The organism is uncultured Flavobacterium sp. (genome assembly GCF_963922255.1).
Taxonomy (GTDB): domain Bacteria; phylum Bacteroidota; class Bacteroidia; order Flavobacteriales; family Flavobacteriaceae; genus Flavobacterium.
Genome location: NZ_CAWUIC010000018.1, coordinates 1 through 50,783 on the forward strand (window position 1 = coordinate 1; position 50,783 = coordinate 50,783).

A 50,783-nucleotide genomic window follows, 5' to 3' on the forward strand; every position below is an offset into this window, starting at 1 on the left:
TCCTGTTCGGAAAATTAGTTATTTATTTAATAATGCAAACTAAAGGCAAAACGTTGTGCATAATTATAACCCGTCCTGAATAAATGTTTGATGAAATTTTTAAAAATACTGGAAATACAAAATCATTCTCAAAAGGAGCTATTCTTCAAAGTGCTGGTCAAAAATTGGCTAAGGCGTTTTATGTAAAAAAAGGCCTTTTAAAAAGCTATATTATTGATGAAAAAGGAAAAGAACACATTTTTATGTTCGCATCTGAAGGCTGGATTGCTTCAGATATAGAATCTCAAGCCTTTAACAATGAAACAGTACTTTTCATAGAAGCCATTGAAAATTCAGAAATCGTAATTATAGAGGTAAGTGATTTTTCGCAATCAGAAAAAAACATGAATGAGTTTAATTCAATTTTAGAAGCATTAACAAAAAGAATAGGTGTTATGCAAAGACGTATTTTATCGTTAATGAGTGCGTCAGCTAGAGAGCGCTATGAATACTTTCTGCAAACATATCCAGAACTACCCAATCGAATACCTCAAAAAATGATTGCATCCTATCTTGGAATTACGCCCGAAGCCTTGAGTACTATAAGAAACAAGATTACCAAAAAGGATTAAGCACTTCACTTTTATTTATTAATATAGATTAAGGTCTAAAACTATTTAATTAACAACCTTTGCACGGAGCATTTTAATTAGCTAGACATTAATAATTACCACTATGTTATTTCATAAAGAAAAAGTACAGTTTTCTAATACAGCCAAATTACCAACTAAATATGGGGTGTTTAACATTGTTTCATTTAAAAGTGAACAAGATTCCAAAGAACATTTAATCGTCTCTATGGGCGATTTGAGGTCAAAGGATGATGTTTTGATACGCGTGCACTCAGAATGTTTAACTGGTGATGTTTTTACCTCACTAAAATGCGATTGTGGCGAACAACTTGAAGCCAGTTTAAAGTTGATATCAGAAAAAAAAGAAGGAGCCGTTATCTACTTGAAACAAGAAGGACGCGGAATTGGTCTTTTTAATAAGGTAAATGCTTACGCTTTGCAAGACGAAGGGCAAGACACCATAGCCGCCAATCATTCATTGGGTTTTGACACCGATTTAAGAACGTTTGATATCGTTGCCAATGTGATTGATTTTCTGGGTGTTGCATCTATAAAACTATTAACAAATAATCCAGAGAAAATAAATACCATTTCTAAATCTACAGGCATTTCAACAAGTGTGCAGCCGCTTAGAACCGAACCCAACAAGTATAATCTTGACTATTTAACGATTAAAAAACAACAGCTTAAGCACGCACTTTAATTTCTTAATCTACATTAATGCATAACTAGGTTGCATGGATGAAATTTGCACTATTAATTTAAAAACATAAAAAATGACTACAATAGCAAATTCTAAAACCCCAAAAGTATTAAACGTATTACTTTGGATAGCACAAGGCCTTATTGCACTAACCCTAATTTGGGCAGCATACGCAAAATTGTTTCAACCTATTGAAGAAACTGCAAAAATGCTACCATGGGCATTGGATAATCCTGGGCTACTTACATTTACAGGAATCATAGATTTACTTGGTGGTATAGGGATCATTTTACCAGCAGCTTTTAAAATACAGCCCAAACTATCTGTTTTTGCTGCTTACGGAACCATTGCTCTTATGATAGCTGCAAGTATATTTCATATTTCAAGAGGAGAAGCATCACTTATCGGAATGAACATTTTCTTCTTTATACTTGCTGCTTTTGTGGTTTGGGGTAGAACTAAAAAAGTACCTTTTTTAGTAAAATAGTTTTTTTAAACTACCTCATTTCTGAAAATATAAATCAATTTAAAAATACTGATTTCAACTAAATTTTATAATCATGTCAGAAAAAGCAATAAAAAAAATAGCAATATTAGGAGCTAGCGGATTAGTAGCTCGAGAAACAATAAAAGCGTTTGGTAATGCAGGATTTCAACTCAAACTTTTTTCTCGAAACATTGATGCTAAAAAGTTTACCAACCATGAAATTGTACAAGGAGATGTCTTTAAAGATTCCGACTTGGAACTAGCTATTAAAGATTGTGATGCCATACATATCACCTTAGGACAATTAGACGAGTTCGGTGCTGTACAAAGAATTATAAAAGTCGCTAAGAAAAACAACATAAAACTCATTAGTTATGTAAGTGGTGCCACAGTATGTAAAGAAAATACTGCTATGCCCTTCATAAAAGCTAAATATGAATCTGAACAACTTCTTAAATCAAGCGGAATTCCGTATATGATTTTTAGACCTACGTGGTTTATGGAATCATTGGCATTAATGATACAAGATGGGAAAGCCAATGTAATAGGTAAACAACCACTAAAAATCAGGTTCATTGCATCCGAAGATTTTGGTAAACGTATAGTCAATGCCTATCAAAACACAGAAAACTTCAATCAAGAATTCACTACCTATGGTCCAGAAGGATTGACCATAAAAGAAGCTTTAGAACAATATATAAAAGTAAAGCATCCAAACATTTCAAAAGTTAACAATGCACCATTTTGGATACTTAAATTAATGGCTTCTATAACAGGCAATAAAAAACTCAAGGAAATTATTCCTGTGTTTGAGTATTTCGAGAAAACAAAAGAAGCAGGAAATCCTGATAGTTCAGACCGCCTACTTGGAAAATCAACCACCACTTTACAAGAATGGCTATCTAAATAGTTTAGTGTACAAATGTAAAAATCATGAATAGAATAGAATTTCTCAAATTACTAGGATTACTCCCATTAACTGGTTTAGGTATGAAAATAAATGATTTAACTAAATTATCGGATGAGCTACCAAAAACAGAAAAAATGCCTGTGCTTTTTTTAGGCCACGGTAGCCCAATGAATGCGATTGAAGAAAATGAATTTGTTAGAGGTTTTAGAGATATTGCCAAAACAATACCAACTCCTAATGCTATACTCTGTGTGTCTGCCCACTGGCTTACAAATGGCACTAAAGTGACAGCTATGGAAATGCCAAAAACAATTCACGACTTTGGTGGTTTTCCACAAGCCTTATTTGACGTTCAATATCCAGCGAAGGGAATTCCGTCACTCGCTCAAGAAACCAAAACACTTTTATCGCCCGCCTTGGTAGAGTTAGATGAAAAATGGGGTTTAGACCATGGTGCTTGGAGTGTAATAAAACACCTTTATCCAGAAGCTAATATACCCGTAATTCAATTGAGTATTGATTACAACAAATCTCCTCAACAACATTATGAATTAGCACAACAATTACGAAGCCTTCGAAATAAAGGAATTTTAATAATAGGCAGTGGTAATATTATTCACAATTTAGGCATGATTGATTTTGCCAACGCACATAAAGACGATTATGGCTATGACTGGGCAGTTGAAGCAAGATCAACTATCAACAACTATCTACTCCAAGGCAATTACCAACCACTCATAGATTACCACAAGCAATCAAAAGCTTTTCAATTGGCAATTCCTACACCGGATCATTATTTGCCATTAATCTACAGTCTTGGGCTTCAAGAAAAAGGAGAGTCTATAAACCTTTTTAATGACAAACTTTTAGCTGGAAGTTTAAGTATGACAAGTTTAAAAATTTCGTGAAAGATGATACATAATAGTTAACTTTAAAACAATTTCCTCTGGAGAGTAGTTTATAAAAAGGCAACAGCTAACAATGGTAACCGTTGTACAATTCCTAACTTATTAATAAAAATTAAAAATCATTTTTTTTTGACCACTTTAAATGCAATTTTAAAGTGGTTTATTTTTAACACACACCCAAAATTCTAAAATTTGAAGTGCTTATAATTGAGTTTTTCTAGCGATAAACATCATTTTTCTAAATTGTTTTTTTTTGTTTTGAAAGCCAGTAAATCAGCACTTTAAACCCTTTTTTCCGTTACTAATTTGTTCTGTTCATTAAAAATAATAAGTGTCAATTTTGATATATTAATTCTGACTTTTTCTGTTGTTTTTTTATATACTTAACGATTCAATTAATTTGATTCATCTTAAACTTTGGAGGAAAATGCACTTATTTAATATGGTTTATCAATCCAAGATGATTATATTAAAAATATACCAAAACAAGATGAATTAATGGTTGTTAACAACCGTATTTATATTTCTTTAGTTCTGATTAGCGTCTGAATAACATCAAAGTAAATTTCTTTTCCTTTATAAAACTCTCTTGGTCCATTAATAAATTTATCACATATTCCTAATAAAGATTGTTGACTAATTTTTGGTATTTCAAAGTAATTGTAAATTATATTATTTTCTTCAGGAACATAAATGACTTTAAAGGCTGAATTATAATTTAAACCATTTACCCTTTATATTATTACTTTTATTAAATCTATATATCTTTTTTTTTTTATCTGTTTCAGAATTATCTAAATAAAATAAATCCTATGCCTCTTTATTATTAGCCTCTCAACTAACCGTTTTTTTTAAGTATTTTTTGACATTCCACTTTTAATTTTTCATATTCTTCTTTATAATTCAAAAATCATTATTAGGAAAACCTTATACAATTATCAAACGTCTGAAAAAGAAATAATTTTAACGTTCCTTTGAGAACACCTTTTCCGGATCAAGTAAACGTATAAATTTAAAATATTCGTTAAAACACTTTATTATTACTAACTGATTGTTTAGTTTTGTTTTTTTATGTAATAAAAATGCCTAGATCAAAAAATTATAACGAGGAAGAAGTAATAGAAAAAGCTATGTATTTATTTTGGCGAAATGGTTATGAAACTACGTCAATGCATATGCTTGAAAAAGAAATGGGAATTAATAAATTTTCCATTTACTCTAGCTTTGGCAGTAAAAACGGGGTGTTTCTTGAGAGTTTAAAATGCTATAAGCAAAAGCTAAATAGTCTCTTAAATACTTTGAAATGTTCTGAAAAAGGTATGTTAGGTATTAAAGAATATTTCTATGACTTTATTGATTTTACAAAAGAAACAGAATTTGGAAAAGGTTGTTTGGTAACAAATACTGTAAATGAAATTGGAGCAGGAGCAGACCAACAAATCAAAGATGCTCTAATGCAGTTTACACAAGATGTAAAGCAAGTATTCAGAGAAACTTTAAGTAAAGACAATTCTATTGATTTCGAAAACATTGAAAAACTAACGGATTTTTTAATAATATCGATGTTTGGATTATCTTCAGCTACCCGAATTTTTACTCAAAAACAGCTAATTAATTACATTGAAAATATTTTTTTAAACAAGTAACATTTTTTTAACTCATAACTAACCATTTGTTTAGTTATAAAATACAAATCACTATTAAAATTTAAATTATGACAACTTTAAAAGTTCACAACATCGAAACTGCCCCAGAAGAGAGTAAAGGTTTATTAGAACAATCTCTAAAACAAAATGGCATGATACCGGGTTTACATGGAGTATTAGCAGGATCACCAAATATTTTAGAAGCTTATCAAAATTTACATAGACTGTTTTTAGCTTCATCTTTTGACAAGGATGAAAAGACTGTTGTTTGGCAAACTATTAATGTGGAACATGAATGTCATTATTGTGTACCTGCTCATACCGCTATTGCAAATATGATGAAAGTTGATGCATCATTGAGCGAAGCATTGAGAAACGGTACACAAATGCCAACAGAAAAATTGCAAGTTTTACACGATTTTACTTTAAAGATTGTTCGCAATCGTGGGCAAGTTACAGCGGATGATTTGAATACTTTTTATGAGGCTGGTTATGGAGAAAGACAAGTTTTGGAAATCATTTTAGGATTATCTCAAAAAATAATTAGTAATTATACTAATCATATTGCTAATACACCCGTAGACGCACCTTTTCAAAAATTTGCTTGGAAAAAAGAAACAATATAAATTAAATATTTGGATGTTTAGACCAAATGGTTTGCATCTTCTTATCAAGTAAGAAATTATCATCTAAAAAATTGTCGTGTAGAAGAGTATTATATCGATAATAAATTACTTAAAATTATAATACAAATGCAAAATAATAGAAGAAGTTTTATAAAAAACCTTGGAGTATTAGGAACTACATCAATGATGGCTCCTTCCATTGTGATAGGACAAACAAACACAAATACTATGAAAACAATTAAAAAAGAAAGACCAAAAGTTTTGTTTTTTGATGTTAATGAAACCTTATTGGATTTAACACAAATGAAACAACAGGTCGGTAAAGCTTTGAATGGCAGGGAGGATTTACTTTCTCTATGGTTTACAACAATGCTACAATACTCATTAGTCACTACTGCTAGTGGTCAATATGAACATTTTGGAAATATCGGTGCAGCTAGCCTACAAATGGTTGCCGCAAATAATGATATTACAATTACAGAACAAAAATCACGTGAAATAATTATTAACGCTCTTCGAGGTTTACCTGCTCATCCGGAAGTAAAAGAGGCTTTAGGTCAACTTAAGGAAAACGGATATAAACTAGTCTCTTTTACAAATTCATCTAATGAGGGTGTTAAAAAACAATTTGAAAGTGCTGGATTAACGGAGTTTTTTGATGAGCGATTAAGTGTAGAAGAGGTTGGAAAATTCAAACCATTTAGGGAAACTTATGAATGGGGAGCTAGAAAAATGGGAATTAAACCTAATGAAGCCATGCTAATTGCAGCACATGGCTGGGATGTAGCAGGTGCCTTATGGGCAGGTTGGAGAGCCGCATTTATCAGTCGACCAGGTCAACAAATTTTTCCATTAGCACCAACAACGGAAATTATTGAATCTGATTTAAAAAAAATAGCAGATCTCTTAATTAAATTGTAAGGAATAGCTATAAACGCGTAGAGTTTATGCATAAATGGATGTTTTAATAAATAATATAAAGAAAAACAAGACCATTATGAAGTTGAAAAATTCATGAATTATAAAATCTTTGTGATTTTGTAATAACTCTGTTGGTAAATTTAAAATTTTAATTTACATTTGTTTGTCATTATTTTGATGATTAAGTTATTTAAACACAACCTTACACTAAAATAAACCTTTTATTATGAAGCATATTTCAATATTTTTAACCCTAATTTGTTTAACCATTGGACAATTTTCATTTGCATGTGATTGTAATAGTCAAGATGAATTTAAGACTGTAGCTCCTACAACAGAATTTGTTGCCTTGGTTAAAGTGAATAAATATTTGACATATAAAAATATTTATGGGGAACAAATTCCAATTTCTATGGAAGTTGAAGTGGTTGAAATATATAAAGGAGAAGAAAAAAGAAGAAAAATTACCGTTTGGGGTGGAGATGTAAACATTTGTAGACCATTTTTAACTAAATTTAAAGAAGGACAACATTTTGTGATTGCTTTTAGTAAGGTTAATACAAACTCTCAAGAACCAACACATAAAGGAGAAAAAAGTTCAGATTATATTATTGAAAAATGTGGAGAGAGATGGTTGTCTGTTGATGATTCAAAAAAAACAGCAACTAATTGGATAACAGAAGACACTGTTACTTATGATTTGAAAGAGTTAAAAGCATTTTTTAGAAAAGAATAATTTTTTATTTAGTTTATAAATAGAACAATCTTAAAAGAGGTATTTTACCAATTTTAAGATTGTTTTTTTTTTGGCCCATTTAGAGTAAAATAATTTTATTAGTGTATAAAATCTTGATAAAAAGTCTCTATAAAAAATTATACTTATTATCTAACTTTAAAGTAGATTTCAAAAAAATGTTTTTATATTTGTTTAAATGGTTTAGTCATTTATATTTTTTAACTTACTATTTACATCAATTTACTATGGTTCTATGATTTAATGTCATTTTAAATAAAATTTATTATTTACTTCATATAAATAACTTAATGGAAAGCAAAACTAAAATACCTTATTTCCTTAAAGGTGGTAGTGAAATGGGAAATCTCATTAGAGCAAAAGATTGGAGTAAAACTCCCATAGGTGATCCACTTAATTGGCCACAAAGTTTACAAACTATGGTTTCGGTTATGCTTGAAAATCCATTTGGAATGTATATTGCTTGGGGAAAAGAATATACTCAAATATATAATGATGGATATCGTCCGATACTTGGCACAACCAAACATCCTGATGCATTAGGTAGTAGTACTAAACAAACATTTTCAGAAATTTGGGATATTATAGGATCTATGTTTGATGATGTCATGCGGGGAAAATCAGTAAGCTTTTCAGATTTCATGCTCCCATTAGATCGGAATGGTTATGTAGAAAATTGTTGTTTTGATTTTGCTTATAGTCCTATTAGGTTAGAAAATGGTGAAGTTGGAGGTGTTTTGGTAACCGTTACCGAAACTACCCATAAGAAAAAAGTTGATGAAGCAATATTAGATAGTAAGAATCAATTAGAGTTTGCTATTGAAGCAACACAATTAGGAACCTTTGACTATAACCCAATTACAAATACATTTACTGCAAACAATAGGGTAAAAGAATGGTTTGGTTTATCCAATGTAGATGAAATTAATCTGACAGATGCAATGAAAGCTATTGCAGCAGCAGATAGAGAAAGAGTTATAAATGCATTAATGTCTGTTTTACATTCTAATTCAGGTGAAATACTTGATTTAGAATACAGTATTATAAATCCAAATACGAACAAACAAATTACAGTGCATGCTAAAGGTAAAGTGTGGTTTAATGATGAACATATAGCTTATCGTTTAAACGGAACATTAGAAGATGTAACCGAAAAGGTAGTTGCTAGAGAAAAAATTAAGGAAAACGAACAAAACCTTCGATTAATGATTCTTCAAGCACCTATGGCTATTGCAATATTACGTGGTCATGATTATAAAGTAGAAATAGCTAATAAATTTGCTTTGGAACTTTGGGGAAGAACAGAAGAGCAAGTAATAGAATTACCGCTTTTTGAAGCAATGCCTGAGCTTTCGACTCAAGGAATAAAAGTTTTTTTGGATGATGTAGTAAAGACAAGAAATCGATTTGCTACACAAGAAATGCCGGTTCAAATAAAAAGAAACAACGTTTTAGAAACAGTATATATTAATTTTTCTTTTGATGCGCTTTACGATTTTGAAGGAAATGTTAATGGCATTATGGCTATTGGTTTTGATGTAACGGCTCAAGTTGCTGCAAGAATAAAAGTAGAGGAAAGTGAACAAAGCATTCGTGCATTAGTAGAAAGTGCTCCTTTCCCGATTGGTGTTTATGTCGGTAAAGAATTACGAATTGCTTTGGCTAACCAATCCATAATGGATGCTTGGGGAAAAGGAAATGATGTTGTTGGAAAATTATATACAGAAATACTGCCCGAACTCGAAAATCAACAAATATTTGAACAGCTTCAAGGAGTTCTTAGTTCAGGTATTGCCTTTCATGCTAAAAATCAACGTGTAGATCTTCTTATTGATAACCAATTAAGAGCTTATTATTTTAACTATAGTTTTACACCTTTATTTGATTCAACAGGAAATGTATATGCTGTAATGAACACGGCAGCTGAAGTAACAGAACTTCATGAAGCTAAACAGAAAGTAGAAGAAAGTGAAAAACGCTTTAGAGATTCTGTCGCACAAGCACCTCTTGGCATTGCTATTTTTAGAGGCAAAGACTTTATTACAGAAATGGCTAATAAAAATTATTTATTATTAGTTGATCGTAAGGAAGAAGAATTTATTGGCAAACCACTATTTGATGCTTTACCAGAAGTTAAAGACTTAGTAGAACCTTTGTTTCATGAAGTTATTCGTTCAGGAGAACCTTTTTATTCTCCAGAATTACCTGCTACTTTAAATCGTTATGGCAAGATGGAGCAAGCGTACTTTAACTTAGTATATCATCCTCTGAAAGAAGATAATGGTGAAATCTCAGGTATTATGGTTGTGGCAACTGAAGTTACCAATACTGTTAATGCTAAGCATTTATTAGAGGAAAGCGAAACCCATTTTAGAACAATGGTTATGCAGTCACCTATACCTATGACTATACTTAGAGGTAGTAATTACATCATTGAATCGGCCAACAAAGTAATGTATGAAAATATATGGCGAAAAAAAGAAAGTGATATTCTAGGAAGATCGATAATTGATGTTTTTCCTGAATTAAAGGAACAAAAATATCCTGAATTGTTACACAAAGTTTATTCCACAGGAATTTGTCATACTGAAAAAGAATCTGAAGCCTTTGTAATGGGTGATGATGGAATGAAAAAGTTTTATTTAGATTTTGAATATAAAGCACTCTACGGCCCTGATGAAAAGGTTTCTGGGATTATGATTACGGTTAATGATGTGACGGATAGAGTAGAAGCCAGATTGAGAATTGAACAAAATGAAGAACGATTAAATGTCGTTATTGATGCCAGTGAATTGGGTGTTTGGGAACTTAATGTAAAAACAAAAGAAACTATAAGTTCGAAGCGTTGTCAGGAGATTTTTGGTGTTTTTGAAGAGGAATATGTTCCACATACAGAATTATTGAGACATATTCATCCAGATGATGTTGAACCAAGAGAAAAGTCATACGAACTTGCTTATCAAACAGGAATTCTGCATTATGAAATAAGGATAAACTGGGAAGATGGTAGTACACATTGGATTGAAACAAAAGGAAAAGTTTTTTATGATACAGAAAATAAACCAGATAGAATATTAGGAACAAAACGTGATATAACGCAAGAAAAACAATTTCAACAGCAACTACTTGAACGTGAAGAAAAATTCCGTTTATTAGCCGATTCGATGCCACAACATGTTTGGACGGCTGATCCTGAAGGTAATTTAAATTATTTTAACCAATCTATAATCGACTTTTCAGGAATGAGTTTAGAAGAAATAGAAAAAAAAGGATGGTTGGATATAGTGCATCCAGATGATAGACCTTTAAACATTCATGAATGGACAACTTCAATTCAAACCGGTAAGGATTTCTTATTAGAACACCGATTTCGTAAATACAATGGTGAATATAGATGGCAACTAAGTAGAGCTATTCCGCAAAGAGATAAAGATGGTAAAATTACTATGTGGGTTGGAACCAGTACAGATATTCAAGACCAAAAAATGTTTGCTTATGAGCTCGAAAAACAAGTTACTGAAAGAACAAAAGAACTACATCAAAAAAACACAGATCTTGAAAAAATGAATAAAGAATTGCAGTCTTTTGCCTATATTTCTAGTCATGATTTACAAGAACCCTTGCGTAAAATTCAAACGTTTGCATCGCTATTAAATGAAAAGGAACATAAAAATCTGTCTGATTCAGGAAAAGATAAGTTTCATCGTATGCAAAAAGCAGCGAATAGAATGCAAACCCTTATTCAAGATTTATTAGCTTATTCAAGAACAAATACACAAGAGCGTATCTTTGAAAGAACTAACTTAAAAAACATTATTGACGAAGTTAAAGAAGATTTAAGTGAAGAAATATCCAAAAAGAAAGGAACTATTGAAATAGGACAAATGTGTGATGTAAAAGTGATTCCTTTTCAGTTTAGACAATTGCTTTTTAACCTTGTAAGTAATGCGTTGAAATTTGCTAAAGACAATCATCCTCCAATTATAAGAATTGATGGTGAAATTGGTTTAGGATCAAAATTCAAAAATAAAAAATTGGTAAAAGACGCTACTTATTGTCACATACAATTTACAGACAACGGAATTGGTTTTGAACAAGAATACAGTGAAAAGATATTTGTAGTGTTCCAACGTTTGCACGGAAAAGAAGAATATAATGGAACCGGAATTGGTCTTGCTATCGTTAAAAAAATTATTGAAAACCATAAAGGTGTCATTGTTGCAAAAGGAGAGCTAAACAAAGGAGCTACTTTTGACATTTATATTCCCTCTTAACTAATAAAATATGCAATATAAACCACAAAATTACAATTCGCTTTCACCCTATTTAATTGTAGATGATGCTGATAAGTTAGTTAAACAACTACTTTTAATTTTTGAAGCCAAACAATTGAGGAGATATGATCATGAAAATGGAAGAATTGCTCATGTTGAATTGCAATTAGATGACAGTGTATTGATGATTAGTAACAGTACAGCAAACTATCCAGCTCACACTACTATGCTACATTTTTATGTTCCAGATGTTTTTAAAACCTTTGACTTGGCTATCAAAAATGGCTGTGAGCTCATAGAAAAACCTATAAATAAAGGAGATGACCCAGATACTAGAGGTTCATTTTATGATTTAGCAGGTAATTATTGGTCGATTAGCACACAACAATTTTAAGATCTTATCTTAGTATTTTCATTGTAATACAAAAATAAATGACAAATGTAAAATCATTTTCTGTTGCTGATATTGCTATTAATAGATACGAGATTCATTCCGGAAAACCCACAATTGTTTTTTTACACGATTCTTTAGGTTGCATCGAATTGTGGAGAGATTTTCCAGAAAGAGTAGGAGCTTTGACCCAATGCAATGTACTTGTCTATGACCGACAAGGCTATGGAAAATCCTGTGGTTTCTCGTATGAAAAAAGAGAAAACAACTATTTAGAATTGGAAGCCGATATTTTAATTGATTTATTAAACTTTTGGAATATTGAGCAACCTATACTTTTTGGGCATAGTGATGGTGGTTCGATTGCGTTGTTAGCTGCTGCCAAATATCCCGAAAAAATACAAGCCATCATCACAGAAGGTGCTCATGTTTTTGTAGAAAATATTACGATAAATGGTATTAAACAAGCGATTACACTTTATGATACAGCTGATTTAAAAACCAAATTGGAAAAGTACCATGGAAACAATACAGAAGCTATGTTTTGGGCTTGGGCAAACACTTGGACCACTGAAGAATTTCGTACTTGGAATATAGAACACTTTTTGCCCGCTATCCAATGTGCGACTTTGATAATCCAAGGAGAACAAGATGAATACGGTACTTTAAAACAAGTGGAAAGTATAATTGAGCAGGTGAGTGGTACTACTGAAAAATTAATTATTCCTAAAATTGGACATACACCTCATAAAGAAAATCCTGAAGTTGTTTTGGAAAAAGTAAAACTGTTTATTCAAAAAGTCCAGAAAGTTTAAAAGAGTTGATATATCTAGAATTGGTAGTTTTTCTGTCTCCAATTTAATTTTAATTCGGTTTGATTTTGGTTTAACTTTTTATAAACATACGTTAAAATACTATTAATCTTTCACAATTAAATTGTGTACAATTTAATTAGTCTTTACATTTGCATTGTCAAACTTAGAATATGAAAGATCCATTACATTTAAGCGAACAAGTTTGTTTTCCTGTTTATGCTTTTGCTAAGGAAATCATTAATCAATATAGACCTTTTTTGGACGAATTGGACTTGACCTATCCACAATATTTAGTGTTATTGGTTTTGTGGGAACAGCAAGAGCAAACGGTTAACGAGTTAGGTGATAAATTAAAATTGGATAGTGGAACTTTGACTCCTTTATTAAAAAGAATGGAACTTAAAGATTTTGTAGCTAGAAATAGGAGCACAGTGGACGAACGAATTGTGCTGATAACCTTAACTGAAAAAGGTAAGTTGTTAAAAGATAAAGCGGCTTGTATTCCAACAAAATTGATGCAAGCGATGGATGTTTCTGTAGAAGATTTGATAGTTTTAAAAAACATTATTAGTAAAATTTCAAAAAAATAAAGATGAAAACATTGTATTCAACAAAAGCTACTGCAACTGGTGGTAGAAACGGACAAGTAAAAAGTGAAAACGGAATTCTAGATTTAGAAGTTAGAATGCCAAAAGGATTGGGTGGAGCAAATGATGATTATGCAAATCCAGAAATGTTATTCGCAGCTGGTTATTCCGCTTGTTTTGATAGTGCCTTAAACTTAGTTATAAAAAAAGAAGGTATTGCTACTGGAACAACTACAGTTACTGTTAATGTTAGCATCGGTTCGAATGATGCTGGAGGTTTTGGTTTAGCAGCTGAATTGCATGCCAATATTCCAGGGGTAACTTTAGAAGTAGCACAAGGTTTGATAGAAAAAGCACACCAAGTTTGTCCTTATTCAAATGCTACGAGAGGAAATATGCCAGTAAAATTGACAGTTTCTAACGATTAATTAAATAGTATTCAAATAATATATAAATAAAAATGGGTTTAATAGAAGATTTAAATTGGAGACATGCTGTAAAAGCCTATGATTCTTCAAAAAAAGTTAGCAAAGAAGATATTGATAAAATTGTAGAAGCTGCACGATTAGCACCTAGCTCATCTGGACTACAACCTTTTAAAGTGGTAGTAGTTGAAAATCAAGAATTAAAAGAAAAGTTAGTAAAAGGAGCTCTGAATCCAGAATGTATGCGCGATTGTTCACATGTGATTATTTTTGCAGGTTGGGATCGTTACACTGCGGCACGAATTGACAAAGTATATAATCATACTACCGATGAACGAGGTTTAGAAAGAGGTCGTTTTGATAGTTATACTGATAAATTAAAAGAGATTTATGTAGCACAAACTGCTGAAGAAAATTTCGCACATATTGCGAGACAAACCTATATATCTTTAGGTTTAGCATTAGCACAAGCAGCAGAATTAAAAGTAGATAGTACTCCGGTAGAAGGATTTGATAATACTCATATCGACGAAGTATTGGAATTAAATAAATTGGGTTTAAAAAGCGTTTCGTTAATGTATGTAGGTTATGCTGATACACCAAACGATTGGATTGCACCCATGAAGAAAGTGCGAACTCCTAAAGAAGAATTTGTACTTGAATTCAAATAAGAAATAAAACACAACATGTTGGTTAGTATAGAGTTGTGTTTTATTGACAAATCCTGAATCTTAACAAAGTTTAGATTCAGGATTTTTATTTTTTATTAGTGTGTTTTTTCATATCATCTAATCCCCATTGGTCTAAACTTCTTAGAATAGGTTCTAGTGATTTTCCTCTTTCACTTAATGTATATTCTACTTTAGGAGGTACCACAGGAAATATTTTACGGTCTACCAAATTATCTTTTTCTAATTCTCTTATTGTTTGTGTGAACATTTTGTTAGATATTCCGGCAACACTCTTTTGCAATTCCCCCGAACGCAAAGGACCTTCAAGCAGATGAAATAATAAAAGAGGTTTCCATTTATTTCCTATTAAAAGCATGGTGTGATTTAATGGACAATCTATATTTTTTAGCATTATTTTTTATGTTTAAACATTTGTAAATGAACAAATAACCCCTTTAGGTAACTATAGTACTTTATAGTAAGTTATTGTCATAGTGGCAAATATAGTTTAATTTTGCATTATTAAATAAAAAAAAAGAAATTATGAAAGATCAATATCCAAAATCGTTTTCTCATATTGGAATAACCGTTCCCAATATTAATGATGCTGTAAAATTTTATTCTGAAGTTATGGGTTGGTATGTTATTATGGAACCTTCCACTGTTAAAAAAGAAGCCGAAACTGCCATAGGTCAAATGTGTAAAGATGTTTTTGGAGATGATTGGGAATCTTTTGAAATTGCCCATCTATCTACATCAGATGGAATAGGAATAGAGTTGTTTTCTTTTCCTCATGGTGTAAAAGAAGCTCCTGCTTTTAATCCATTTAATACTGGTCTATTTCATTTTTGTATTCAAGATCCTAACATAGAGACTTTAGTTGCAAAAATTGTTGCTCATGGAGGAAAACAACGTATGCCTATTCGTTCTTATTATCCTAATGATAAGCCATATCAAATGTGTTATGTAGAAGATCCTTTCGGAATTGTTTTTGAAGTTTACACGCACAGTTATGAACTCACGTATTCTTCGGGTGCTTATGCTAAATAAATTATTTCATATTTTACAAGACTATTTATACCAAATACATTGTTTGTTTCAATAAGCAAAGTTTTTGGTTTGTTAACTGTTTTTATATGCAATAGACTCATTTTTTTTATTTTTTTCCAAAAAAAATATAATGTAATCATTAATAATTTATACACAAGATATTTGATTTATTTAATTATATAACATCTTTAAAATTAAATATCTTATCTCAATTTACGTTAAACTTACTTCGATTAAAATAGCTTTAATGTTAGCTAGCTTACATTTATTTTAGAGTTTATCAGGTATTTTTGAAAGAAAAAAAATGCTATGATTAAGAAATTTTTAGGAATATTGGTAATTGCTTTTTTATTTTCTTGCGAAAAAGAAGGTATCTATACATCTGATGTAGCTCAAAAACAATTGAATACTGTAAATCCAAACGAACAAATTACGACATTAAAAAGCGGTGTTTTTAGTCCAACTTCAGGAATTACTGTAATGGGTGAAGCCGAAATTAATCAACAAGGGAATTTACGTTTTGTATCGTTAGAAAATTTTTCTATTTCAGAAGGTCCTGATTTAAAAGTGTATCTATCTACAAGTGATGCTCCTACAACATTTGTAAACTTAGGTAATTTGTCAACTAGTCAAAACTACGTTATTCCACATGAAGTTGATTTGCAAGTATATAATTATGTGTTAATTCATTGCCAACAATACAATCATTTGTTTGCCATTGCTTCTTTAAATTAATGATTTATGAAAAAGATATTATTTGTAATTTTAGTTTTAGGAAGTTTTGCAATGCAAGCACAAGGTTGTAGTGATGCGGGATTTTGTTCTGTAGGCAATTCATTTACTGACGAATTGAGTACTGCTAAAAATCAACTTGACTTTGGGGGTATAATAGGAGGAGGAGCTGCTGATATTTTATATATATCACCATACATTACTTACACAAGAAATTTTTCATCATCCTTTTCTATGAGTGCCAAAGTTACTTATTCACAAGCTGATGGTGATTTTGGTACAAGAGGTCAGTTTGGAGATGCTTTTTTGACAGGAAATTATAAGTTTAAAGAACAGAATAGTAAAACTTGGAGTACAATATTGGGATTTAAATTTCCGTTTACAACTTCTAATGCTAAGATAAATGACATTTCCTTGCCTTTAGATTATCAAGCTAGTTTAGGAACTTTTGATTTGATTGCTGGTTTAGGCTTGAAGTACAAAAAGTGGTTTTTTAATACAGCTATTCAAATTCCGGTTTTTAACAACAATAAGAACTCTTATTTTGATGAATATTCGGCTTCCAACGATTTTACTTCCACCAATTTATTTGAAAGAAAACCTGATGTATTATTTAGAACGACTTATACAATCAATACCAATAAAAAGTTCACTTTTAAGCCCAACCTACTTTTCATTTATCACTTAGGTGAAGATAGTTACGAGAATATTTTTGGAAATAGAACCACAATTGAAAACTCAGATGGTTTAACACTTAATGGAAATTTGATTACTGGTTATGCCATTTCACAAAACAAAAGTATTGAGTTAACCTTAGCAACACCATTTGCAGTAAGAGAAAAGCGACCAGATGGATTAACACGTTCGTTTACAGCAGGATTGATATATAAGTATGCTTTTTAATTTTATTCATACAATCGCAATCGATTCTTTAGGTAATTTATTTCGTTAAGCAATTGATTTTCTTTTTCTTGTAAACTTAAAATAATATCAATACCTTCTTTGTTGATGTTTAATTCATTGTGTAGACGTATAATTTTTTCAAGGGTTGCCAATTGATTTCTGTCCAAATACATTTGTTCTTCTTGCACAATAATTTCGACCAAACCATAAGCTTCTAAATCTTGAATAAAATTGGTTTCTATTTGATATTCTTGACAAAATACGTCTACTATAATTAATTCTTTCGTTTCCATATTGTTTTATTTTTGGGCTACTTTAGCTAATTCATTAAACAGTTCGGTTTCTTTTTCAGAAAGATTTTTAGGAATAACAACGTTGTAAGTAACGTATAAATCTCCAAATTGTCCTTCTTTTTTATACACTGGGAAACCTTTTCCTTTCAAACGAACTTTTGTACCGTTTTGCGTTCCTGCAGCCACTTTTAGTTTTAATTTAGTTGCTTTAAAATCACTAATAGTAACATCACCACCTAAGACAGCAGTGTATAAATCTAAATCGTGTGTAATGTACAAATCATTACCAACACGTTTGAAAGCAGTAGTATTTACAATTGAAAAAGTAATATATAAATCACCATTAGGACCATTATTGGTTCCTGGTCCACCATAACCGTTAATTTTAATGGTTTGTTGGTCTTCAATCCCTGCAGGAATAGTAATTCGAATGCTTTTTCCGTTTACAGAAAATTCCTTTTTATGGGTTGTGTAAGCTTCTCTAATATCCAATTGGAGTTGGGCTTGAATATCTTGTCCGCGATATCTAGGCTGACTCCGTCTGCCACCAGTTCCTTGATTACCAAACATAGAAGAAAAGAAATCTGAGAAATCTTCTCCTTCAAAACTACCACCAGCATAAGATTGTTGTTGGCTGCCATTTGCGTATTGTCGTTGTTGCTGTTGTTGTTTGTATTTTTCGTATTCTTCTCCTTTTTCCCAATCTTTACCATACTTATCGTATTTCTTTCTCTTTTCGGGATTACTCAAAACTTCATTTGCCTCATTGAGTTGTTGAAATTTGGCATGAGCTTCTTTATCATTTGGATTAATGTCTGGATGGAGTTTTCGAGCTAGTTTTCGATAGGCTTTTTTAATTTCATCACTAGTTGCATTTTTTGTAATGCCTAAGACTTTGTAATAATCAATAAATTCCATAAAATTTGTAAATTAAACAGTTTTAAATCGCTTAAAGTGTTTGGTTAAATTTACGAAATTCTATGGAATTTAGGCCTTAAATGCTTGTTAATAATTATAGTATGTTCTTAACCACATAATACACAACTATAAAAAGGATAACTGTTCCAAAGCAACCCAATTTGGCTTTTTTGGCAGTAAATAAGGCAGCGAAGAATGCGATTAGGTTTTTCATAGGTTTAAATTATAAGATTTAAATAATTCATTAAAAGAATCAGACCAATTGCCCCAATTCCAATCTTTTTCATTGTGTTTTAGAATTTCTAAAACAATTTTGATATCCTTTTCATTTTGAAAAGAAAAAATAGTTTTACTTAAATGAAAATAGTTAAATGCTGTATTTTTATTTTTTAGTCTTTCTAATATAACTTCACTAGTATCAATAAATTTTTCCTTTTCTGCTATTTCTAAGAAAGCTTGCATACTGAAAGAATCCATTAATTTAATTCTATTGATACAAATATTTTCTAATTTTGAATAGTTATTGTCTTTAATTATAGATAAAATTAACGGGTAAATTTCAAATAATTCATTTGCATTATAATCTTCATAATAAACATAAATAGGATCTTTAGAAAGTAATTTTTCTGAAAATATATTTGATGCTTCAATTGGGTTATTTTCAATTAGTTTCTTAGCAATTTTGGTATTTATATATCCTTTTCTCTGAAAAATTTCTTTGTACAAATCTAAATAGAGTGAAGAATAGTATTTTGAAGTGGATTTAAACACCTTATTTATAATACTGTCATTTTCTTTATAATTGATTATTTCATATAATAAATTCTTTGACTTTTCATTTTGAAAGCTGGCAATTGCTTTAAAATAATTTTCAGATTTTTCAACATTTTTATAAGAAAGTAAAAAATCCCAAAATGATTCATCATTAAAGACAGCAATAGCCTCAAAAGCTTTTTCTCTTAATTGTATGAACTTTGGAATGTCTTTTTTGTTTTTGTAGGCTGCTAATGCTAATATAGCAACATCATTTTGGTCATTGAAAGCTAATTTTCTGATTTTACTGTAGTTTGAAACATCTGCATTATTATTGTACAAAGCATAACCCAAAAGCGAATAGTTATTTTTGTTTGAAATGATTATGTGATTAAAATCTTTTGTTTTTGAATTATAATAATTTAAATCTTCTTTGTCTAGCTTATTATAATAATGTTGATTAGAAACTCTATCATATAATAAATAAGCAAAAGATTCTTGAGAAACAATACAACCTTCTTTTATATAAATTTTATGTTCATCATTTAATGCTTTTTTAAGTAGTTGGTTTAAATTTTTATATTTCAATTCAACTAAAGCAATTAATGCTAATGCTTTAATCTGATTATTTTTTGATTTTGATAATTGAATTAATTCTTTTGTGGTTGCTTTTTCTTTTAGTTCATTGAATTTCGAAACATTATTAAACTCAAAATCTGTTTCAAAATATTCCATTTCAGAATTCACAAGTTGACTTACGATTGAATCTATTTCACTTCTTATTTTTTGAGAATAAGTAATTGAATTTATTAAAAATATGAAATAAAATATTTTTCTCATTTGAAATACTTTACATTGATTACAAATGCGATAATTAATAAAGGAACACAGAACACAAAATACAAACCAAAAAATTGTAACAGAGAAACACCTAATATTACAAAAAAGATAAAGAATATTTTATGCTGATGCTTTTTCATTATTAATACTTCCCATTTAACAATTCTCCACCAATAGCAGATTTTGCTTCAATTCCGATTTTTTTCATCATTTCATAAGTCGTACAAACTGCTGCTGAAGTCACAGGAATTCCACATTCCGCTTGAATTAAATCAATGGCTTCCAAAGAAGGCATTTGCACACAAGCAGAAGCTACTAAAACATCAACATCAGTCAAGTCTAATTGTTTGTAGATTTCCAATAAATTCATTGGATTTTGAGCCGCAACTTCCAAATTATCTGGAATTTCCAAAGCAATGCTTTGTTTTACTTTAATACCTTGATTTTCAATGTAATCTACAACCATATCCGTTAAAGGTCTCATGTAAGGTGTAATTATCGAAATTTGTTTCGCACCTAAAACTTTTAAACCGTTAATCAAAGCTCCCGCTGATGTTACAATAGGAGTAGGGAAATCATTTGCTATGGTTTCTTGATGTAAATTCACTTCTGAAACACAATGATAACCTCTTCCCATACTCATAATAGCAACCAAACAAGCATAACCCATAACGTCAACATGAGCATCTGATAATTCTTGTGTACATTTTAAACTCATAGCATCCATTGCTTCCAATTCTTCTTTCGTTACTTTTTTCATTCGCATTCTACTGCTATGAAAGGTAAAGCGTTCTGGAAGTATAGTTTCTCTCGAACGGAAGATTGCTGGTATTTCGGTTTCCATCGTTACGTTTGAGGATGGAACTATTTGGCCTATTCTGTATTTTTTCATTTTGATTTATTTTAACGCAAAGACGCTAAGTATTTCGCAAAGTTCGCAAAGATTTTATCTGAAAACTAAAAACTGAGCACTGAACACTATTTTATATTTCCTTAACTGTATTTTCTATTGAACCAATTCCTTCCACAGTGCATTTCACTACATCACCATCTTTTAACCATTCTTGTGGATTTCTTCCTGCTCCAACTCCTGCTGGTGTTCCTGTTGCTATGATGTCTCCAGCTTCTAAGGTGAAAACTGTACTTAAATCTTCAATCAAATCATTGATGTTGAAGAGCATGAATTTAGTGTTTGAATTTTGTTTTTCAACGCCATTTACAGTCAATGACAAATTCAAATTGTGTGGGTTTTCTATTTCGTCTTTGGTTACTAAAATGGGTCCCATTGGTGCAAATGTATCTTGCCCTTTAGAAACAATCCATTGTCCGGAACGACGACAATCTCTTGCTGAAATATCGTTGATTACTGTATAACCAAATACATAATCCATTGCTTCAGATTTAGAAACGTATTTTCCTTTTTTTGAGATGATTACGGCCAATTCTACTTCCCAGTCTAATTGATTAGTTAGTTTTCTATTTAATAAAATATTTGTATTGGTTGCTGTAACTGTTGTTGGAGGTTTTGAGAAGATAACAGGTTGTTGTGGCAACTCATTAGAAGTGTCTAATGTACGAGCACTTTCAGCGACGTGTTCTGTATAATTTAAACCAATTCCGATTACATTTTTTCTAGGTTTTGGAATAGGTGCAAGGAACGTAACCTCGTCCATTTTATACGATATTTCTTCAAAGTCAACTTCGCGAGTATCTTCAATTAAATTGTTGATTTCTTCAATGATTTCATAACCTAAATCAATTAAATCCAACATATCATCTGGTAATGGGAAGTTGCAAATGTTTCCAAAATCTTCCATATCGACAACTAAGTTGTTGTGGATGAATCCTAGTCTTGGTTCTGTATCTTGTGTTTTGTAAGTAAGTAGTTTCATATTTTATTTTTAAACCATAAAGGTATTAAGGTTCATTAAGTTTTGTTTTTTTTGAAATTATTATTGCAATTGATTTCCATTATTTTCTTCTAACACTCTTGATTGGAATAAGCCTAGTTTTTCAATTACAGGTAAATCGTTGAAATTGAATAAGCAAGCGTCTTCAGTTTCGGATAAATTATGGTGTTCGTGCCAAGCCCATGAAGGAACACAGAAAATATCACGTTCTTTCCAATCGTAGCGTTTTCCGTCTATGATAGAATAACCTTTTCCTTTGGCACATTGATACACAAATGAACCTGTGTGTTTGTGGGCTTTTCCTTTAAATCCTGCTGGTAATAATTGCATGGAAGCTCCCATGGTTTGCATCACATGTCCACCTGTTAATGGATTGGAATACTGCATAAAAATTCCATCAAAAGGATTGATTTCATTAATTTGAGCAGCTTCTACCAAAGCTGGATAGACTTTCTTCCAAGAATATTTGAACAATGGAGAATAAGGTTTGTTCCAAACTTTATCTGCGGGAATGATTCCAGCTGTTCCGTAGTTTATTGGTGAATGATTTAAAGGCACTTCCAAAGGTTGTTTGCCATCATAAACGGCATAATCGTTAGCTTCTAAAGCATTGACTAACGGAATATCTAAACCATCTTGCCAAATACAAGTTTTCCCACTAGCATCAACTCCATGTTCGTGCCAAGTGGAATTAGGTGTAATTACAAAATCGTTGACTTCAAATGTGATTTTGTTCCCATCCACAACTGTGTAACCTCCTTCACCTTCCATTATAAAACGTAGGGCAGAAGCCTTGTGTCTGTGAGCCGAAGTACTTTCACCTGGACGCGTAACTTGTATTCCAGAATACAACCAACCTACAGCAGCTGCAACGTCTTTTCGCTTATCGTTTACTAAATAAACTACTCGTCTTCCTGCTTGTTCTGGTGTGACTAATTCGGATGATTTTAAAACTAAATCCCGTAAATCATCATATTTCCATAACATAGGAACTGAATTGGACTTTGGTTCCCATGGTTCGATATCGTTGGCAACTGTCCATAAAGCACCAGCTCCTAAGGATTCTAATTCTTTGTAATAGGCTTTAAGTTCATCAGAATCTTGAACTCTAGCTCTTCCGTATTGATCGTCTGAATGGTTTTCGTTCATGGTTTATGATTTAAACCTGACAGGTTTTGGAAACCTGTCAGGTTTGTTATTTCTTATTAAATTTCTCATGATTATCGATAAACGTAATCTTTCGAGTTGGAGCAATATTTACTCGTAAATCAAAGATATCGAATCTGTTGTAATGTCCCAAAATATCGTGCATTTGTTTGGGTTGGATGCATTTTTCTAAATCAATTTCCGCATAAACAATTCCTTCGTCATCGATTAGAGGTTCTCCGATAGTTGCTCCATTAGGACCAATAAATCCTGAAAAAGCAGAATTTTTGCGTGTTAATACTTCATCCACATTCGGAACATCTTCGCGTAAAGCATCCATTATTTCTTTTGAAATTGTTGAACAAGATACAATTGTAAATAACTTTCCTTCAAAGGAATGTGCTGCTGCTCTAATCTTAATCGCTTCAGCCATATTGTAATCGGGTGGAGCAACTGGTAAGGAAATGTAATTGGCAATATGCACTAATTCTCCTTGAGAAAGTAGCGTAAAACGTGCCAAAGTATTAGTGTTTTCTCCACAAGCTAATGTTCCAATTGGTCCAACTTCAGTATCATAAACTTTTAACGAAGAACCATCACCTGAAGACCAAGTTAACTTTTCAGCCCAAGTTGGAACGAGTTTTCTATGTTTTCCGATAAGTTTTCCAGTGTTATCAATAATTAGATTGGTGTTGTAAATTTCTCCATACGAATTTCCACGTTCGTTAATTCCAATTACGATATGCATATTGAAATCTTTAGCGGCTTGAAATAAAGGTTGCATAGAAGCATCATCCGTTTTTACAGAACATTTGTATAATTTCTCATACCATTTACTACCTTGTACAGGTGTCATAATCCAATTCCAATAAGGATAACCTGCTACAAAAACTTCTGGGAAAGCAATTAATGTCGCTCCATTTTGACTAGCTTCTTTGATGAAACCAATAGCTTTTTCAATAGTTTTTTCTACATCAAGAAAAATGGGTGAAGTTTGTACGGTTGCGGCTTTGAATTTTTTGAAGTCCATAATTGTATTAAGGTTGGAGTATTAAGTATTAAGACTGAATATATTCTGAAATTTTTTCTTTCATTTCTTCTGAAAAAGATTCGGCTTTTATATCATTTCTATTTTCATTGAAAGCTACGTTTACTAAAGTAACTTCTCCTTCTAAACAGGTTTTTCCTTCTTCATCTTCAAATATAAATCCGCAAAGAATGGATGCTCCTCCAAGATTTTTTACCCAAAGTTTTTTTGTTAGTATTTCTCCTAAACGAGCTGCTTTTTTGAATTGAACTTTTAAATCAACTGTTGGAATACCATTGGTTTCATGCATTTTTGAAAAGGGTCTTTCTAAAGCTTCTTCAAACCAATCTTCTACTAAATCGTTTAGCATTTCTAGAAACCTTGGATAAAAGACAATTCCAGCATAATCGACATGCTTGAATTTGATTTTTTCTTGTTTTGTGAATATTTGATTCATTCTTTTATTTTTTTGCCACAGATTACACTGATTAGCACGGATTTTTATAACTATTTACTTCTCTTTATTAATGGTCTAGCCCAGATAGGAACGGCATCCTTTTTTGTCTCGTTCAAAAACGAGATAAAAAAGATATAGTGGATAGCTGGATTAGCTTCTAAAACTTCTCTACACTGGCTCTTTTCCAAAAGTACAAAAAATCTTGAGGAACAGTTTCTTCTTTTAACAAACAACCAGTTACTAAATCTGGGAAAATTTGTGCAAAGGTTTCTACTTTGTTTCTATCGATTCTTGTTGTAATTACGTCTCTAGTCACTAAATCGGGATGCATTATTCCGGCTGACGCCATTAAATCTACAGCACTTTTAACAGTTTCTTGTTGAAATCGTGTTACACGTATGCTTTTATCTTCTGGAACTAATCCTTTCATTAAGGATGGATTTTGCGTGGCAACTCCAGTTGGACAAGTGTTTGCATGACATTCTAATGCTTGAATACAACCTAGAGCAAACATCATTCCTCTCGCTGAATTACATAAATCTGCTCCTAACGATAGATTTCTAATAATGTCAAATCCTGTTATGACTTTACCTGAAGCTATGATTTTGATTTGATTTTTAATTCCAAATCCGTTCAAAGCATCATGAACAAAAGCAACTGCATCTCTCAAAGGCATTCCCACATGATCTGAATATTCTTGTGGAGCAGCACCAGTTCCACCTTCACCACCATCCACACTAACGAAATCTAGATACGTTTCTGTTTCAACCATGGCTTTGCAAATAGCTATAAACTCTGACTTGTTTCCAATGCAAATCTTTATTCCAATAGGTTTTCCTCCTGACTTTTCTCGCAACAATTTTATAAAATCCATTAACTCTAATGGAGTAGTGAAAGCGGAGTGAGTTGGTGGAGAAATAATGTCATGTCCTTTATTTACTAAACGAATTGCTGCAATTTCATCGGTTACTTTTTCTTTAGGTAAAATTCCTCCATGACCAGGTTTTGCACCTTGTGAGAACTTGATTTCGATCATTTTTACTTGGTCTAAAATGGCTCTTTTTTCAAATTCATCTACATTGAACGTGCCATCAAAATTTCGACAACTGAAATAACCTGTTCCTATGTTCCATACCACATCACCACCTTGTAAATGATATGGAGATAATCCACCTTCACCAGTATTATGAAAAAAACCACCTCTTTTAGCACCTTCATTCAAAGCTATAATTGCATTTTTACTCAAAGAACCAAAACTCATGGCACTTATATTAAATAAACTAGCTTCGTAAGGCTTTGTACATTGTGAAGAACCAATTTTAACTTTAGGTTTGTGTTGTGCTTCCGAAAAAGGAATGGAACGAATACTATGATTAATCCACTCATAACCATCATCATAAACGTCTAATTGTGTTCCAAAAGGCATAGAATCTACTTCTTTTTTACTTCTATGATACACTATATTTCTTTGTAGACGATTAAAGGGTTTTCCATCTGTGTCTGTTTCAATGAAATATTGACGCATTTCTGGACCAATAGCCGATAAAATATAACGCATACGTCCTAATAATGGAAAGTTTCTTCGAATGGTTCTATCTGAAAAATACATATCGTACAATCCCATAATAATTAATGGAATTAATATGAGTAATAGGAAACTGAACTTCCAATTCACATAAGTTAATATGGCTGTAAGTGATAGAAATGTGAAACTAACTACTAAAAAGGTTTTTCTCATTTTTTATTTTTTAGATTCTGAAACGAGTTCAGAATGACAAACTTGAAATTATTTTAATTTAAATCTTTGAATTTTACCTGTTTCTGTTTTGGGTAAGGTATCTAAATAATTTATTACTCTTGGATATTTGTAAGGTGCCGCTACATCTTTGAACCACTGTTGAATAGATTTTGTTAATTCATCAGAAGCTTTATCTTTTTCTTTCAACACAATATGCGCACAAACCAACATTCCTCGTTCTGAATCAGGTAAACCTACAACAGCACATTCTAATATATCTTCATGGGTTAAAAGTACGGATTCTACTTCAATTGCCGCAATATTATAGCCTGAAGAAATAATCATATCATCACCTCGAGCTATGAACCAAAAGTACCCTTTTTCGTCTTTTTTAAATATATCACCCGTAATGTTCCAACCGTTTTGAACGTAAGCTCTTTGTTTTTCTTCTCGATTTAGATATTTACAACCTGTAATTCCTTTTACAGCTAATTTCCCTGGTTGATTTGCTGGAAGTTCGTTTCCGTTTTCATCAATAATTTTAGCTTCATATCCTAAAATGGGTAAACCTGTTGCTCCAGGAACCATATTTTCTTCGTTGGATGAAATGAAAATATGCAGCATTTCGGTTGCACCAATTCCGTCAATGATTTTTAAACCTGTTGCATCATACCAATCTTGCCAAACTTGTAAAGGCAAAGTTTCTCCAGCTGAAACGCATTTTCGTAAACTGGAAACATTGAATTCATTTAATTTTGTGGTTAAAACCCTCCAAGCTGTAGGTGCTGTAAAACAAATCGTTATTTTATATTCTTCAATAGCTTTTAAAAGCAAATCTGGACTCGGTTTTTCGATTAAGAAAGTAGAAGCTCCGAAATACATTGGAAATAAAACCAATCCACCTAATCCGAATGTAAAGCCTAATGGTGGACTTCCTATGAAAATATCCTCTTTTTTAGGTTGTAAGGAATAAACTGGAAAAGCTTCACAAATATTCAAAACATCTTTATGATAATGAGCTGTCATTTTTGGCAAACCAGTTGTTCCTGATGTGAAACCAATTAAACAAACACTATCTGCTTTAGAATGGTAATTATCAAAAGTCTTAGGTTTTGTGGTCATTAGTTTGTCTAAATCACCATTTCTGTAAAAGCTTTTCTTTTGTAGAAAATTTGAATTTACTTGGTTCATTTCATCGGCTAAATCACTGTCACAAATTGCAATTGATATTTCTGCACAATCTATTATGGTTGTTAATTCTTTGGCACGAAGTAGAGGCATAGTTGCTACGACAATTCCACCAGCTTTTAAAATAGCAAACCAACAAGCGACCATCATGGGATTATTCGCTGAACGTAACAAAACACGATTGCCAGAAACTAAACCTAAATTATCCACTAAAACATTAGCAATTTGGTTGGCTTTTTTGTATAAGTCATTATAAGTCCAAGTTTCTTCAAATGTTCGAATGCAAATGGCATCACCATTTCCGTTTTTAACATGATTGTCCAACAAACGTTCGACACAATTTAGCATTTCAGGATGTTCAAATTGAGGTAAATCACACAAATAATCAGGTTGTAAGTCTATGCTTGGTAGATTATCGTGAGCGAAATTGTCTTCGTAATGTCTCATAATTCCTAATTCCTAATTCGTAATTATTTCTTATTGCTTTTCGGTTTCAATGCTTTTTTCATGCCTTCATTTTGTTTTCTGTCAGAAGCTTTTAATGGATATAAATGCGAAATTCCCATTTTGTATTGATTTGAAATGTCTTCTGCTTGAAATTTTTCGTAAGCTTGAGCATTTCTAACGAAATATGGATCTAATAGTAAAGGTCTGCCTAATGCTACTAAATCAGCTCTTCCGTTAAGAATTATAGTGTTTATTTGGTCAATATCTTGAATGTAACCTGCAGTTATGGTTGGAACGTGAACTGTATTTTTAATAGTGTCTGAAAAAGGAGTTTGCCACATTCTACCTGTTTGTGGTTTTTGATGCGCTACAGTATTTCCTGTAGAAACATTAATAATGTCTGCTCCAGCGTTTTTGAAAGCGGTTGCGATAGTTAAAACATCTTCTTCAGAAATTCCATTTGCTGCCCAATCTGTTGCTGAAATTCGAACTGACATTGGTTTTTCTTTCGGGAAAACATTTCGCATTGTCTTGAAAACTCGTAAAGGAAACTTTAATCTGTTTTCAATACTTCCTCCAAATTCATCTGTACGAATATTTGTTAAAGGTGAAAGGAATGAAGCTAGTAAAAATCCGTGATGTGCTTGTAATTCAATCATGTCAAATCCAGCTTTATCAGCATTTTTTGTGGCTAGAACAAATTGCTCACAAACCAAATCCATGTCTTCCAATGCCATTTCTTTTGGTGTTGGAAAGTTACCATTGAAGGGAATAGGAGAAGCAGAAAGTAATTCCCATTTATCTTTTAAATCTTCGGTTTCCCAAGGTTTTTTTGTAGCCCCTTTTCGACCTGAATGGCCTAATTGAATTCCGATTTTTGTTTGTGTGTTTTGATGAATAAAATCATTAATTCGTTTCCATTCAACTATTTGATTTTCATTATATATACCAGCACAACCTAAAGTTATGCGTCCATTTTCTGAAACAGCAGTCATTTCGGTTAAAATTAATCCCAAACCTCCAATGGCACGAGAAATATAATGTTGGAAATGCCAATCGTTCACCAATCCATTTTCTGCTGAATATTGTCCCATTGAAGACATTGCGATTCGGTTTTGCAGTTCTAAATCACGAAGTTTGAAGGTTGAGAAAGCTGCAGGCCCTTCGACAGGCTCAGTGTGACAATTATTTTTTGAATTGAATTCTAGCAAAACTTTATCCGTAAATGATTTATCTCGAATTTGTAGGTTTTCGTAGGTCACTTTTTTAGAACGTGTCATGCATCCAAAAGCGAATTGGTAAAAAGGATGTTGGATGTGTCGATCCATATTTTCAAACCAATCTAAGGAAACATTGGCAGCATATTGAATCATTTCTACAATATTTCTCCTTGATTTTTCATAGTTTTGAAAAGCAGCTTGAATATCATTTGGATTTTGAAGAATTGCATCCGATAAAGCAATTGCTGATTCCATAGCTAATTTTGTTCCAGAACCAATAGAGTAGTGGGCTGTTGCTTTTGCATCTCCTAATAAAACTATATTATTATGGTACCAATTCTCGTTAGTTACATGAGGAAATTGTCTCCAATGCGATTTATTGGTAATTAAGCCATGTCCATCTAATTCTATTTTGAATAATTCTTGTAATTTTTGAACCGTGTCTTCTTCATTGAAAGTATCAAATCCGAATTTCTCCCAAGTTTCTGGAGCACATTCAAAAATCCATGTACTCATACCTTCTTCGTATTGATAAGTGTGAGCTGCAAAAGTACCATGTTCGGTTTCTTTGAAAAAATAAGTAAATGCATCTAAAGGTTTTGTTGAACCCATCCAAACGAATTTGTTTTTCTTTAATTCGACTTTGGTTCCAAAATCACTTTCAAATTGGGTTCTTATTTGGCTTGAAATCCCATCACAAGCTACGATTACATCAGAATCAGAAAATTGGCTTAAATCGTCTACATTAGCTTCAAAATGCAGATTTACACCTTCTTCTTGGCAACGTTGGTGCAGTAATTGTAATAAAGTTTTACGAGAACAGCCACAGAAACCGTTTCCAGCAATACTGACTTCTTTTCCATCACGAGCTATGATAATATCATCCCAATAGGCAAATTTGCTTCGAATTAACTCATAGGATTTCATGTCTTTTTTCAAGAATTCTCCTAAAGTTTCATCCGAAAAAACTACACCAAACCCAAAACTATCGTCTGGACGATTGCGTTCGTAAACATCGATTTGGCAATCAGGCATTGCTTTTTTGGTTAATATCGAAAAATATAGTCCCCCTGGACCACCACCAATTACTGTTATTTTCATTTTTATACTGAATTTATTTCAGGATTTTTTGTTTTTTGGAACACAGATTTGAGAAATTTAAGAAATTAAAAAAATCTTTTCTCAATGTTCTATATTCGATTTTGTTCTTTTAAGAACATTGATTTTCTTTTCTCATAAAATCAAAAGCTCCTTTTCTTAAATTAATTCCGTATTCTAGATATGCTTTCAAACAAGAAAGAAAATTGGACCATCCAAAAGAATTTCCAGAGAGCCAGTTTAACCCTTTTTCATTGTTTTCCATACTTTTTTCTGTGATTGAGACTAGTGTAGAGTTGTTTTCTTTCTCTGTCAATGTCATTTCAACGAACAGTTCTTGTTCTTCCATCATCCAGGAGTAGGAAATATATTTGTTGTTTTCAATTTTACCAATACGAACAGGACAATCGAAATCAAATTCAGGAAATTTCCAGATTAATTCTGTTCCTTCTTCCATTTTTCCTGTACTTTCCGAAATAAAGTAATTAGCCATTTTCTCAGGGTTCACAATAGCTTCAAAAACTTCATGAATCGGTTTTTGAATTTGCATGGCTACTTCGATTTCTAATTGATTTGTTGTCATTTTAGGCTCTTTTTATAGAGAAAATTTCTCCCAATGTACCATAATTTGAACCTGCTAAACGAGCAACAGGTTTGTATTTGTCAAGATTTATATAATTGTTTTCCAAAAGAATTGAATCGTCAATATGAATAAGTTTGATTTTTCCGATTACTACACAAGCACCTCCATTAGAATCATTGTCAATAAAATAATGATGTATTTTTTCACATTCAAAATGAACTAAACTTTCCTTAACTCTTTTGGGTTTAACCATTACCGAGTCAATAGGAGTAAGGTCTGCTAGTTTAAATTCATCTATATCTGAAGCAACAGCAGCTGAAGTTGCGTTCATTTGTTCAACAATTTCATGAGTCACTAAATTCACCACAAATTCTTCGGTTTCTAACACATTATTTAGTGTGTCTTTATTTTTGTTGTTATCTCTTCTGGTAGAAAACATCACACAAGGTGGATCACTTGAAACCATGTTGAAGTAGGAGAAAGGAGCCAAATTATTAATACCATTTTTGTCAACGGTTGATATCCAGCCAATTGGTCTAGGAATTATAGTACCAGTAAGTAGTTTATATAACAGTTTTTCGTCTGTTTCTTGAGTATTGAATTGCATTATAGTTGTAGTTGTTTCTACAAATTAAATAAAATATTAGGAGTTATGGAATGATATTGGATTATATTTTTTTAAAAATTTAGATTAAAAAGACTAAACCAACTCATTTGTAAATATTTAGTAATTACTATTAATTTGCTATTTTTTAAACACTATTTTTTTATAGTTAATAAAAATAACATGATTTTTTTTTCTAATTGATAATATATAATTGCAAAATTAATATATTTATGCAAAATTTTTATATATGGAAATTATAGCTTGTCCAAAATGTCAAAATACAGGCATTGTAAAAAGTGGAATAATAAAAGATAGACAACGTTATTTATGTAAATCATGCAACTATTATTTCACCGTTAATAAGCTCGGAAAAAAAATAGATGATTATTATGTTACAAAAGCGTTACAGCTTTATTTAGAAGGCTTAAGCTATAGAGAAATAGAACGCATTATTGGAGTTTCTCATGTTTCGATTAGCAATTGGGTAAAGGAGTTCAAAGTTAAGAAGCCACCACATCCGAATTATCATCCAACTTATAAAATTTTTAAACACAATGAACTCATAGAGTACCTTCAAAATAAAGAATTATTATCTGGAGCAGGAATGATAATAACTGAGTTGGGAGATAAGTTCATGCTAATAAAATGGGAACGTTTTAAAGATTAACTATATCACTTTACATATATATATATCATAATTTTTTTCATTAACATAATTTTAGAATTTGGTCATGCAAAAATGTATTACTAACCAAATACCAAATTATGAAAAAAATTTCACTTTTAGCAGCATTTTTATTTTCAATAATGGCTTTTTCACAAGGCTCACCAGATTATGGAGGAGGTTTAAAAGTCAATATCAATGAAGATGGCTCCAAGTATTTTAGAATTATATCTTGGGCTCAAGTACAAGCACAGTATAATGACAACACTCCTTTAGATGCAAATGGTAACGAGCAGTCAAACCTAAACTTCAACGTTAGAAGAGCTCGTGTTTTAATGTATGCACAAATCAATAAAGACTTTTTAATCTTAACTCATTTTGGGTTAAATAGTTTAAATGCTGACAATCTTTCTCCAACAGGTAAAGGAGAATCAGCTCAATTATTTTTCCACGATGTATGGGCACAATATAGTTTAGGAAAGAATCATGCCGTTGGTGGAGGATTACATTATTGGAATGGAATATCACGTTTAAACAATCAAAGTACATTAAACATAATGACTTTAGATAATCAGCGTCAAGCATGGGCTACTTTAGGTTTATCGGACCAGTTTGCTAGACACATTGGTTTTTATGCTAAAGGCTCAATTGAAAAATTTCAATACCGTGTTTCTATAAATGAATCTATGACAAATAATTTACAAGTAGCAGCTGTTCCTGTAAATGGTGGAGCAGCTACATATACTGGAAGAAGATTGTTAGGTTCAAAAGATGCAGGAAAAAACTATGCTGGTTATTTTGAATATGCATTTAAAGATGCGGAAAGTAACTTTTTACCTTATAAAGTAGGTTCTTATCTAGGAGGAAAGAAAGTATTTAATGTGGGAGCAGGATTTTTTGTACACCCAAGTGGGTCTGTAGTAGCGGATGCTCTTGGAAATGTAAGTGGAGAAGATGTAAAAATATTTGCAGCTGATTTATTTTACGATGCTCCAATTGGTTCTAATGGTGGTGCAATTACAGCTTATGGATTATTTCAAAATAATGATTATGGAAAAGATTTTACGTTAGGTACAACATATGAAACAGGAACTTTAGTTCACGGTCATGTTGGTTATGTTATACCCTCAAAAAAGACAACTAAAATACAACCTTATCTATCGTATGATGCTCGCAAAATTGATGCTATCAATGATAATGCTAATCAATTTGGAGTAGGGTCAAACTTTTATTTTAGTGGTCATAATTCTAAATTAACATTAGAATATCAATCTTTAAAATATGCTTCTAACAAAGCCGTAAATACAGTTACGCTTCAAGCAATGATTTATCTATAAAATTAACCAATAAAAAACAATAAAATGAGTGATAAACAAAAACACGCAACAGCTTATTGGAAGGAGAATTTACGTTACCTTCTAATCTTATTAAGTATATGGTTTGCCGTTTCTTATGGAGCTGGAATCTTATTCAAAGACGTTTTAAATGAAATTAAATTGGGAGGTTTTCCTTTAGGATTTTGGTTTGCCCAACAGGGTTCAATCTTTGTATTTGTCGTATTAATTTTTGTCTATGTGCGATTAATGAACAAATTAGACAAAAAATACGGATTTGACGAATAATTAATTTAACTAACTAACACAAAAAAATATCATGGATGTACTTACTTGGACCTACATAATTGTAGGCGTTACATTTGCTTTATATATTGGAATTGCAATATGGTCTCGTGCTGGATCAACAAAAGAATTTTATGTTGCTGGTGGAGGAATTTCTCCTTTAGCAAACGGAATGGCAACAGCTGCTGATTGGATGTCCGCTGCTTCATTTATTTCAATGGCCGGAATTATTTCCTTTGCTGGATATGATGGAGCCGTTTATTTGATGGGTTGGACAGGTGGATATGTGCTTTTAGCCTTATTACTAGCTCCCTATTTAAGAAAATTTGGAAAATTTACCGTGCCTGATTTTATTGGGGAAAGATATTATTCAAATACAGCAAGAACTGTGGCTGTATTTTGTGCCTTAATTGTTTCCTTTACTTATGTTGCTGGACAAATGCGTGGAGTAGGACTAGTATTCTCAAGATTCTTAGAAGTTGATATTAATACTGGTGTTGTTATTGGAATGGTAATCGTTCTTTTCTATGCTGTTTTAGGAGGAATGAAAGGAATAACTTACACACAAGTTGCACAGTATTGTGTTTTGATATTTGCCTTTATGGTTCCTGCTATTTTTATTTCTATTCAAATGACAGGAAATGTAATTCCACAACTAGGTATGGGCTCTACTGTTGTTGGAGAAGGAGATGTTTATTTGTTAGATAAATTAAATGGACTTTCAACAGAATTAGGATTTGCAGAATATACCAATGGTTCAAAATCAATGATTGATGTATTTGCAATTACACTTGCTTTAATGGTTGGAACAGCGGGTTTACCTCACGTAATTGTTCGTTTTTTTACTGTGAAAAAAGTTAAAGATGCTCGTAAATCAGCAGGTTGGGCTTTATTACTAATAGCTATTTTATATACAACGGCCCCAGCGGTTTCTGTATTTGCTAAAACAAATTTAATTGAAACTATTAGTAACAAAGAATATGCTTCAATGCCAGCTTGGTTTACTAATTGGGAAAAAACAGGTTTGTTAAAATTTGAAGATAAAAACGGTGACGGAAAAATTCAATACTATAATGATAAATCTAAAAATGAAGAATTCTTAGCGGCTCAAGCTGCAAAAGGATTAAAAGGAAGTGAACTTACAATTGATAACGATATCATGGTATTAGCTAACCCAGAGATTGCTCAATTGCCTAATTGGGTTATAGCTTTAGTTGCTGCAGGTGCATTAGCTGCTGCTTTGTCAACTGCTGCTGGATTATTATTGGTAATTTCTTCTTCAGTTTCTCATGATTTGATTAAAAAAATGGTAAACCCAAATATTTCTGAAAAAGGTGAACTTTGGGCTGCACGTGGATCTGCTGCTGTTGCTGTTGTAATTGCAGGTTATTTTGGTATAAATCCTCCTGGATTTGTAGCTGCTGTTGTGGCACTTGCCTTTGGATTAGCAGCTGCTTCATTTTTTCCAGCCATTATTCTGGGAATTTTTCATAAAAAAATGAATAAAGAAGGTGCAATAGCAGGAATGGTAGTTGGCCTTTTACTAATGCTTTTTTACATGTTGAAATTTAAATTTGGATTATTCGATGGAGGTAAAGAAGCGGTTGATGGTTTAAAAGCTAGTTGGTGGTTTGGAATTTCTCCTGAAGGATTTGGAACTATTGCCATGATTGTCAATTTTATAGTTGCTTTTGTAGTAAATAGCTTTACACCAGCTCCGCCACAAGATGTACAAGATATTGTAGAAAATATTAGAATTCCATCAGGTGCAGGAGAAGCAACCGGACATTAAATAATTATTTAATTTTTGGTTAGCACTACATTAATCCCTACTCTTACTTTTAGAGTAGGGGTTTTTTAGTAATTTCATTCTATAAATATAAATATTATCAATATATTTACTCAAATGTATCTATTTGCTAAATGAAAAAAAGACATCAACAAAAATTAATTGTTTTAAGTATTGGATTATTAATTGCCTTTAATATTCCGATTGTTTTATTGTTTGATACTTCGACACCATTATTTGGGTTTCCTATCATTTATATTTACATATTTTCTATTTGGATATTGTCCATATTAGTTTCATTGTTAGTAGTAAATCGTTATTATGAATAGTATTCTTCTAATAATTATACTGTTAGTATATTTGGGGTTCTTATTTTATATAGCCCATTGGGCCGAAAAGAGAGGGAATATTAAATGGACTAATAATTCTTATATTTATTCTTTATCGTTGGCTGTTTATTGTACAGCTTGGACATATTATGGTAGTATAGGTGTTGCAGCTAAATCAGGTTTAAGCTTTCTATCCATTTACATTGGACCAATAATAGTTATTCCGGCATGGATTATAATACTTAGAAAAATAATTAAAATTTCTAAAGTCAATAAAATTGCTAGTATTGCTGATTTTATTTCATTAAGATATGGAAACAGTAGATTACTTGGAGCTATAGTTACTTTGGTTTGTGTTTTTGGAATTCTGCCTTATATAGCACTTCAACTAAAAGCTATTTCAGAAACTTTTCATGTTGTAACAAAAACAAGTTCTAGCTCCCTAATTTTTAATGACACAACAACTTATGTAGCCATAGCTTTAGCCTTATTTGCTTCATACTATGGAACGAAATATGTTGATGCTTCCGAAAAACGGAAAGGAATAGTTACTGCTGTTGCTATGGAGAGTATCTTAAAATTAGTTTTCTTTGTAATGATTGGGGTCTATGTAACTTTTTTTGTTTTTGATGGATTTGATGATATTTATAAACAAGCTTCACTATCAAAAAATTTTAATGCCAAGAACAGCATAGGAGGCTTAACTCAAGGTATCAATTGGTTCTTTTTATGTATGGTTTCTTTATTTGCTATTTTCTTATTGCCTAGACAATTCCATATGTCAGTTGTAGAAAATAATAGAGAAAAACACATTAAAACAGCCATTTGGTTGTTTCCTTTATATTTGTTGATTTTCAATTTATTTGTATATCCAATTGCTTGGGGTGGAAATGTACTTTTTGAAGGAACAGCTGTTAATGCAGACACATACTCTTTATTGATTCCTCAGTTATTTAACAATGAATGGATGACTGTTTTGGTTTTTTTAGGAGGATTTTCGGCAGCCATTTCAATGATTGTTGTTTCTAGTATTAGTTTAGCTACTATGCTTAGTAATAACTTATTAATTCCATATACTTTTTTAGGAAAATTAAATACAGAAGAACAAGTTATTAATAATAAAAAGATTGTAAATATTAGAAAAATAGGGATTTTTTCATTGATAATTACCGCTTATTTTATTTACAGATTCTTTGCCTTAGATTACAGCTTAGTTTCCATAGGTTTAATTGCATTTGTAGTCATTGCTCAATTAGCACCAGCCTTTTTTGGCGCTATTTTTTGGAGAAGAGGTTCTAGATTAGGTGCTATTTGGTCCATATTAATAGGGTTTTCAATATGTTTATACACCTTACTTGTTCCTTTTGCCATCGGAATTACAAGTTCATCAAGTACGTTTGTTAATGAAGGTTTATTTCAAATAGAATTATTAAAACCCTTTCAATTGTTTGGTTTGGATTATTTAGAACCCGTTCCTCATGCTTTATTTTGGAGTTTGCTTATTAATACGTTTTTATATTTTGCTATTTCTGTGAGTTTTAAAGGAAATTACAGAGAAAGAAATTATGCTGAAATGTATGTGGATATTGAAAAATATAGCAACAACCATGAAAATGCATTTGTATGGAAAGGAACAGCTTACACAAGTGATATAAAAAAAGTGCTTATTCGATTTTTAGGAGAAGATCGAACTAAAAGAGCTATGAATATTTTTAATTCTAAATATAATGTTGATTCAGATCAAGAATTAGCTGATGCTAGATTAGTCAAATTTGCAGAAAATTTATTGACAGGTCATATCGGAACTGCTTCGGCTCGAATTTTAATCTCAAGTGTTGTAAAAGAAGAAAAGGTAACTTTACCTGAAGTTTTAAAAATTCTTGAAGAATCGAAAGAAAATATCATCATCAATAAAAAGTTGACCGAAACTTCTAATGAATTGAAAAAGATATCATCCCAACTCAAAAAGGCCAATGAAAACTTAGTCATCAAAGACAAACAAAAAGATGAATTTTTGGATACTGTAACTCATGAATTAAGAACTCCAATTACAGCTATTCGTGCAGCTAGTGAGATTTTACACGATGATGATGAAATTCCGGATGAACTTAAAAAGCAATTTTTGCAGAATATTATTTCAGAATCCGATAGATTAAACCGTTTGATTGATAAAATTCTAGATTTAGAGAAATTTGAAACCGGAAAACAAACGATTCATCCCACAAATAACAATTTAAAACAAACTATAAAAAAATCGATTGAACCTTTGCAACAGTTGATTAAGAACAAATCAATTTGTGTAGAAATTACAAGTAATGATAAGGTTTTTTGTTATTATGATGAAGATAGAATAGTGCAGGTAATTACTAATTTATTATCAAATGCAATTAAATTCTGTCCAGAAACGGATGGAAAAATCACAATTCAATGTAAAATTGAAAATAATTGTGTAAAAACCTCCGTTATAGATAATGGAAAAGGAATTGATACAGATGATTTTGAGGCTATTTTCGATAAATTTTATCAATCCACCAATCAAAATATAAAAAAACCAGTTGGAAGTGGATTAGGTTTGGCCATTTGTAAACAAATTATAGAACATCACAACGGAACTATTTGGGTAGATAATTGTATGAATGGTACAAATATTTCATTTACTTTGCCAATAGAATCAACAAAAGAACAAGATTAAAAATGAAAAAGATACTACTAGTTGACGATGAGCCAAACATCATAATGGCCTTAGAATATACTTTCAAGAAAAATAATTTTGAAGTATTTATAGCACGTGACGGACAAGAAGCATTGGATATTTTAAAATCAAATTTCCCTGATGTTATTATTTTGGATGTTATGATGCCAATGGTTGATGGTTATGCTACTTTAGAACATATTAAAAAAGATAAAAACCTTTCACATACAAAAGTTATTTTTCTATCAGCAAAAAATAAAACTTCTGATATCGAAAAAGGCTTATCACTTGGTGCAGATGCTTATTTAACCAAACCTTTCTCTGTAAAGAATGTTGTGGAAAAGGTTTTTGAGTTGGTTGAATAGCTTATTTAGGATATTTATCAACCCAATTTTTGATTTTTGTTTCTAATACTTCTAAAGGCATTTGTCCAGAACTTAATATTTCATGGTGAAATTCTTTGATACTAAATTTATCTTTCAAATGTTCTATAGAATATGATTTTAATTCTTTAATTTTTAATTCGCCCATCTTATAAGACAAAGCTAAACCTGGAATTGCAATATATTTTTTTATTTCTGTTTCAATTTCTGATTTATTTTTTATTTCATATTGAAGTGAATAATTAACGGCTTCATCAAAAGTCCAATTTTTAGTATGAATTCCTGTGTCTATAACTAAACGAAGAGCTCTGTGCATATCATTTTCTAGTTTGCCAAAATACTGTAAATCATCTGTATATAAACCTAAATTAGTACCTAAACTTTCAGCATAAAAAGCCCAACCTTCACCATAAAATTCATACCATAAGTTTTTTCTAAATTCAGGAATAGTATTATTTTCTTGAATTAATGAAATTTGATAATGATGTCCTGGAATAGCTTCATGTAAAAAAACAGATTCGTTATAAATAGAAGTAAAATTGGTGTAATCTTTTATAGGAAAATAAAAAATACCTGAAATAGATTTTTTAAAATTTCCATCTATATATTCTGGATTTGCAGTTTGTTCTCTATAAGCTTCTGTTCTTTTTATTTCAAGTTTAGATTTAGGAACTTCATTAAAACAACTGAAAATATTCTTATTTATTGTTTCATTAATTAGATTGATTTCATCAAGAATACTTTCAGAATTTTCATATTTTTTTGATTTGATAGTATTTAAATAAATCAAAAATTCATTAAAATTTCCTTTAAATTTCATTTTATTCTTTAATTCAATCATTTCTTTTTTAATTCTAGCTATTTCATTTAATCCAATTTTATGAATTTCGTTTGAAGTTAAATCAGTAGAAGTATATTTCTTAATTAAAAATTCATACCAAGCATTTCCATCTGGTAAATTAGTTATTCCAACTTTTAATTGTGCTTTTGGTAAATATTCATACACTAAAAAGTCATACATTTTCTTCTGCTTATTGAAAACATCATTAGCAATAAAAGTATTAATTTTTTCAGAAATATCATTTTTAAAGCTTAAGGAAATATCATCTGAAAAATAGGTTAAAGGAAGATAAAATTCATTTTTTTCTATGTTATTAAAATCTTTAATGTCAAATTGTAGAATCATTTCTTCAACAATTATTTTAGGTAAAACAATATTATTCTGAATACCTAATTTAAAGTTTTCAATAGACTTTTCTATCCAATCATAATATTTGGATAACAACTTTAGATAATTTGAATATTCTCTTTCACTTCTAAAATTATTTGGATTTTGAACATAAATTTTAATGTTCTTTTGATAATTTCGATGTTGATTAAAAGGAATATAATTTGAAGAAAATGCTAAAGACTTTTTTCCTAGGTCAATTTCCCATTTTATTATTGAGTAATTTATTTTTTCTTCATCAATGGTTAAATTTTTATATTCAATATCATTTAATAATTTTTCATACTTGATATAATAATCCAAAGTAGTAATTTGATTTATTTCTTTAGAATATAAGTCAACTAACGTTTTTAATTTTTCAGAATCATTAGAATAAGTAATATTTATATAACTGCTGATAATATTTATTACTATAAGAATTACAATTTTTTTCATCACAAAATTTTATTGAATATCAAAATTACTTATTTTAAAATATATAATTGTATATATCTATTTAGCAATATTTTTCCAAATTGCATTCTGATTTTTTTTATATTTACTATATACAATTAACACAACCATAAAGTAATATAAAAGTAATGACTTACAATGAAATTTATTCCCAAAGCATTGATTCACCGGAACAATTTTGGGATGAACAAGCCAAAGAATTAAACTGGTATAAACATCCAACAACAATTTTATCAAAAGACGAAAATGATTACCCACTTTGGTTTAAAGATGGAGAATTAAATATATGCTATTTAGCTATAGATAAACATATTAAAGATGGTTTTGGAGATCAAATTGCTATGATATTTGATTCACCAGTAACTCAAAATGTAAAAAGATATACATACAACGAAGTCAAAACAGAAGTTGCCAAATTAGCTGGTGGTTTATTATCATTAGGATTAAAAGCAGGTCATACAGCCATAATCTATATGCCAATGATTCCACAAGCTGCTTTTGCTATGCTAGCTTGTGCTCGAATTGGAGTAACGCATTCCGTAGTTTTTGGGGGATTTGCTCCACATGAATTAGCTATTCGAATTGACGATTGCAAACCAAAGGTAATCATAACTGCTTCATCTGGAATAGAAGTTGACAGAGTAATTGCCTACAAACCAATGGTTGATGAAGCCATAGAATTAGCCGAACATAAACCTAAAAAAGTAGTAGTTTTCAATCGAAAATTAGGAGCAAGGGTTCCGTTTAAAAAATATGATGTTGATTATGATGCATTAGTTTATGGTTCTGAAGAAGCAGATTGTGTGGTCTTAAATGCAACACATCCGTTATATGTTTTATATACTTCAGGAACAACAGGGAAGCCAAAAGGAATTGTTAGAGATACAGGAGGTTATGCTACTTCACTTAAATTTTCAATGCAAAAAATATATGGTGTAAAAGAAGGTGAAATATTTTGGGCTGCCTCAGATGTTGGTTGGGTTGTTGGACATAGTTTTATCGTTTATGGCCCATTATTAAATAGAAATACAACCATCATTTTTGAAGGAAAACCCATAAAAACTCCAGATGCTTCCACATTTTGGAGAGTTATCGCTGAACATAAAGTTAATGTAATGTTCACCGCTCCAACAGCGATTAGAGCTATCAAAAAAGAAGATCCAAACGGTGAATTTATAAAACAATATGATTTAAGTAGTTTGAGAACGCAATTTTTGGCTGGTGAACGTTGTGATGTTGCCACTTTAGAATGGTACCAAAAACATATTCCAATTCCGGCTATAGATCATTGGTGGCAAACAGAATCAGGTTGGCCTATGATTGCTAATATGATGGGTGTTGAATATTTACCCATAAAACCAGGTTCGGCAGGAAAAGCAGTTTCAGGATATGATATCAGAATTTTTGATGAAAAAGGAAATCAATTGGGACCAAATGAAGAAGGATATGTAGTTATAAAATTACCTTTGCCACCTGGAACATTATTAGATTTATGGCAAGATAATGAACGATTTAGAGCAGGTTATTTAAATAAATTTCCAGGTTATTATTTTTCTGGAGATGGTGGTTTTATAGATGATGACAATTATATTTTCATAACGGGTAGAGTTGATGATGTAATAAACGTAGCTGGACACCGACTTTCAACAGCAGAAATGGAAGAAATTGTTGCTTCACATCATTCTGTTGCAGAATGTGCTGTTATCGGAATAAATGATGAATTAAAAGGTCAAATTCCTTTAGGATTAGTAGTTACAAAATCTGGTGAAGAGATTGAGCATTTTCAATTAGAACATGAAGTAGTACAATTAGTTAGAGAAAAAATTGGTGCTGTAGCAAGTTTGAGAAATGTTATCATTGTTCAAAGATTACCAAAAACCCGTTCTGGGAAAATATTACGAAAATTATTAAGAAGCATAGTTGATGGTGAAAAATTTCAAATTCCTTCAACAATTGATGATGAAGCTATTATTGATGAAGTTAAAGAACAGTTTCAAAAATATAAAAAAGGGTCATTCAAATGATAAATCTATATTAAATTAGCAATAAAAAATGTATCAAAACAAACAGATTTTATATATTTACAATTCTGAATTTAGAAGTAAGAAATTTGAATTTAGAATTTTAAAACTAATCACTATTTACTAATCACTAATCACTACAAATGAGTTACTATAAAATTAAAGATTTAGAAAATTATTTTAAAATGTATAGGAAATCTGTCCGAGAACCTAGAAAATTCTGGGATAAGATTGCTGATGAAGAGTTTACTTGGTATCAACGTTGGGATAAAACCTTTGAATTTGATATGCAAGAAGCTAATTTTAAATGGTTTGTAAATGGAAAATTGAATATAGTTAAAAACTGTATTGATAGGCATTTAAATAAAAGAGGTGATAAAACAGCTATCATTTTTGAGCCTAATGATCCAAATGAAGAAGCACAACATATAACTTATAATGAATTGTATGTAAGAGTTGCAAAAATGGCTAATGTTTTACAAGAACAAGGTATTCAAAAAGGGGATAGGGTTTGTATTTACTTACCAATGATTCCAGATTTAGCAGTAGCAACTTTGGCTTGTGCTAGAATTGGAGCTATTCATTCTGTGGTTTTTGCTGGTTTTTCTGCTTCAGCTGTTGCAGCCCGTATTAATGATAGTGAATGTAAAATGGTTATAACTTCTGATGGAGGATTTCGAGGAAATAAGACTATTGATTTAAAAGGAATTGTTGATGAAGCTTTAAAAAATTGCCCTTCAATTGAAACGGTTTTAGTGGCTAAAAGAACCAATACAGAAATTTCAATGAAAGAAGGACGTGACCAATGGTTACAACCTTTATTAGATGCTGCTATGTCTACACATGTAGCTGAAATTATGGATTCAGAAGATCCTTTATTTATACTTTATACATCAGGTTCTACAGGAAAACCAAAAGGAATGGTGCATACAACCGGTGGATATATGGTAAATTCAGCATATACTTTTAAAAATGTATTCAATTACGAAGAAAATGACGTCTATTGGTGTACAGCTGATATTGGTTGGATAACAGGACATTCTTATATATTATATGGGCCACTTTTAAATGGAGCAACAACGGTTATTTTTGAAGGAGTTCCTTCCTATCCAGATTTTAGTCGTTTTTGGGAAGTTATTGAAAAACATAAAGTGAATCAGTTTTATACGGCTCCAACAGCCATTCGTGCTTTAGCTAAAGAAAGTATTGATTTTGTACAACGTTTTCCATTAAGTTCTTTAAAAGTAATTGGTTCAGTGGGTGAACCTATTAATGAAGAAGCTTGGCATTGGTACAACGATCACGTAGGAGGAAAACGTTGCCCATTAGTAGATACTTGGTGGCAAACAGAAACGGGTGCCATTATGATTTCTCCTTTACCATTTGTTACGCCAACTAAACCAACTTATGCTTCACTGCCTTTGCCAGGAATTCAACCTGTTTTAATGGACGAATTACGAAACGAAATTGAAGGTAATCAAGTTACTGGAGCTTTATGTATAAAATTCCCTTGGCCATCAATGGCTAGAACTATTTGGAATGATCATCAACGTTATAAAGATACTTATTTTACAGCTTTTCCTGGTAAATATTTTACTGGTGATGGTGCTTTGCGCGATGAAGTAGGATATTATAGAATTACAGGTAGAGTAGATGATGTTATAATTGTATCGGGGCATAATTTAGGAACAGCTCCAATCGAAGATGCTATCAATGAACATCCAGCAGTAGCTGAAAGTGCGATTGTAGGATTCCCACACGATATCAAAGGCAATGCTTTGTATGGTTATGTAATTTTAAAACAATCTGGAGAAAGTCGTAACCAAGACAATTTAAGAAAAGAAATTAATCAAATGATTTCAGACCAAATTGGTCCAATAGCCAAATTGGATAAAATTCAGTTCGTGTCTGGTTTGCCAAAAACACGTTCAGGAAAAATTATGCGTAGAATATTACGTAAAATAGCAGAAGGTGATTATTCTAATTTTGGAGATATATCAACATTACTTAATCCAGAAGTAGTGGATGAAATTAAAGAAGGGAAACTGTAATTTTTTATCATTACATTGTTTATGAGGTTTTTTGTAATTTTAAGTACATTCTTTTTATGTTCTTGCTCTACTATTTCAGAAGGTTTAAGTAATTCTGATAATAAAAAAGCTAGAAAAGAATATAAGAATTATTTAAGATTAATTGAATAGCCTAGCTATCCTATTAATATTGATTCAATAAATTATCCAGTTGAAAAGCTGTACAAGTTAACAAAAGTAAGATCAAATTACACAGAACAATTTGTATCTTTTCCAAGTCCAAATAGAGAGAATATAAACGATTGGAAAAAGTGGTATAAAATCAACAAAAATAATATCTATTTTGATTCAAAACATAATATTATCAAAGTCAATAAAAATGTAAAATATATTTATAAAGATCCAAAAAAATTATTTTTTAAATATTATAATTTAATTAAAAGAATGGATGACAAAAAACATTATTATGTAGAAGATTTTGATTATGCAAATGATAAATTAACAAAGTTAACTAATATTTCTATAGATGATGATAAGGTTTATTCAGAAGAATATGAATCATTTGTATATCAAAAAATTACATTTAAAAAATGGATGAATTGGTTTGAATTAAATAAAGAAAAATTAGTTTGGGATGTTGATAAACAACAAATGGATTTAAAAAAAGATTAATTTACTGAAAGGTTTATTTCAGAATGTGTAGAAGAAATTAAAGAAGGGAAGCTGTAAGCTTCCTTTTTTTTACAACATACTCGACAAAACAAATGTAGCCACAATCCATAAAATAATAGACAATACTCCTCCAACAATAAAGAAATGCTTGAATTTATAAATATTCAGACCGTATACAATTGTATTGGTTTGATAACCCATTGGTGTAAAGAAACTAAAATTAGCGGCAAATAAAACAGCTAAAATAAAGGGTTTCACTGGTAAATCCATTCCTTGTGCTAAAGCAATAGCAATGGGTGTTATGATAATTGCAGTTGCATTGTTAGATATAAATCCGCTAATCAACATTGTGGTTAAAAATAGAATTCCAATAATAAAATAGGGTTGTTGATTTAAGCATAAATCCAATAAATGTTTTGTCAAATATTTATCCGCTCCACTGTTTGCCATTGCTATTCCAATTGGAATCATTCCGGCTAATAAAAAGATAATTTCCCAATTAACCTTCTTGTAAATATCTCCTAAACGAATGCAATTAAAAACTAAAAGTAAAGCACAACCAACCAAAGCACTACTTAAGATAGGAAGTATACTTGTTGATGCTAATCCTATCACTACAAGTAAAATTAAAAAAGTAATATTTCGCTTTGTTTTTGAACTTTTTAACGTAAAATCATAATCTTTATTCACAGTCATATATTCTGAAGAACTGAATTCAAAATACCTCTTTTCTGGGATTTCTACCAATAGTTGATCTCCTAAATTTATAGTCAAATCATCAATATTTTTTTGCATGATTCTTTCATAAAAGTTTGGTAATTTGGTTCTGTTTCTAAAGCCTAGAGGTTTTGCACCATTTATCATATAACTTTTAATATCTGAAAACCTTTTATTAATCAAAGGTGAACCTGGTAAAACTACTAAGTCAATTATTTTGGTATAATTCAATTCATTTTCCTCTGAATTTTCTTCTTCGTTTTCTTTTTCTTCATCTTCAAGTGTATAATTCACAAGATAATTATCTGAATTCTTTAAATTAAAAATAGATTTGGCATCACCACTAATCACAAACACATCATTTGCTTTAATTTTAATATATTTTCCCGGAAGTTTAGTGGTTTTATAACCTCTTATTAGTTTTAATATTTTAATCTTATCCTTCTTAAAAAGATAAGTTTCTTCCAATGTTTTATCAATCAACTCTGAATCTTCTTTAATTTGAACTGTGGTCAAATATCGATTATTTATGTCTAAAACATCAAATTCTTCATTGTTTCCAGTTGGTAATAAAAAAGATAATAAAGTCACAACAACGATTCCTATTACTAAAAAGAGCAAACCATATTTACTAAACTCAAAAAAAGTAAAACCCTCAATTCCATGTTTTTTAACTACTGAATTTATAATAAGATTTGTTGAAGTTCCCATTAGAGTACAGCTTCCTCCTAAAATTCCAGCAAATGAAATAGGTAAGAGTAATTTTCCTTTCTGAATTTTATATTTTCTAGAAAGATCTGTGATGATTTTTATAAAAACAATAACAACAGCAGTAGTACTAATAAAACTAGAAACTGTTCCTGTAATAAACATAAATAACGGAATAATTAATAGCAAAGGAAGTATTTTCAACTTCTGTAGACCACTAGATAACCATGAAATAACTCCATTATCTTCTAATCCAATGGCTAAAATCATCAAACAGAGTATGGAAATTGTTGCTGGACTTGAAAAACCACTGATTGCTTCTTCAGGTTTTAAAAGTCCAAAAACCAACAAACTTACCATAATAAAAAAGGCAATTTTGTCAATTGGAAATACTTCAAAAGCAAATAAAATTACTGATAGAAGAAGTACACTAAAAACAATGATTATTTCAGGAGTCATATCTCAGCTATATTTCAATAAAATTATCTAGAATTAAAGCAGAAAACTTATTGAATTATAAAAAGTATTTATATAATTCCCACATGTTGATTTTTATTTGCCAATAAGTAATTAAGTTTGATGTGTAACAATAGTTAATTTTAATATTAGGAGTTATTTTCTCTGAAAGAAGTAGTACATTAGATAAATGAAAACAAAAGATGAAATTTCGATAATTGGTGGTGGTTTAGCAGGTCTAATAGCTGCTATTGATTTATCAAAACGAAATTTCAACGTGTTGCTTTTTGAAAAAAATGACTATCCAAAACATAAAGTCTGTGGCGAATTTATTTCAAACGAAGTTTTACCTTATTTGAAATATTTAGATTTAGCTATTGAATCATTAAACCCTACAAAAATCAATATAAACCAATTATCCACTCATTCAGGAAAAACCATAGAATCTGACTTACCATTGGGTGGATTTGGTATTAGTCGTTTTGCTTTGGATAATTACTTATATAATACGTTTTTAGAACTAGGAGGAAAGGTTGTAAAAGAAGTAGTAACTAAAGTTGGTTTTTTTACCGATGATTTTACAGTTTTTACACAAAATAATGACATATATACTTCAAAAATAGTTTTAGGTGCTTTCGGAAAACGTTCTAATTTAGATATGCAAGGTTTAGGAAAAGAAGATACAAGTCAATTTTGGACAAAAGATTGTGAATTTTGGTTGAAAATGAATAAATATTAAATCTCCAACTTTTTTTTCAATTTCAAAAAGAGTAGTGCAGTTATAAATGCATCACCAGAAGCTGTATGTCTATCACTTTTTCGGATTTTATAAATGTCACATAATTCATCTAAACTTCTGTGTTCTTCAAAAGGTAAATGCTTCAATTTTTGATACATAGCATCCGTATCCATATAATCATTTTTGATTTTACCTAAATCAAGCTTACTCAAGGCTTCATTAATTAATTCGATATCAAAATTCACGTGATGTCCGACCAAAGTAGCATCTTTAATGTATTCTAGAAAGCGAATTATGGCTTCAACTTCTACAATTTTATCTTCATTTCCATTTCGCATGATTCCGTGAATAGGAACAGATTCACGTTTAAACAATTCTTGAATTACAAAAACTTCAAAGTAATCATTCACTTGAATCATATTGTCAACAATTGCAACAGCTCCAATGGATAAAATTCTATCTTTTTTATAATCTAAACCCGTTGATTCACAATCAAAAACTACATAGCGATTGCTTCGTTCTTTATCTTCAAAATTAGATAAATACGTTTCCCAAAATTTGGGTTTGTCTTTTGTTATTTTCTTAAACCAATTCCAATTCATACTAAGTAAAATAAGTTAATTGAAATCGCGTTTTTATTAATTCCTGAATTCCTTCAATTGGACTAAAACAGTTTTTAAGCTTTACTTTATCTAATTTTGATAACTCTTTTAAATTCAGATATCTACCAGAATTTTCATTTAACAAACCTTCTTCCGTTCTAAAGGTTAATAAAGTTAGAAATGCATCTGCACAAGCTTCATGTAAGTCTTGATTTTGAGGTTCTAATTCAGCTAATTTTTTAAACCTTAAATAGGTATTATTTACATTTCTGGTTTCTTTACTAAGAGCCAATAATCTTGCTGCATCAATTAAAGGCATTAAGGCTCTAGCTTTTATATCGAATGAATCTTTGTTTTCTCCATCGTTTTCTACAATAAATTGCTTGAAGAATCCTAATGGTGGCGGACTTTTTATAGCATCAGCACCTAAATAAGCAAAGAAAATTTCGTTTTTATGTGTATTGTCAAATATGTTTTGAGTAATTTTATCTACAAATGCTTCATCACCATAAACTAAATCAAAGTCAAAAAAGATGGAACACATTAAAATTCCGTTATCACCAGGAGCATTAATCCATAAATTGAATTGTTTTTTCCAATCAGTTAATGACTTGCACCATTGAGGATTGCTTGCCATCATATTTGCTGGACAAAATTCATAACCTACCTTATTTAAAGTTTTGGTCACACGTTCGGCTAATTGAAGAAAATAAGACTTTACATTATCATATTCTTTATCAGGAACATCTTCAAAAATTATAAAATTATCTTGATCGGTCATCAATAATTGTTCTTTTCGACCTTGACTTCCCATAGCCATCCAAGAAAAACGGGTTGGAGGAGGAGTTCCTATTTTTTCGATAGCCAATTCAATGGCTCTTTTAGAAATAGCTGTATTAATTTCACCAGCAATAGAACATAAATGATTGATTGGTATGTTTTTATCTAAAGATTGTTGGATTAATTCTGTTAGTTTTTCTCGAATAATTCTTAAATCCGTAGAATTTGAAGCTCTTTTACATTGTTTTATTAAAACACCAGGATTATTTGCTTGAGCTACCACAATATCATGTTCGGAAATAATTCCTTTGATTTCAGAATGAATAGTTCCATCAATTGTAACACATAAATGACCTACATTATACTTTAGCATCATAATTTGAGCTTCAGCAATGGAAAGGTTTTCTGCAACAGTAATAACAGGAGTTGACATTATTTGTTTTGCATCAACATCAATAGGAAATAAGCCTGTAGCGATTTTTGAACGTAAATCTTTATCCGTAATAATTCCGATAGGTAAGTTACTTTTTTCAACAATAATGCTCCCAATTTTATGATCTACCATTTTTTTAGCAATATCTTTTATTAGATGATTTGCTTTAGAAGTAATTGGATTTTTTGTATACTTTATAGGTTGATAGTATTGAATTTCAGCTGTTTGTTCATTATAAATAACATTTTCAGAAATTAATTTTCCTTTATTTTCTTTACTGTGTGGATTTCGTGTGTTAGAAGCAAAACTTTCTAATAAAAAGTTTAAAACCGCTTGATTTTGAGAAATATAAGGTCTAAATATTTCAATTGGAATAGCGTAAAGAATAGTTTCTTCACGAGCTTTTGCCGTCATTAAATAATTATCTTTTGCAAAAAAAGGTCTTAAACCAATAATATCACCATCATCACATTTGTCAATTAAGACATCATCTGAATCTGAAGTTATGTTTAAACCAATTTCACCAGAATTTACAACATAGAAATTCTCATGCGTTTTATCGTTTATTTGAAATAAAATTTGATTTTTTTCGAAATATAAAACTTTTACTTGAGTAGCAATTCTATAAATATCATCTGAACCTAAATAAGTAAAAGGTTCATAATGTTTTAAAAAATCTGCTATACGTTGTGCGATAGAGTTGTTCATGTGTATGAGTATTACATACGAAATTACAATTCTTTTAACTAGAATCAAAGAGGTATTGAAACATTCTATTTTACTTATATTCACTGCGTTTTGTTCATATTTTTACTATAGTATTGAAATA

47 protein-coding genes are annotated in these 50,783 nt (G+C 30.8%); 29 read left to right on the forward strand and 18 right to left on the reverse strand.

The window, feature by feature from the left end; translation table 11 throughout:
- Positions 1-83 precede the first annotated feature (83 nt).
- From AABJ49_RS12715 to AABJ49_RS12785, 15 genes are all read left to right on the forward strand, one after another.
- Positions 84-611 carry a Crp/Fnr family transcriptional regulator gene (locus tag AABJ49_RS12715; RefSeq protein ID WP_338378662.1) on the forward strand — a complete coding sequence of 176 codons (528 nt, stop codon included), beginning with the start codon at positions 84-86 and terminating at the stop codon, positions 609-611.
- A 103-nt stretch (positions 612-714) separates the two neighbouring features.
- Positions 715-1,314 (forward strand): GTP cyclohydrolase II, encoded by a 600-nt coding sequence (gene ribA / locus AABJ49_RS12720; protein WP_338378663.1) that lies wholly within the window; start codon positions 715-717, stop codon positions 1,312-1,314.
- A 73-nt stretch (positions 1,315-1,387) separates the two neighbouring features.
- Positions 1,388-1,801, forward strand: coding sequence for a DoxX family protein (locus AABJ49_RS12725; protein WP_338378664.1), 414 nt, complete (start codon positions 1,388-1,390; stop codon positions 1,799-1,801).
- Positions 1,802-1,874: 73 nt separating this feature from the next.
- Complete coding sequence (locus AABJ49_RS12730) at positions 1,875-2,711, forward strand: NAD(P)H-binding protein (protein WP_338378665.1); 837 nt, start codon at positions 1,875-1,877, stop codon at positions 2,709-2,711.
- Between the two features lie 80 nt (positions 2,712-2,791).
- Positions 2,792-3,619: a 4,5-DOPA dioxygenase extradiol gene (gene ygiD / locus AABJ49_RS12735; RefSeq protein ID WP_338378708.1), complete on the forward strand. Its 828-nt coding sequence runs from the start codon at positions 2,792-2,794 to the stop codon at positions 3,617-3,619.
- A gap of 1,082 nt (positions 3,620-4,701) precedes the next feature.
- Entirely contained in the window at positions 4,702-5,265 is a 564-nt protein-coding gene (locus AABJ49_RS12740) for a TetR/AcrR family transcriptional regulator (protein ID WP_338378666.1), read from the forward strand.
- A 68-nt stretch (positions 5,266-5,333) separates the two neighbouring features.
- Positions 5,334-5,891: a carboxymuconolactone decarboxylase family protein gene (locus AABJ49_RS12745; RefSeq protein WP_338378667.1), complete on the forward strand. Its 558-nt coding sequence runs from the start codon at positions 5,334-5,336 to the stop codon at positions 5,889-5,891.
- Between the two features lie 126 nt (positions 5,892-6,017).
- Complete coding sequence (locus AABJ49_RS12750) at positions 6,018-6,812, forward strand: haloacid dehalogenase type II (RefSeq protein ID WP_338378668.1); 795 nt, start codon at positions 6,018-6,020, stop codon at positions 6,810-6,812.
- A gap of 226 nt (positions 6,813-7,038) precedes the next feature.
- Positions 7,039-7,548 (forward strand): hypothetical protein, encoded by a 510-nt coding sequence (locus AABJ49_RS12755; RefSeq protein WP_338378669.1) that lies wholly within the window; start codon positions 7,039-7,041, stop codon positions 7,546-7,548.
- Between the two features lie 308 nt (positions 7,549-7,856).
- Entirely contained in the window at positions 7,857-11,840 is a 3,984-nt protein-coding gene (locus AABJ49_RS12760; RefSeq protein WP_338378670.1) for a PAS domain-containing protein, read from the forward strand.
- Between the two features lie 10 nt (positions 11,841-11,850).
- On the forward strand, positions 11,851-12,234 hold the full coding sequence (locus AABJ49_RS12765) for a VOC family protein (RefSeq protein ID WP_338378671.1): 384 nt from the start codon (positions 11,851-11,853) through the stop codon (positions 12,232-12,234).
- 38 nt (positions 12,235-12,272) lie between these two features.
- On the forward strand, positions 12,273-13,046 hold the full coding sequence (locus tag AABJ49_RS12770) for an alpha/beta hydrolase (RefSeq protein ID WP_338378672.1): 774 nt from the start codon (positions 12,273-12,275) through the stop codon (positions 13,044-13,046).
- A gap of 170 nt (positions 13,047-13,216) precedes the next feature.
- On the forward strand, positions 13,217-13,636 hold the full coding sequence (locus AABJ49_RS12775; protein WP_338378673.1) for a MarR family transcriptional regulator: 420 nt from the start codon (positions 13,217-13,219) through the stop codon (positions 13,634-13,636).
- A 2-nt stretch (positions 13,637-13,638) separates the two neighbouring features.
- On the forward strand, positions 13,639-14,061 hold the full coding sequence (locus AABJ49_RS12780) for an organic hydroperoxide resistance protein (RefSeq protein ID WP_338378674.1): 423 nt from the start codon (positions 13,639-13,641) through the stop codon (positions 14,059-14,061).
- 32 nt (positions 14,062-14,093) lie between these two features.
- Entirely contained in the window at positions 14,094-14,729 is a 636-nt protein-coding gene (locus tag AABJ49_RS12785; RefSeq protein WP_338378675.1) for an NAD(P)H-dependent oxidoreductase, read from the forward strand.
- A gap of 85 nt (positions 14,730-14,814) precedes the next feature.
- Here AABJ49_RS12785 and AABJ49_RS12790 read toward each other — a convergent pair whose 3' ends face one another.
- On the reverse strand, positions 14,815-15,141 hold the full coding sequence (locus tag AABJ49_RS12790) for a helix-turn-helix domain-containing protein (protein ID WP_338378676.1): 327 nt from the start codon (positions 15,139-15,141) through the stop codon (positions 14,815-14,817).
- 131 nt (positions 15,142-15,272) lie between these two features.
- On the opposite strand from AABJ49_RS12790, the gene AABJ49_RS12795 reads away from it, so the two are divergent.
- The 3 genes from AABJ49_RS12795 (at position 15,273) to AABJ49_RS12805 (ending at position 17,414) form a co-directional block, all read left to right on the forward strand.
- Positions 15,273-15,779 carry a VOC family protein gene (locus AABJ49_RS12795; RefSeq protein ID WP_338378677.1) on the forward strand — a complete coding sequence of 169 codons (507 nt, stop codon included), beginning with the start codon at positions 15,273-15,275 and terminating at the stop codon, positions 15,777-15,779.
- A 309-nt stretch (positions 15,780-16,088) separates the two neighbouring features.
- Entirely contained in the window at positions 16,089-16,514 is a 426-nt protein-coding gene (locus AABJ49_RS12800) for a DM13 domain-containing protein (protein ID WP_338378678.1), read from the forward strand.
- Between the two features lie 6 nt (positions 16,515-16,520).
- Complete coding sequence (locus AABJ49_RS12805; RefSeq protein ID WP_338378679.1) at positions 16,521-17,414, forward strand: hypothetical protein; 894 nt, start codon at positions 16,521-16,523, stop codon at positions 17,412-17,414.
- Between the two features lie 2 nt (positions 17,415-17,416).
- Here AABJ49_RS12805 and AABJ49_RS12810 read toward each other — a convergent pair whose 3' ends face one another.
- From AABJ49_RS12810 to AABJ49_RS12870, 13 genes are all read right to left on the reverse strand, one after another.
- Positions 17,417-17,707: a chaperone modulator CbpM gene (locus AABJ49_RS12810; RefSeq protein WP_338378680.1), complete on the reverse strand. Its 291-nt coding sequence runs from the start codon at positions 17,705-17,707 to the stop codon at positions 17,417-17,419.
- Positions 17,708-17,713: 6 nt separating this feature from the next.
- The gene (locus tag AABJ49_RS12815; RefSeq protein ID WP_338378681.1) at positions 17,714-18,625 is read right to left on the reverse strand and encodes a J domain-containing protein; all 912 of its coding nucleotides are present in this window, start codon (positions 18,623-18,625) and stop codon (positions 17,714-17,716) included.
- A gap of 210 nt (positions 18,626-18,835) precedes the next feature.
- A complete protein-coding gene (locus AABJ49_RS12820) occupies positions 18,836-20,218 on the reverse strand; it encodes a hypothetical protein (protein WP_338378682.1) in 1,383 nt (460 codons plus the stop codon).
- A 142-nt stretch (positions 20,219-20,360) separates the two neighbouring features.
- Positions 20,361-21,110, reverse strand: coding sequence for an Asp/Glu racemase (locus tag AABJ49_RS12825; RefSeq protein WP_338378683.1), 750 nt, complete (start codon positions 21,108-21,110; stop codon positions 20,361-20,363).
- Between the two features lie 91 nt (positions 21,111-21,201).
- The gene (locus AABJ49_RS12830; protein WP_338378684.1) at positions 21,202-22,110 is read right to left on the reverse strand and encodes a fumarylacetoacetate hydrolase family protein; all 909 of its coding nucleotides are present in this window, start codon (positions 22,108-22,110) and stop codon (positions 21,202-21,204) included.
- Between the two features lie 60 nt (positions 22,111-22,170).
- On the reverse strand, positions 22,171-23,277 hold the full coding sequence (locus AABJ49_RS12835; protein ID WP_338378685.1) for a cupin domain-containing protein: 1,107 nt from the start codon (positions 23,275-23,277) through the stop codon (positions 22,171-22,173).
- Positions 23,278-23,323: 46 nt separating this feature from the next.
- Positions 23,324-24,304, reverse strand: coding sequence for a carbon-nitrogen hydrolase family protein (locus tag AABJ49_RS12840; protein WP_338378686.1), 981 nt, complete (start codon positions 24,302-24,304; stop codon positions 23,324-23,326).
- 28 nt (positions 24,305-24,332) lie between these two features.
- Complete coding sequence (locus tag AABJ49_RS12845) at positions 24,333-24,758, reverse strand: acyl-CoA thioesterase (protein ID WP_338378687.1); 426 nt, start codon at positions 24,756-24,758, stop codon at positions 24,333-24,335.
- Between the two features lie 157 nt (positions 24,759-24,915).
- Entirely contained in the window at positions 24,916-26,496 is a 1,581-nt protein-coding gene (locus AABJ49_RS12850) for an FMN-binding glutamate synthase family protein (RefSeq protein WP_338378688.1), read from the reverse strand.
- 48 nt (positions 26,497-26,544) lie between these two features.
- Positions 26,545-28,131, reverse strand: coding sequence for an AMP-binding protein (locus AABJ49_RS12855; RefSeq protein WP_338378689.1), 1,587 nt, complete (start codon positions 28,129-28,131; stop codon positions 26,545-26,547).
- Between the two features lie 23 nt (positions 28,132-28,154).
- Positions 28,155-30,452 (reverse strand): FAD-dependent monooxygenase, encoded by a 2,298-nt coding sequence (locus tag AABJ49_RS12860; RefSeq protein WP_338378690.1) that lies wholly within the window; start codon positions 30,450-30,452, stop codon positions 28,155-28,157.
- A 109-nt stretch (positions 30,453-30,561) separates the two neighbouring features.
- Positions 30,562-31,032 carry an SRPBCC domain-containing protein gene (locus AABJ49_RS12865; protein ID WP_338378691.1) on the reverse strand — a complete coding sequence of 157 codons (471 nt, stop codon included), beginning with the start codon at positions 31,030-31,032 and terminating at the stop codon, positions 30,562-30,564.
- Between the two features lies 1 nt (position 31,033).
- Entirely contained in the window at positions 31,034-31,639 is a 606-nt protein-coding gene (locus tag AABJ49_RS12870; RefSeq protein ID WP_338378692.1) for a flavin reductase family protein, read from the reverse strand.
- A 247-nt stretch (positions 31,640-31,886) separates the two neighbouring features.
- Here AABJ49_RS12870 and AABJ49_RS12875 point away from each other — a divergent pair, with 247 nt between their 5' ends.
- From AABJ49_RS12875 to AABJ49_RS12905, 7 genes are all read left to right on the forward strand, one after another.
- Positions 31,887-32,306 carry a hypothetical protein gene (locus tag AABJ49_RS12875; protein ID WP_338378693.1) on the forward strand — a complete coding sequence of 140 codons (420 nt, stop codon included), beginning with the start codon at positions 31,887-31,889 and terminating at the stop codon, positions 32,304-32,306.
- A gap of 98 nt (positions 32,307-32,404) precedes the next feature.
- On the forward strand, positions 32,405-33,640 hold the full coding sequence (locus tag AABJ49_RS12880; RefSeq protein ID WP_338378694.1) for a hypothetical protein: 1,236 nt from the start codon (positions 32,405-32,407) through the stop codon (positions 33,638-33,640).
- Between the two features lie 24 nt (positions 33,641-33,664).
- Positions 33,665-33,925, forward strand: a complete 261-nt coding sequence (locus tag AABJ49_RS12885; RefSeq protein WP_338378695.1) for a DUF4212 domain-containing protein — start codon at positions 33,665-33,667, stop codon at positions 33,923-33,925.
- A 31-nt stretch (positions 33,926-33,956) separates the two neighbouring features.
- Entirely contained in the window at positions 33,957-35,714 is a 1,758-nt protein-coding gene (locus tag AABJ49_RS12890) for a sodium:solute symporter family protein (RefSeq protein ID WP_338378696.1), read from the forward strand.
- A gap of 131 nt (positions 35,715-35,845) precedes the next feature.
- Complete coding sequence (locus tag AABJ49_RS12895; protein ID WP_338378697.1) at positions 35,846-36,040, forward strand: hypothetical protein; 195 nt, start codon at positions 35,846-35,848, stop codon at positions 36,038-36,040.
- A complete protein-coding gene (locus AABJ49_RS12900) occupies positions 36,033-38,732 on the forward strand; it encodes an ATP-binding protein (RefSeq protein ID WP_338378698.1) in 2,700 nt (899 codons plus the stop codon). Before AABJ49_RS12895 ends, AABJ49_RS12900 begins: the two co-directional genes overlap by 8 nt.
- Positions 38,733-38,734: 2 nt before the next feature.
- The gene (locus AABJ49_RS12905; RefSeq protein ID WP_338378699.1) at positions 38,735-39,097 is read left to right on the forward strand and encodes a response regulator; all 363 of its coding nucleotides are present in this window, start codon (positions 38,735-38,737) and stop codon (positions 39,095-39,097) included.
- Between the two features lies 1 nt (position 39,098).
- Here the strand turns inward: AABJ49_RS12905 and AABJ49_RS12910 are convergent, their stop codons facing one another.
- Complete coding sequence (locus tag AABJ49_RS12910) at positions 39,099-40,778, reverse strand: DUF885 domain-containing protein (protein ID WP_338378700.1); 1,680 nt, start codon at positions 40,776-40,778, stop codon at positions 39,099-39,101.
- Between the two features lie 146 nt (positions 40,779-40,924).
- On the opposite strand from AABJ49_RS12910, the gene AABJ49_RS12915 reads away from it, so the two are divergent.
- The 3 genes from AABJ49_RS12915 to AABJ49_RS12925 all read left to right on the forward strand — a co-directional run bounded on the left by AABJ49_RS12915 (position 40,925) and on the right by AABJ49_RS12925 (position 45,519).
- Complete coding sequence (locus tag AABJ49_RS12915; RefSeq protein ID WP_338378701.1) at positions 40,925-42,820, forward strand: acetate--CoA ligase; 1,896 nt, start codon at positions 40,925-40,927, stop codon at positions 42,818-42,820.
- 140 nt (positions 42,821-42,960) lie between these two features.
- The gene (gene acs, locus AABJ49_RS12920) at positions 42,961-44,868 is read left to right on the forward strand and encodes an acetate--CoA ligase (protein ID WP_338378702.1); all 1,908 of its coding nucleotides are present in this window, start codon (positions 42,961-42,963) and stop codon (positions 44,866-44,868) included.
- A 423-nt stretch (positions 44,869-45,291) separates the two neighbouring features.
- Positions 45,292-45,519, forward strand: coding sequence for a hypothetical protein (locus tag AABJ49_RS12925; RefSeq protein ID WP_338378703.1), 228 nt, complete (start codon positions 45,292-45,294; stop codon positions 45,517-45,519).
- Positions 45,520-45,588: 69 nt separating this feature from the next.
- Here the strand turns inward: AABJ49_RS12925 and AABJ49_RS12930 are convergent, their stop codons facing one another.
- Positions 45,589-47,403, reverse strand: a complete 1,815-nt coding sequence (locus AABJ49_RS12930) for a sodium:proton antiporter (RefSeq protein ID WP_338378704.1) — start codon at positions 47,401-47,403, stop codon at positions 45,589-45,591.
- A gap of 187 nt (positions 47,404-47,590) precedes the next feature.
- On the opposite strand from AABJ49_RS12930, the gene AABJ49_RS12935 reads away from it, so the two are divergent.
- The gene (locus AABJ49_RS12935; RefSeq protein ID WP_338378705.1) at positions 47,591-48,139 is read left to right on the forward strand and encodes an FAD-dependent oxidoreductase; all 549 of its coding nucleotides are present in this window, start codon (positions 47,591-47,593) and stop codon (positions 48,137-48,139) included.
- On the opposite strand, the gene AABJ49_RS12940 is transcribed toward AABJ49_RS12935, so the two are convergent.
- Together AABJ49_RS12940 and AABJ49_RS12945 are read right to left on the reverse strand one after the other, a co-directional pair.
- Positions 48,136-48,741 carry a 3'-5' exonuclease gene (locus tag AABJ49_RS12940; RefSeq protein WP_338378706.1) on the reverse strand — a complete coding sequence of 202 codons (606 nt, stop codon included), beginning with the start codon at positions 48,739-48,741 and terminating at the stop codon, positions 48,136-48,138. The genes AABJ49_RS12935 and AABJ49_RS12940 overlap by 4 nt on opposite strands.
- Before the next feature lies 1 nt (position 48,742).
- Complete coding sequence (locus AABJ49_RS12945; RefSeq protein ID WP_338378707.1) at positions 48,743-50,662, reverse strand: DUF294 nucleotidyltransferase-like domain-containing protein; 1,920 nt, start codon at positions 50,660-50,662, stop codon at positions 48,743-48,745.
- Positions 50,663-50,783: the final 121 nt, after the last annotated feature.

What these genes read in the sequence shown, in the direction of transcription:
- AABJ49_RS12715 (WP_338378662.1), top strand. Translation starts at nt 84, where the DNA reads ATGTTTGATGAAATTTTTAAAAATACTGGAAATACAAAATCATTCTCA.
- ribA (WP_338378663.1), top strand. Translation starts at nt 715, where the DNA reads ATGTTATTTCATAAAGAAAAAGTACAGTTTTCTAATACAGCCAAATTA.
- AABJ49_RS12725 (WP_338378664.1), top strand. Translation starts at nt 1,388, where the DNA reads ATGACTACAATAGCAAATTCTAAAACCCCAAAAGTATTAAACGTATTA.
- AABJ49_RS12730 (WP_338378665.1), top strand. Translation starts at nt 1,875, where the DNA reads ATGTCAGAAAAAGCAATAAAAAAAATAGCAATATTAGGAGCTAGCGGA.
- ygiD (WP_338378708.1), top strand. Translation starts at nt 2,792, where the DNA reads ATGAAAATAAATGATTTAACTAAATTATCGGATGAGCTACCAAAAACA.
- AABJ49_RS12740 (WP_338378666.1), top strand. Translation starts at nt 4,702, where the DNA reads ATGCCTAGATCAAAAAATTATAACGAGGAAGAAGTAATAGAAAAAGCT.
- AABJ49_RS12745 (WP_338378667.1), top strand. Translation starts at nt 5,334, where the DNA reads ATGACAACTTTAAAAGTTCACAACATCGAAACTGCCCCAGAAGAGAGT.
- AABJ49_RS12750 (WP_338378668.1), top strand. Translation starts at nt 6,018, where the DNA reads ATGCAAAATAATAGAAGAAGTTTTATAAAAAACCTTGGAGTATTAGGA.
- AABJ49_RS12755 (WP_338378669.1), top strand. Translation starts at nt 7,039, where the DNA reads ATGAAGCATATTTCAATATTTTTAACCCTAATTTGTTTAACCATTGGA.
- AABJ49_RS12760 (WP_338378670.1), top strand. Translation starts at nt 7,857, where the DNA reads ATGGAAAGCAAAACTAAAATACCTTATTTCCTTAAAGGTGGTAGTGAA.
- AABJ49_RS12765 (WP_338378671.1), top strand. Translation starts at nt 11,851, where the DNA reads ATGCAATATAAACCACAAAATTACAATTCGCTTTCACCCTATTTAATT.
- AABJ49_RS12770 (WP_338378672.1), top strand. Translation starts at nt 12,273, where the DNA reads ATGACAAATGTAAAATCATTTTCTGTTGCTGATATTGCTATTAATAGA.
- AABJ49_RS12775 (WP_338378673.1), top strand. Translation starts at nt 13,217, where the DNA reads ATGAAAGATCCATTACATTTAAGCGAACAAGTTTGTTTTCCTGTTTAT.
- AABJ49_RS12780 (WP_338378674.1), top strand. Translation starts at nt 13,639, where the DNA reads ATGAAAACATTGTATTCAACAAAAGCTACTGCAACTGGTGGTAGAAAC.
- AABJ49_RS12785 (WP_338378675.1), top strand. Translation starts at nt 14,094, where the DNA reads ATGGGTTTAATAGAAGATTTAAATTGGAGACATGCTGTAAAAGCCTAT.
- AABJ49_RS12790 (WP_338378676.1), bottom strand. Translation starts at nt 15,141, where the DNA reads ATGCTAAAAAATATAGATTGTCCATTAAATCACACCATGCTTTTAATA.
- AABJ49_RS12795 (WP_338378677.1), top strand. Translation starts at nt 15,273, where the DNA reads ATGAAAGATCAATATCCAAAATCGTTTTCTCATATTGGAATAACCGTT.
- AABJ49_RS12800 (WP_338378678.1), top strand. Translation starts at nt 16,089, where the DNA reads ATGATTAAGAAATTTTTAGGAATATTGGTAATTGCTTTTTTATTTTCT.
- AABJ49_RS12805 (WP_338378679.1), top strand. Translation starts at nt 16,521, where the DNA reads ATGAAAAAGATATTATTTGTAATTTTAGTTTTAGGAAGTTTTGCAATG.
- AABJ49_RS12810 (WP_338378680.1), bottom strand. Translation starts at nt 17,707, where the DNA reads ATGGAAACGAAAGAATTAATTATAGTAGACGTATTTTGTCAAGAATAT.
- AABJ49_RS12815 (WP_338378681.1), bottom strand. Translation starts at nt 18,625, where the DNA reads ATGGAATTTATTGATTATTACAAAGTCTTAGGCATTACAAAAAATGCA.
- AABJ49_RS12820 (WP_338378682.1), bottom strand. Translation starts at nt 20,218, where the DNA reads ATGAGAAAAATATTTTATTTCATATTTTTAATAAATTCAATTACTTAT.
- AABJ49_RS12825 (WP_338378683.1), bottom strand. Translation starts at nt 21,110, where the DNA reads ATGAAAAAATACAGAATAGGCCAAATAGTTCCATCCTCAAACGTAACG.
- AABJ49_RS12830 (WP_338378684.1), bottom strand. Translation starts at nt 22,110, where the DNA reads ATGAAACTACTTACTTACAAAACACAAGATACAGAACCAAGACTAGGA.
- AABJ49_RS12835 (WP_338378685.1), bottom strand. Translation starts at nt 23,277, where the DNA reads ATGAACGAAAACCATTCAGACGATCAATACGGAAGAGCTAGAGTTCAA.
- AABJ49_RS12840 (WP_338378686.1), bottom strand. Translation starts at nt 24,304, where the DNA reads ATGGACTTCAAAAAATTCAAAGCCGCAACCGTACAAACTTCACCCATT.
- AABJ49_RS12845 (WP_338378687.1), bottom strand. Translation starts at nt 24,758, where the DNA reads ATGAATCAAATATTCACAAAACAAGAAAAAATCAAATTCAAGCATGTC.
- AABJ49_RS12850 (WP_338378688.1), bottom strand. Translation starts at nt 26,496, where the DNA reads ATGAGAAAAACCTTTTTAGTAGTTAGTTTCACATTTCTATCACTTACA.
- AABJ49_RS12855 (WP_338378689.1), bottom strand. Translation starts at nt 28,131, where the DNA reads ATGAGACATTACGAAGACAATTTCGCTCACGATAATCTACCAAGCATA.
- AABJ49_RS12860 (WP_338378690.1), bottom strand. Translation starts at nt 30,452, where the DNA reads ATGAAAATAACAGTAATTGGTGGTGGTCCAGGGGGACTATATTTTTCG.
- AABJ49_RS12865 (WP_338378691.1), bottom strand. Translation starts at nt 31,032, where the DNA reads ATGACAACAAATCAATTAGAAATCGAAGTAGCCATGCAAATTCAAAAA.
- AABJ49_RS12870 (WP_338378692.1), bottom strand. Translation starts at nt 31,639, where the DNA reads ATGCAATTCAATACTCAAGAAACAGACGAAAAACTGTTATATAAACTA.
- AABJ49_RS12875 (WP_338378693.1), top strand. Translation starts at nt 31,887, where the DNA reads ATGGAAATTATAGCTTGTCCAAAATGTCAAAATACAGGCATTGTAAAA.
- AABJ49_RS12880 (WP_338378694.1), top strand. Translation starts at nt 32,405, where the DNA reads ATGAAAAAAATTTCACTTTTAGCAGCATTTTTATTTTCAATAATGGCT.
- AABJ49_RS12885 (WP_338378695.1), top strand. Translation starts at nt 33,665, where the DNA reads ATGAGTGATAAACAAAAACACGCAACAGCTTATTGGAAGGAGAATTTA.
- AABJ49_RS12890 (WP_338378696.1), top strand. Translation starts at nt 33,957, where the DNA reads ATGGATGTACTTACTTGGACCTACATAATTGTAGGCGTTACATTTGCT.
- AABJ49_RS12895 (WP_338378697.1), top strand. Translation starts at nt 35,846, where the DNA reads ATGAAAAAAAGACATCAACAAAAATTAATTGTTTTAAGTATTGGATTA.
- AABJ49_RS12900 (WP_338378698.1), top strand. Translation starts at nt 36,033, where the DNA reads ATGAATAGTATTCTTCTAATAATTATACTGTTAGTATATTTGGGGTTC.
- AABJ49_RS12905 (WP_338378699.1), top strand. Translation starts at nt 38,735, where the DNA reads ATGAAAAAGATACTACTAGTTGACGATGAGCCAAACATCATAATGGCC.
- AABJ49_RS12910 (WP_338378700.1), bottom strand. Translation starts at nt 40,778, where the DNA reads ATGAAAAAAATTGTAATTCTTATAGTAATAAATATTATCAGCAGTTAT.
- AABJ49_RS12915 (WP_338378701.1), top strand. Translation starts at nt 40,925, where the DNA reads ATGACTTACAATGAAATTTATTCCCAAAGCATTGATTCACCGGAACAA.
- acs (WP_338378702.1), top strand. Translation starts at nt 42,961, where the DNA reads ATGAGTTACTATAAAATTAAAGATTTAGAAAATTATTTTAAAATGTAT.
- AABJ49_RS12925 (WP_338378703.1), top strand. Translation starts at nt 45,292, where the DNA reads ATGGATGACAAAAAACATTATTATGTAGAAGATTTTGATTATGCAAAT.
- AABJ49_RS12930 (WP_338378704.1), bottom strand. Translation starts at nt 47,403, where the DNA reads ATGACTCCTGAAATAATCATTGTTTTTAGTGTACTTCTTCTATCAGTA.
- AABJ49_RS12935 (WP_338378705.1), top strand. Translation starts at nt 47,591, where the DNA reads ATGAAAACAAAAGATGAAATTTCGATAATTGGTGGTGGTTTAGCAGGT.
- AABJ49_RS12940 (WP_338378706.1), bottom strand. Translation starts at nt 48,741, where the DNA reads ATGAATTGGAATTGGTTTAAGAAAATAACAAAAGACAAACCCAAATTT.
- AABJ49_RS12945 (WP_338378707.1), bottom strand. Translation starts at nt 50,662, where the DNA reads ATGAACAACTCTATCGCACAACGTATAGCAGATTTTTTAAAACATTAT.